Source organism: Herbidospora sp. RD11066 (assembly GCF_054661255.1).
Map to the genome: position 1 here is coordinate 171649 of NZ_BAAGDO010000003.1, position 56839 is coordinate 228487.

A 56839-nucleotide genomic window follows, 5' to 3' on the forward strand; every position below is an offset into this window, starting at 1 on the left:
TCGCCGCCCGCCTCGCCCCAGCCCTGGACCGGCTTGCCGAGAGCTTCATCGAAACTCCATCGCTCCAAAGTCCGGCGTTGCTCAGCTATCGGCGTGAGAACTTCTCTAGTGCAATACAGGGTGGTATCGATAGAACTGATTCAGACGGAGCAACTGTCGTATCGTCCGACAACGATAGACTCGCCGATCACGAAGCTCTCTTGAATCTACTCCGCCAATGGTGGAGCTCCATGGCTCCGGAACTACAGGCTTTAAGCCTAGCTTCTGGAACGTTCATCTTGGTATTCTGCATTCTTTTCACCTGGTCAGTCGAATATGCAGAACTCGAAAGGTTCAGTCAATTTACAGATGCCAGTCCATGGAATGTCTCGCTTCTAGTCGCGAGTTTCGTTTGGTGGATAGCAAAAAGCGGCGGCAACAAGAACTAAGCTTGCCTCAATCGTGACAAATTTTATTCGGGAACACAGAGAACGCCACACATTGCAAATGCGCATAATGCAGACCAAATAGGGAGTAGTCTGGACAAATCTACCAAGTTGCGGCCCCGAAGTGGGGCACGAATTGACTAGATGTTGCATCCCGCAGCAAAGACCGCCCGATGTAACGCAATCGCTATCGATACGGACTTTCTAAGCAACCAGCTAGCCATAGGCTTGAGGCATGTCGGCACACCCCCCTGTCGGTAGATACGTTGGCGCAAGTGTGCGCTGGTATCAATTCGGGAAGAAGACTCTAGAAAAAAGACGATGGTTAAAGCATCTCCGCTGGCAGGCCGTGTCGCGTGCACTTAGCGAAGACGACACCATCGTCTCAGAGAAAGTCGGGCAGGCGGCCACTGCTTTCTGTGATGCACTTGACATCACCGAGCTTCCCATCGACCAAGACCGTTCTGGTCTATTCCGCAAGATAGGCCGCTGGAGTAGAGAAAAGATTACATGGGGCATTCGATTCCCCGATTATCGGAGTCGACTCAGCCTCACCTTCGATGACCGACTGCGAGCCTGGATCAAAGAAGCTGCTGAAACCCCTTCAGGCCGGAAAGCGCTCGATTTCGCTCACTACCATCTCGATGAAGTAGATCGCGCTGCGCGATTCGCCGATGCGGTCCTCAACGAAGCGCATGGTGTGCTTATCGAAGCGCGTGAAGGCGAAGCGCCCGGTGCACCCCGCTGGGAAATGGCTGCCGAGATCCATCGATACGTTCCCGATAGCGAAATTCGTCGGCGACACCAGCGGTGGAGAAGCTCGGCAAGAGCTCTCAGTGCAGGTGGAACGGCGGCTGTAACCACTCAGGTCTTCACAGAGAATTTCGGGAAATCAATAACCCTCGGTGTTGCCCTCACAGCGTTGGCTGCAATAGTCGAGCTGACCATATCCTCACGGACGCTTACTGGCCCACAAATCGCGGTCCGCGAGCAGGTGAGAGCTTGGCTAGAGGAGGCACTAGTGGCACGCCTGTGGGCCAACTTGCGATGGATGGGTGATTGGGGCAAGCAAGTAGAGGAAACAGGGCGTCCGCTCCCTATAAGCGACTTCATCATGGCCATGGCTAGAAATTTGGTAACGATCGAGCCATTGGACGAAGACGCTAAAGTTTTCCGCGATATAGACCGCCTTAGAGAGCACGCGCTATCTGTCTCGGATCCCGAGCTACATGCTTTCCTGATCCATTTGGAGACAGCCCTACGGCACAAGCCAGATACCCTTCCGCATGCTTTCAGAGCACTGATTACCTCAGTGAGAGAGAGAAACATGGTCACGGATGGAGAGGCCTCTCTCATGCCCCGGTCTGTCGTCATGCGGGGCCAAGCGTCTGATTGACGATGCCGATCTTGGGAGGAGACAGAACACGGGGCTACGGGAGCCACTCTTGGGAGCCACCGTGTTGTGGCAGCCTCAGACTCCCCCAGACCTCCCCAGGGTTCTCTTCCAGGTCAGAGCCACCTGATCGACTCCCGTCGACATCCTCAGACAGCCTGGTCTTCCTTCGGGACGAAGAGGCCGTGGGTTCGAATCCCGCCACCCCGACGGTGGTCAGGGGCCACTCGCAGATGATCGCGAGTGGCCCCTGATGCGTTGTACAGCCATAAAGTACAGCTACTAGGTTTCTCAGGCCGCGCTGCCTAACCCGCCTTAGGGCCTCCGTGTGGACCTCCATGGTCACGCTGATCTGGCTGTGGCGAAGGATTCGCATGGTGACGCGGGGATGCACGTCGAGCGCGGCCAGCAATGTGGCGCATGTCCCGCGTGTTCCGTGAACGGTGATCCTGCGAACGTCCGCCTCGGAGATCCGACGGTCGAACCGACGGTTGAAATTCCGAGGTTCAACCGGACCGCCATACCGGGTGGTGAATACGAGATTGCTTTTCTGCCACTCGTCAGGGCGCCTGCGACCTTCCTGTTCCTGCAGCTCTTTCCTCAGCTTAAAGGCTGCAAGGCAGATTTTGGCGACCCTCTGCGGCACTCGGCTTCATCTTTCGGGTTTACGAGGTCGCGAGATTCGAAGCCCTGTGGCCATGTTCTTTGAAATCACTTCGCCTGCAACTTGCCGGTCTGCCGCCACCTGGCCCGAGCCCTAAAGCCGGCCTGCAGGCGGGCGACCCCCTCCCTGTTCAAGCCGCTTTTCCTTGTTGCATGGCGAAAAGCGGCTTGAGCAGTTTGGGGGTGTGGGACCCCCACGTGTGCCAGGCTCTGCGCGAGGTCGAAAACGGACACGCGAAAGGGAAGATCGTCATTACCGCGTGAGCCTATAGTGGGATGTATGCCGTTATGGGGAAGACGTCTGCTGGTCGCCCTGGCGATCTACGCCGCAGCGATCGGATGTTACTTCTGGTCTCCGTACGGTGATTTCTTCGACAACGGAGTGTTGATCGTGCTGGCGCCACTCGTGCTCGGCATGATCCTCGGCGCCGCCGCGCGACTGCCGAACTGGTGGCCCGTCGGGTGGGCGGCGTTCCCAGCCGGCGCCTTCCTGCTGTTCGGCCTGTGGGGCTGGCTGGACATCCTCGGCATCGGGTTACTCCCGGCGCCCATCATGATCGCCGTTCCAGCGGTCGGCTACGCGATCTTGTCGTGGCTCGCCTCACCCGGTTTCGCCTGGCCGAAAGTCGGCGCGGGCGTGCTCGCCCTCGCCACGATCGTGCCGGTCTTCCTGAACGCCTAACCGAAGATCAGCGTGGTCAGCGCCGCCGCCGCAGCAAGCTCGGCGTAGGACCCAGCCGTTCGCGCAGCACCTCCGGGTCGGGCTCAGCTCCTCGGTCACCCCGCACGCGGGTCGAGCTCTCAGAAGCGCCGCCTGTCGATAGCCCGTCGAGCAGGGGTCTAGGAACGTCAAGGGTGCGACGTCTAGTTCGAGACGAAGAGGTCGTGGGTTCGAATCCCGCCACCCCGACGGTGAAGTGGCAGGAAAAGGGTCCGATCCGCTTGGCGGGTCGGACCCTTTTCTGTTCCTGAGGAGCGCCGCGGCCTGGTCGGCGCCGCCGACGGAGAAGGGCCCGCCCCCACCCGGGGATCGGGCCCTCCTCTCGTCCGAGAGCGCTACCTACCGGGTCGGTGATCCTTCACCCGGACGGGGTTCGATCTCAGGTGTTCTTCCAGCCGGAGGTCTTGCCGCCGCGCCAGACGGCCTCGATCGCGACGATGGTCGTGCCCGAGGGGGCGTAGCCGATGCCGCAGCCGTCCGCGCTGCCGTTGCTGTCGGCGATGTCGCGGATCTGGCCGTTGGAGAGCCTCATGCGGCCGTAGACGCCCACGTTGTCGGGCAGCATGTCGCAGGCGTAGAACACCGTGTGGGTGGAGTTGACCGAGGCCGATCCCGCCTTGATGTTCCGGTTGTCGTAGACGGTCGCGACCTGCACGTGGGCGGATGCCGGCGCGGCGAGGGTCAGCATGCCGACGGCGCCGACGATGACGGCCAGGGCCGAGGTTGCCTTCTTCAACGAGGTCTCCCTTGTGGTGGGGTGCCGGTGTTTCGGCTGAACCTGCCGTCGAGACCTACATTCTTTTTATATCCGTACTTTATGTAACCGAATGTCTTATTCGGTGACACGAAAAACGGGCGGTGCGGCCAGATGGCCGCGCCGCCCGTCAGGGTCTTTCGGTTACTTCTTCCAGCCCGGCGTGACGCCGCACTTGGCCTTCTGGTTGATGCAGACCTTCACCATGGCGTTCAGGTTGGCCGGGACCCAGGCGTTCATGAAGTCGCCGTGGATCGACGACGCCATGCCCGACGACAGCGCGAGGCCGTCACCGCCGAGCGAGTCGTAGCCGAGCATGAACGACAGGTTCGGGACCGCGACCGGGTAGTCGCCGGTGCAGGTGCCGTTCTTGGCCGGGCCCATGTGGGACTTGTGGTCGGGCGAGTCGATGTGCTTGCCGTCCCAGCAGTCCTGGTAGGTCAGCTGGTAGATCAGGTTGCCGCCGGGGGCGCAGACGGGCCAGTTGCCGTCGGCGCTGCGGCCGGTCTCGGCGCTGCCGGCGCACCAGAACTGGCCGGAGGCACCCTTGGGGGTCGCGACCTGGCGCTTGGCGTCACCCTGGACGACGCGCAGGCCCGGCGGGAAGGGGCGGACCTCGGACGGGTCCTTCAGGCGGGAGCCGTAGTAGACGCGGAAGTTCTTCATCTTGACCGGGACGCCGTTCTTCAGGAGGGTCGGCGCCCAGTAGGCGCTGTTGTCTCCGGGGGCGTCACAGGTAGTGTCGCTCTTGAGCAGGTCCGCGGTCGTGGTGTTGGCGTTGACCTTGGGGCCGAAGAACGTGTGCATGTGGGAGGCGCCGGTCAGGCCGGGCAGGACGATCGGGTCGTCCTTGGCCTCGTTGGCGACGGTGCAGTTGGTGTGGAACTCGGGCACGCGGACGATGTTCGCGGGGACCGTCTCGAACGGGACCTTGTTGTAGTCCGCGAGGACCTTCTGCCACGCGGCCTGGTCGACCGGGACCCAGCCGGCGGCCGGCGGGGTCGGGTTGGTGCCGCCGCCACCGCCGTTGGTCGGGGTGGGGGTCGGCTTCGGGGTCGTGGTGGGGGTCGGGTCCGGGTCGGGGTTGGTCGTGCCGCCGCCGGTGCCGAAGACCTGGAACTCCCACAGGGAGACGCCGTACTGGCTGTTGCGCTTGGTGGCGTACAGACGGACGAAGCGGCCGGTGGCCGAGACGTTGATGGTCTGGACGCCGCCCTTGCCGGCCGTGGTGGTGTGCACGGTCGTCCAGGGGCCGCTCGCGGAGGCGGCGGTCTGGATCTGGAAGGCGGTGGCGTAGGCCCGCTCCCAGTTGATCACGATCTGTTTGATGGCGGTGGACTTGCCGAGGTCGACCGCGAGCCACTGCGGGTCGCTGAACTTGCTGGACCAACGGGTGGCGGTCTTGCCGTCGAAGGCGGCGGCGGGAGCCAGATCACCGCGCTCAGAGGAGGAGGCGGTGGCGGTGCGGCCCTGCGAAAGGGGCACCTCTGCCGCGGAGGCGACGCTCACCAGGGAGGTGCTCATGAGGCCGGCGAGGACACCGGCCAGCGCCAGGCGGCGGACCTGACGTCCGGCTCGGATGCCGCGCGAGGCGGTAGTGCTCATGGTGAATGGGGTCCTTGTCCTGTTGAGGAGGGCGGCGCTCTGACGCGCCGACACATAGGAGACCCGCAGGTCACCGGGGGATAACGGAAACTTCCAAGAAACTTGGAGGCATTTGCCGGGTAGAGGTCAGATCTCGCCCATGGGGTCGTTGATCCTCGTCCGTACCGGCTTGAAACCGCCCCCACCCGCACGGTTAGCGTCGCTACAAAGGGGGACTCATGACCACGCTGATCGTCAACGGCATGGAACATCCGCTGGACCTGGCTGACCCCCGGGTCACTCTCCTCGACGCCCTCCGCGACAAACTCGGGCTCACCGGCACCAAGAAGGGCTGCGACCAGGGGGCCTGCGGCGCCTGCACGGTGATCGCCGACGGGCGGCGCATCCTGTCGTGCCTCACGCTGGCGGCGCAGTGCGACGGGCGGGAGATCACCACGATCGAGGGGCTGGAGTCCCATCCGATGCAGGACGCGTTCATGCGGCACGACGCCTTCCAGTGCGGCTACTGCACCTCGGGGCAGATCATGTCGGCCGTGGCCCTGCTGGGGGAGAACCGGGCCGGGTCGGACGACGACATCCGCGAGTTCATGAGCGGCAACCTGTGCCGGTGCGGGGCCTACTCCAACATCCTCGCGGCGGTCCGGGAGGTGGCCCGTCATGCATGAGTTCCGGTACGAACGGCCCGACACGGTCGCCGAGGCCATCAGGGCGGTGGCCGCCGATCCGGACGCCGACTTCCTCGCCGGGGGCACGACCGAGGTCGACCTGATGAAGGACGGGGTGTTCCATCCCGACGTGCTGGTCGACATCACCCGGCTGCCGCTGCGGGGGGTGCGCAGGAACGGCACGATGCTCCAGGTGGGGGCGCTGACCACCATGGAGGAGCTGGCCGCCGACCCGACCCTGGCCGAACGGGCGCCGTTCGTCAGGGAGGCGCTGCTCCTGGGCGCGTCCACCCAGATCCGCAACATGGCGACCATCGGCGGGAACCTGCTCCAGCGCACCCGCTGCCGCTACTTCCGCGACCCGGCGGTGCCCGCCTGTAACAAGCGGCGGCCGGGGACCGGCTGCGAGGCGGTGAACAGCAACGCGCGGATGCACGCGATCCTCGGGGCGAGCCCGGCCTGCATCGCGCTGCACGCCTCCGACCTGGCCGTGGCGCTGGTGGCGCTCGACGCTGTGGTGCATCTCCAGAGTGAGGACGGCGAGCGGACCGTACCGCTGACGCAGTTCTACCTGATGCCCGGGGACACGCCGAACCGGGAGAACGTGCTGCGGCACGGCGAGCTGATCACCGCGATCGACCTGCCGTTGCCGCCGGAAGGGGTCAGGTCGACCTATCTGAAGGTCCGGGATCGGGCCTCGTACGAGTTCGCGCTCACCTCCGCCGCCGTCGCGCTGACCATGGACGGGCCCGTGATCACGGAGGCCCGGGTCGCGATGGGCGGAGTCGGGACCATCCCGTGGCGCGGGTTCGAGGCCGAAGAGGTGCTGCGGAACGCCCCCGCCACCCTCGACACGTTCCGGAGCGCGGCCGAGGGAACGATCCACGACACGTTCGTCGTGCCCGGCACCGCGTTCAAGGTCGAACTGGCCAAACGAACCCTCATCCGCGCCCTCACGGAGGTGACCTCGTGACGACGATCCAGCAGCCGCGCATACTCGGGCCCGGCGTCAACCGGGTTGACGGCCCCCTGAAGGTCACCGGCCAGGCCAGGTATCCCAACGACTTCAGCCTCCCCGGCATGGCCTACGCCGCCGTCGCGCGCTCGACCGTCCCGGCCGGGCGGATCACGTTCATGGACACCGTCGCCGCCGAGAAGTCGCCCGGGGTGCTGGCGGTGCTCACCCACGAGAACGCCGACCACCTGGCGCCGGCGCCGGCCACGTTCGTCAAGAACCCGTCGGCGCCGCTGCAGGACGACGTGATCCGCTACTACGGCCAGTACATCGCCGTCGTGGTCGCCGACACGCAGCAGAACGCCACCGCCGCCGCCCGGCTGATCGAGGTCGAGTACGACCGCGGCGAGGCCCTCCTCGACCCGCACGACCCGAGGGCCGAGCGCATCAAGGACCCGTGGGGTGAGGACACCGCCTGGGGCGACGTCAGGACGGCGCTCAAGCGCGCGCCGGTGATGATCGACCAGACGTACACGACCTCGGACAACACCAACAACCCGCTGGGCCTGTTCACCACCCTCGCGGCCTGGGACGGCGACACGCTCACCCTGCACGACTCCAACCAGTGGCCGAACGGGATCCAGATGGTGGTGGCCGCGATGTTCGGGGTCCCGCAGGACGCCGTGCGGGTGCTGACGCCGTTCGTCGGCGGCGGGTTCGGCGCCGGGCTGCGCTGCTGGTCGCACATCCCGCTCGCGGTGATGGCGGCCCGGCACGTCGGCCGCCCGGTGAAGCTGGAGCTGACCCGGCCGGAGATGTTCACCGGCCTCGGCCACCGCACCAGCAGCGTCAACTGGGTCAGGCTCGGCGCCACACGTGACGGCAGGCTGACCGCGATCGAGCACGAGAGCCTCACCACGCTCCCGATGGACGGCGACGAGTACGAACCCTGCTCGTCGGTCTCCACCTGGTCGTACGCCAGCCCCAACGTGACCACCCGCGACCAGCAGGTGCGCCTCAACATCCCGTGGACGAACTTCATGCGCGCCCCCGGCGACGCCCAGGGCAACTTCGCGCTGGAGTCGGCCATCGACGAGCTGGCCTGGGAGGTCGGGCTCGACCCGCTGGAGATACGGCTGCTGAACTACGCCGAGGTCGACCCGAAGACCGGGCGGCCGTGGTCGAGCAACGCGCTGCGCCAGTGCCTGGAGGTCGGCGCGCGAAGGTTCGGCTGGTCGCAGCGGAACCCGGAGATCGGCTCGATGCGCGACGGGCACGAGCTGATCGGCTACGGCTGCGCCGGGGTCAGCTTCTTCTGGTACCAGCAGCCGTGCTCGGCCCGGGTGATCGTCAAGGGCGACGGCTCGGCCTATGTGCGCAGCGCGGTGACCGACATCGGGACCGGGACGTACACGATCATGGCCCAGCTCGCCGCCGAGCGGCTCGGCCTGGACCTCGACCAGGTCGAGATGCAGCTCGGCGACTCCCAGATGCCGACCGGCACCGCCGCGGGCGGGTCGGGCCTGACCGCCGCGCTCGGCAGCGCCGTGTTCGACGCGTGCGGGCGGCTCATCCAGAAGTTCGTCGACCTGGCCAAGACCGACCCGTTCTCGCCGCTGGCCGACGTGCCGTTCGAGCACGTCGAGGTCTCCGAGGGACGCCTCTACCGCCGCGGCGAGCCCACGCGCGGGGAGTCGCTGGCGCGCATCCTGGCCGTCCACGGGCTCGACGAACTGGCGGCCGAGGGCAACTCCACCCCGAACTCACCCGAGGAGCTCGGGATGACCCCGGCCGGAGCCCGGGGCGCCCGGTTCGTGGAGGTACGGGTCGACGAGGACCTCGGCCGGATCAGGCTGGCCCGGATCGTGACGGTCAACGACGGCGGCCGGATCCTGAACGAGAAGCTGGCCCACAGCCAGATCCTCGGCGGGACGGTCGGCGGCATCGGCATGGCCCTGTTCGAGGACACCGTGACCGACATGGACACCGGGCGGATCGCCAACGCGACGTTCGGCGACTACCTGATCCCGGTGAACGCCGACGTCCCGGACGTCCACATCGAGTTCGTCGGGGAACCCGACGCCTTCAACCCGATCGGCGTGAAGGGGATCGGCGAGATCGGCCTGGTCGGCGTGGCACCCGCCATCGCCAACGCGATCTTCCACGCGACCGGGAAGCGGATCAGGTCACTGCCGATCACCATGGACGAGCTGATGGATTAACCGCGAGGAGAGCGGCCGGAAAGCCGACTGCAAGCCGGATTGAGCACCATTGGTCCCATGAAGGCCGCTCTCCCCCTCGCCGTCGTCTTTCTAGCACTCACCACCGGCTGCGCCGCCCTCTCCGGCGGGCAGTCGACCACGGGCACCACCAACGAGGCGACCAGCGTCGCCTCCCAGGAACCCGAAGCCCAGGAACCCGAAGCCCAGGAACCCGCCGCCGAACCCTCCCCCACCTCCGCGGAAGAGGGCACGGATACCGAAGGTCAGCCCGGCGTCGTCGCCGACGGCGCCGAGATCTCCGCCGAACTCACCCGCGCCGGGCAGCGCGACGTCTACCCCCTCGACCTGGGCGACGCCCGCGAGTTCTACGTGACCGACATGTCCGGCGACGGCATCGAGTTCCAGGTCGTCTCCGAGGTCGACGGCGAACCGGTCAGCCCCTCGGGCTTCGCCCTCCAGTGGGGCTCCACCGTCGTCAAGCTCACCAAAGCCGGAGAACACCATCTCGAGGTGTACGGCCAGACCAACGTCGTCGGCCCCTACAGCTTCCGCGTGGCGACGGTGAAGGTCCGCGACATCCCCACCACGATCGGCCTCTCCATCAACGGCCAGCTCGACGTCCCCGGCCGCATCGACCGCTACGAGTTCGACTCCGACGGCGCCAAGGCCATCAAGCTCATCGGCGGCAACGGCGCCTGCGAGGCCATCGAACTGGAACTCGTCGACGCCGCGGAGAAGAGCATCGCGACCCCGCGCCAGCCGATCCCGCTGTGCGGCTACGAGGCGGACATCCCCCTCGCGAACGGCGACGGCGCCTACGCGCTGGTGGTCAGGTCGGGCACGGCCAAGACCGGTGGGTACACGTTCCAGCTCGTGCGGGCCTGACCCTCACGACTTACTGAAGGAACCCTCGAAGATGGCGGAGCCGCCACCCTCCTGACCTTCGAAGTTCAGCGTGGCCGGTTTGACGAACGTGAGGGTGATGTCACCGCCCACGCACTGGTCACGCTGGACGATGTGCATCTCCAGGATCTCGCCGTTCTGGCGGGTCCTGGTGAGCTCGACGTCCTGCTCGCAGTCCTCGCGCCGCCAGGTGCCCTTCTGGGCGCCGCTTTCGAGGGTGATCGTGACGGCGGTGGGGGCGGACCGGCCGTCGACCTTGAAGATCTCGTCCCGGACGACCTTGCCGTTCCAGGTCCCCGCGAACAGTTCGGGAATGCCTTCGCCTTGCGCGGCGGTGGTCTCGGCCGGGCCCTCCGTGCCGCCGGAATCGGCCGTCGGGTCTGGCGCGGCATCCGATCCGGCGGTCGGGCCGGTCTGGGCGTCGGTGCCGGGGGTGCCGATGTTGGCGTACAGGATTCCGGCGGTCACGAGGGCGGCGAGGCCGACCCCGACGGCGACCAGCCGTGAACCGACCCGCCGCCGGGGCTCCGGCGGCACGTTCATCGGGGTGGTCAGGGCCGGAGTGCCTGTTCCGACCAGCATGATCATGAGTTGCTGGGCCGTCGGGCGCTGCGCCGGGTCTTTGGCCAGGCAGCGGGCGAGCGTCTCGCGCAGCGGCATCGGCACCCCGTCGAGCCGGGGCGGCGCGCCGAGGATGCGGCCGAAGACGGCCGCCACGGTGTCGTTGCCGAAGGGCGGCTCGCCGGTCGCGGCGTAGACCATGGTCGCCGCCCACGAGAACACGTCGGCCGCCGGCGACCCGTGCACGCCACCGAGCTGCTCGGGCGCCATGTAGGGCGGAGTGCCGGAAATGGAGGTCGGCATCGTGCTCGCGTCGGCGAGCGCGGCGATGCCGAAGTCGACGACGCGCGGCCCGTCGGGCCCGAGCAGGATGTTGGCCGGCTTGAAGTCGCGGTGCACCACCCCGGCGCTGTGGATCGCCGCCAGCGCGGCGGCGGTGTTCACCGCCAGCCGGTCGAGATCACCGCCACGCAGGGGCCCCAGGTCGCGCAGCCGGTCGTAGAGCGACGGGCCGTCGATGAACTCGCTGACCACGAAAGGGGCGGGCCGGTCGAGCTCGGCGTGGAGCACCCGGGCGGTGCAGAAGGGCGCCACCCGCTGCGCGGACTCCAGCTCACGCGCGAGCCGCCGCCGGGTGGCCGGATCGGCCCCGCCGCGCAGCACTTTCACGGCGACGCGGTCACCTTCCGGCGAACGGGCTTCGTAGACGATGCCCTGGCCGCCCTCTCCCAGCCTCCGAACGAGTTCGAAGGCTCCGAGTGCGGGTGGATCTCCCGGCTCCAGTGGGCCAGCGGGCATGCCCATACCTTAAGCCCCTGCGGGAAACGTCGGAGGAGGCGGGTAGAAAGGGGGCGTGTCGCTTTCCGGTGAACTTCACAGTCTCGGCCGTCCCCTCGTGGAGCGGCAGCTCGCCCATCCGACCGTCCGGGGCATCGCCGACGGCAGCCTGCCCGAGGAGACCTTCCGCGCCTGGCTCGAACAGGACTACCTGTTCCTCCTCGACTACGTGCGGGTCTTCTCCCGGCTGGCCTGGCAGGCGCCCGACGCGCATCTGGGCGACCTCGTCGACCTCGCCTATTCGACCTTCCACGACGAGCTCTCCCTGCACCGGTCGATGTCGGCCCGCTACGGCGCCGATCTCAACACGGCCACCAAGGGCAAGGCGTGCGCGGCCTACACCGAGTTCCTGCTCGACAGCGCCGCCCATTACGGCGAGGGACTGGCGGCGCTCTATCCGTGCATGTGGGGCTATTCGACCCTCGGCCAGGCCCTGGCCGAGAAGGCGGCACCGCGATATCGGGCGTGGGTCGAGACCTATGCCGATCCGGGTTTCCAGGCCCTCACCGAACGCATCGCGTCGATGATCGACGAAGCAGACGTCCATCCGGGCCGCGCCCGCGAGTTGTTCCTCCGCGGAATGGAACACGAAATCGCCTTCTGGGACGTCACCAATTAACCGGGCGGTGAGTCCCGCCGACGCCCGTCATGGCCCCGCCGACCAGGGCCATGACAGTGCCGATCCGAGGATGTCCGCCGTCGCATCAGATCTTCGTCAGAAGATTCTGGCTGATTGAGCGGCACGTCCACGCCGATCATTGACATGATCGTACACTTTTCACTTATGGCGACGATCACAATTGTGGATCATTTGACGCTCGACGGCGTCATGCAGGCACCCGGCGGCAAGGACGAGGATATTCGGGGCGGGTTCTCGTTCGGCGGATGGGCGATGAGCCGCAATGACGAGGTCGGCGCGCGGATTCTCGGACAGGGCATGACCTCGGGCAACGGCATGCTTTTCGGCCGGTGGACCTATGAGCTTTTCGCCGGCTACTGGCCTCTCCAGACCGACGACAACCCGTTCACTCCCGTATTGAACGCGGCCACGAAATACGTTCTCTCACGCACGCTCGAAGAACCGCTGCCCTGGGAGAATTCCGTTCTCCTGCGCGATGTCGAGGAACTCCGGGGCATCGACGCGAACCTGACCGTGCTCGGTTCCGGCGAGATGACGCGGTCGCTGCTCGAACACGATCTGGTCGACGAATATCTGCTGATGATCCATCCGGTCGTGCTGGGCACCGGCACGAAGCTGTTCGGTCAGACCGCAACCGAGCTGGAGCTGGTCGAGGTCACGCCGACCACGACCGGGGTGCTCATGGCGCGCTATCGAACCGTACGGCCCGGCCGCTGACCCTGATCCTCAGGTCGTCGGGCAGGGGCGCGGCGGTCAGCAGGCTCGGGCGGCCCATGTCGGCGCCCTGGTGGATGGTGACGACGTCGTCCTCCTTGATGAGGGCGAGGTCGCGCAGGTAGCCGGTGAAGGCGGCGGCCGCCGCGCCCGTGGCGGGGTCTTCGACCACTCCCCCGGGCGGGAACGGGTTGCGGGCGTGGAAGACGAGGGGCGACTCGGCCCAGAAGACGTTCACGGTGATCCAGTCGCGGGCCGCCATCAGGGCGCCGAGGGCCTCGAAGTCGTAGTCGAGGCGGGCCAGCGACTCTCGTGAGGCCAGGCCCAGGATCAGGTGGTTCATGCCGGCGTTGGCGACGTGCACCGGGAAGGCGGGGTCGAGGTCGCCGGGGGCGTAGCCCAAGGCGGCGAGAGCGGCGGCGACGTCCAAAGGGTCGGCCGGGCGGGTGCTGGCGGGCGGCGAGGTGAGGGTGGCGGTGACCGGGCCGCCGTTCGGTTCGGCGACCACGTCGACGTCGACCGGACCGGCCTTGGTCGTGAGGTGGAGCGTGCCCGAACCGGTGAGTTCGCCGAGCGCGACCGAGGTCGCGATGGTGGCGTGGCCGCAGAAGGCGACCTCGGCCAGCGGGCTGAAGTAGCGGATCGTGTAGCGGGAGCCGCCCTCGGGGAACAGGAACGCGGTCTCCGAATAGCCCAGGTCGGCGGCGACGGCGAGCATCTCGGCGTCGGTGTGGCCGGTGGCGTCGAGCACGACCCCGGCCGGGTTGCCGCCCGCCGGGTCGGTGGTGAAGGCCGCGTACCTGAGGATCATGACTTCCCCTAGACGATGATCAGTGCGGAGACGAACAGCCAGGCCAGATGCCAGGTCTGGTCTAGAACATACGCCCCCGTCCCGATGGAGGGGTTGTCGTCATGGCCCGGACGCGGGATCCCCAGCGAGCTGAACTTGGCCCGGCCGGTCTTCGCGGCCAGCCACTGGATCGGCCAGCGGCGGTCGGCGATCCAGTGGGTGACGCCGGTGACGGCCAGGCCGATCGCGACGTCGGAGGGGGCGAACACCGCGCCGAGCTGCCAGACCAGCACCATCAGACCGGCGAACGCCAGCACGACGTGGGTCAGAACGTGCCACGTGTTGGCCATCCGCCCGGCCCAGCCGGGCTGGATCTTGGTGCAGGCCTGGTGGTCGGTCTGGATCCAGTGATCCACGATCATGTGGGTCGTGTAGAGCGTGACATAGACGGCGGCGAACTCCGCCAGGCGGTCGCTCATGTCCACTTCCGTCCTTCCCGCACCATTCCTTCAACATGATCGACAGTAAGGCGGACCGCCGGGAAGTTCTGTGAACCAGTACTCACTACGACTGACGTGCGCGGCTCCGCAATCCGTCCATGTCATGTATAAGTACGCGCCGGCGGCCCGTCTCGATCAGACCTCGATCACGGAATCCGCGCAGCGCCTTGTTCACGGCCTCCCGGGAGGAGCCCACCCAGCTCGCCAGTTCGTCCTGCGAGAGGGGGAGCACCAGGCTCACCCCGCCCGACACCGGCTCGCCGTAGCGGTCGGCCAGCTCCACCAGCCGGTTGGCGACCCGGACGGCGGTGTCGAGCCCGCCGTATTCGACCCGCTTGCGGTCGGCGTCGCGCAGCCGCTCGGTGACGGTCCGCATGAGCAGCACGGCGACCCGGCCGTTCTCCCGCAGGAACCCGGCGAAGTCGTGGATGGCCAGCCCCTCGACCGGCTCGACCGCCGTCACGGTCGCCGACCGGGGCAGCCCGTCGATGGAGGCCATCTCTCCGACCACGGCCCCGGGCCCGCGTACGGCCAGCACGACCTCGGTGCCCGCCTCGGTCGAGGCCGAGATCTTCACCTTCCCCGACAGGACCAGGAGCACCCAGGTCGACGGGTCGCCCTCGGTGAAGACGATCTCCCCACGCGCCCACATGCGCTGGCGGCCACGGGTCCGCAGGTCGATCTGCTCTTCCGGCGTCAGGTTCCCGAACAGTTCGGTCATCGAAACTCCCAGCGTGGATACCCCCGCCTGAAAGCGGATCTTGGCGTCACAGGATCGAACATGCGTACGATTTCACTTGATCGCGGGTTGGATTGCCGGGTGTGGCACAGACCGTGAAGCGGTCCTACAAGTACCGCTTCCATCCGACCGCCGGGCAGGCAGAAGAGCTGTCCCGGACGTTCGGTTGCGTGCGTTCGGTCTACAACAAGGCCCTGGAGGAACGAACTCGGCTCTACAAAGCGGAAGGCCGGAAGCTCTCCTACGCGCAGTCTTCGGCCTCGCTGACGAAATGGAAACGCTACGAGGAGCTGCATTTCCTCAACGAGGTGTCGTGTGTGCCCTTGCAGCAGACCTTGCGGCACCTGCATGCGGGTCTTGCGAGCTTCTTCGCCAAACGCGCCGGATATCCGGTTTTCAAGTCGCGCAAGAAGTTGGAACTGCGCTCGATGCTGGCGTACAAGACCGCCTGGTACGGGCGGGAGCTCCTGGTGATCGATCGCTGGTTTCCCTCCAGCAAACGGTGCTCGACCTGTGGGTCCGTCGCCGAATCGATGACGCTGAGCGTCCGTGACCGGGTGTGCGCCTGTGGTGCCGCTCACGACCGGGACATCAACGCGGCCAAGAACATCCTCGCGGCCGGGCTGGTCGAGAGGTGAAACGCCTGCGGAGCCGGTGTGAGACCCCAAGGAGACTCCTCTCTGACGGGCGACCGGCCGTGAACCAGGAAACCCTGCGGGCGACCGTGGGGAGTCTCTCTCTGACGGAGAGATCGATGTCAAGGCGCCCCTCTCAGCTCGGGCAGCACGTCCGCCGCCACCGCGTCGAGGACGGATTCGTCCCCGGCCCAGATCCCAGTCTCGCGTGGCCAGGGCGCCGCCATGTCGGTGTAACCAAGTTCGGCAGACCTTCCTACAAAATCGCGATAACACTCGACACTCGACAACGAATAGACAGGGGCCGAGTCCGACTGGAGGAAGCGGCGTACCCCGTCGGGTGAACGACCCAGGTCGGCGAGCGCGTCGTCGAAGCGGCGCGAGGCCTCGGCGACCGCGTCCCACCACTCGCCCATGGTCTGTTTGCCGCGCCCGCCCAGGGTGACCCAGCCGTCGCCGAAGCGGGCGGCAAGGGCCATCGCCTTCGGGCCGTCGGCGGCCACCAGGAACGGCAGGCGCGGGCGCTGCACGCACCCCGGCGCGTTGCGCGCCTCGACGGCCTCGTAGTAGTCACCCGACCACGACACCCGGCCCTCGCGCAGCAGCAGGTCGAGGAGTTCGACGAACTCGGCGTAGCGGGCGTGCTGGCTGGCCGGGTTCCAGCCCATGACGTGGGAGTCGTAGTCGCCCCGGCTGCCTGCGCCGATGCCGAGGGTGAAGCGGCCCTGCGAGAGGTCGTCGAGGGCGGTCAGGTCGCGGGCGAACGGGACCGGGAGGCGGAAGTTCGGGGAGGCGACCAGCATGCCGATCTCGATGTGCGAGGTCACCATCGCGGCGGCGGTGAGGGTCGGCACCGAGCCGAACCAGGGGCCGTCGACGAGGGTGCGCCAGCCCAGGTGGTCGAAGGTCCAGGCGTGGTGGAAGCCGTAGGCCTCGGCGGCGCGCCAGCGGCGTTCGAGTTCGGGGCGGCGGTGTTCAGGCAGGATCGTGATTCCGGCTCGCATGTAAACATCCTGACATGCGGGCCAATTCCCTACATTTCCGATCGGCCTTTTAGTCTGATCGGGTTTTCCGTGCCCTCCCTCCCTGACCGATCGAGAGGACACCCTTTGGCCCAGAACCTGACCAGGGCCCGATTAGGAACGACGCTGGCCTTCGTGCTGTGCGGGATCATGTCCGGCACGCTGACGGTCCGCGTCCCGGCCATGACCGACACCATCGGCCTGACCAAGTCGCAGCTCGGCATCGTCCTGCTCTCGTGGGCGGTCGGCGGGCTGCTGGCCATGCAGGGTTCCCGGCCCCTGCTCCGGCGGCTGGGCAGTGCCCGGTCGCTCGTCCTGTCGATGCCGCTCAGCGCCCTCACCCTCGTCGGGGTGGCGCTGGCGCCTACGTACACCACCTTGATCCTGGCGGCGGCCGCGTTCGGCATGGCCGTCGGGCTCTTCGACATCTCCATGAACGCCCAGGGCGCGCTGGCCGAGAACGCCTCGGGCCGGTCGCTGATGAGCGGGTTCCACGCCGGATGGTCGATCGGGGCCATCGCGGCGGGCGCCATCGGGATCGGCGCGATCCGGCTGGAGCTGTCGTTCCGCGACCATCTGATCGTGGTCGCGCTGGCCAGCCTGCCGGTGGCGGCGGCGCTGGCACGGTCGTACCTGCCCGATCCCGCCGCAGACGACGGCGACGCGGCGGTACGGCGGCGGCTGCCCCCGGTGGTCTACCTGCTCGGCGTGGTGGTCTTCGCGGCCTTCATGATCGAGGGCATGGTGGGCGACTGGAACGGTCTCTACCTGCGCGACGTGCTCGGCGCCCCCGAGTCGCTGGCCGCCCTCGGCTATCCGCTGTTCGCCGGCGGCATGCTGGCCGCCCGGCTGGCCGGTGACCGGCTGCGCAGACGCTACGGCGCCGCCGCGTGCCTGCGCTTCGGCGGGCTCGTGGTGGCGCTGTCGTTCGCCGTGATGATCGCGACCCCGCTGGTGGCGGTGGGGCTGGCCGCGCTGCTGGTCGCCGGGGTGGCGATGGCCACCGTGATCCCGTTCGCGCTGTCGCTGGCGGGCGGCGCCGACCCGGCGCAGTCGGGGCCGGCCATCGCGCAGACGGCCGCCATCGGCTACGCCGGGCTGCTCCTCGGACCAGTCCTGATCGGGTTCCTCGCCGACGCGACGTCGCTTCGGCTGGCACTCTCAGCAGGACTGGTCCTCGGAGCGGTGATCTGGCTCTCGACCCGTTATCTACCGGCCGACTCCTGACCTACTAGGAGTGCGACAGGCAGGTGGACGAGACGGTGATCACGGTGGGCAGGAGCCCGGTGTTCACGAACTGCATCTGCCACTGCACACCGCTCGCGACGCTGCGGGTGGGCGAGATCGGAATGCCCTGGCTGAGGAGCGGAACGCTCCACGAGCCGCCGATCAGGGTGCTGCCGAGCGGGCAGCTGCCACCGCTGGCCTGGCCGTTCAGCAGCGGCAGCAGCGTCAGCGGCTCACCCGCGACGTGCAGCACACCCTGGATGGTGGTGCCTGCGGGGCCCTGAGGTCCGGCCGGACCGACGGGACCGGCAGGACCGGCCGGGCCGGAGAGGCCGGCGGCACCCGGAGCACCGGCGGGGCCGGTCGCACCAGCGGGACCGACAGGACCGGCGGGGCCGGCAGGGCCCTCAGGACCCATGGGACCCACGGGACCGCGCGGGCCGGGGATGCCGTGGTGCTTCTTGTGGTACCAGCCGGCGTCCTTCTTGCTGTTCCAGTCCTCGACGCCGGGCTCCTCGTCCTCGAGGCCCTCTTCGCCCTCGTCTTCGAGGCCCTCGTCCTCAAGGCCCTCTTCGCCCTCGCCCTTGCAGTGGTCGGACGAGACCGTGGCGATGCGCTGGCCCGACCCGAAGTCGGCGTCCATGACCTCGGCGCCTTCGGCGGGCTGCATGCCCTCGGCCCACTCCATGCCCTGTGCGGCGTCCGCGTTGTCCAGGCGAGGAGCGGTCTCGGCGCCCTCAAGCGCCTCGAAACCGGTCATCGCCGGCTCCAGCGGCTCCAGCGGAAGCTGGTGGTGGCCGTGGTGACCGTGGTGGTCGTGGTGGTGCTTGCGCACCTTGTGGTGGATCACGTGGTGGTTGTGGTGCTTGACGCACTTCTCGTGAATGAAGTGCTTGTGGTGCTTGTGGTGGTGGTGCCGGTGGTGGAAGTGGCGCTTGTGGTGGTGGTGGCGGTGAAGCCAGTGGCGAGTGTTGTCAATGTGGTGGCGGTGGTGAATGTGGTGCCACTGCACCCTCACCAGCGGCCGCTTCTGGCGGTGGTGGTGCCGCCACTTGACCCACTTGGCCTTGCGGATCTTCTTCTTGATGGGCTTGTCCCAGTGACCGACAATGCCGGTTTCGGAGATCGGGGCGGCCGCCTGCGCAGGAAGCGCGGCCCCCCAGAAGCCCAGCCCCATGATTAGGGCGATCACGTACGTCCCGAACCTCATGTCCTGATCATGCAATAAGGGGTTGGATCTCCTTTCGCAGCACACACAAAACGATGGGAAAGCTCGTCCCGCAAATGCCCGCTAATTCGGGAAGTTCCACGGGGTTTACTTGGTTGTGAGTGTCGTGATCGATGTCGACGTTGCGGTGATCGGGGCGGGCCAGGCCGGGCTGTCGGCCTCATACTTCCTGCGCCGGTTCGGGTTGTCGCAGGTCATCCTCGATGCGGAGGAATCCCCTGGGGGCGCCTGGCGGCACCGGTCGCCGACGCTGACCATGGACAGGGTGCACGGCATCTTCGACCTGCCGGGGATGCCCCGGCCCGAAGTCGACCCGGCGAGGGCGGCGGCGGACGCCGTACCCGAATATTTCGCCCTTTATGAAAAGACAATGGGCCTGGACGTTATTCGCCCGCACAAAGTGGGGAATGTCAGGCCGGGTTTCGTGGTGGACGATGAATGGCGCGCCCGCGCAATCATCAACGCCTCCGGCACGTGGACCCGCCCCCACTGGCCCTTCTATCCCGGCCGCTTCGACGGCCGCCAGGTGCACTACGCCTCCTACCGAGGCCCCGCCGAGTTCGCGGGCCTGAACGTCGTGGTCGTCGGCGGCGGCCACTCGGCCATGCAGGTGCTCTCGGAGGTCGGCCCGGTGGCGCGGTCGACCGTCTGGACGACCCGCCGCGAACCCGACTTCCGCCCCGAGGGCTTCGACGGCCGCGCGGTCGTGGCCTTGGTCGACGAGAGGGTCAGAGCGGGCCTGCCACCCCAGAGCGTGGTCAGCGTGACGGGCCTGACCTACACCCCCGTCGTGCGAGAGGCCCTGGAAACCGGCGCCCTCACGAGGCACCCCATGTTCACCCACCTGGCCCCCGGCGGCGTGGCCTGGGGCGACGAGGTCTCCCCCGCCGACGTCATCATCTGGGCCACCGGCTTCCGCGCCGACCTCCGCCACCTGGCCCCACTGAAACTCCGCGAACCCGGCGGCGGCATCCGCATGGACGGCACCCGCGTGGTCGCCAACCCCCTGGTCCACCTGGTCGGCTACGGCCCCTCGGCCAGCACCGTCGGCGCGAACCGAGCAGGCAGAGAAGCAGCCCGCGATCTGGCCCGACGACTGAAGGAGAAGAGCGCGGCCTGAGCCTCCGGCGGCGTTCTTGCCCGCGAGAGCTGCGGAAATGTCTTTCTGCTGAGAGCGGGCTGAGGCGCTGCTGAGGGCCCGCTGAGGCTGACAGGTCGCTGTGCGGCGGATGACAGCGGCGGGCCTCACTCTTGGAGGCATGAGTTACGCATTCGAGGCACATGGCCTCGTGAAACGCTACGGGAAGACGACCGCGCTGGCCGGGCTCGACCTGTCGGCCCGGCAGGGCACCGTGCTCGGGGTGCTCGGGCCGAACGGCGCCGGGAAGACCACCGCCGTCCGGATCCTGGCGACGCTGCTGCGGCCCGACGAGGGCCGGGCCTTCGTGAGCGGGCTCGACGTCGTCAAGGACGCCGCCAAGGTCCGCCGCCAGATCGGGCTGACCGGGCAGTACGCCTCCGTCGACGAAGACCTGACCGGCATGCAGAACCTGGTCCTCATCGGCAAGCTGCTCGACCTGCGCAAGAGCGAGGCCCAGGCCAGGGCCACCGAGCTGCTGAGTGAGTTCGGGCTTGCCGAAGCGGGAGCACGGCAAGCCAAGACCTACTCGGGCGGCATGCGCCGGCGCCTCGACCTGGCCGCGAGCCTGGTCGGACGGCCCGACGTCATCTTCCTCGACGAACCCACGACGGGCCTCGACCCGTCGAAGCGCGACGACGTGTGGAACATCGTGCGCGGCCTGGTGTCCGACGGGGTCACGGTGCTGCTGACGACGCAGTATCTGGAGGAGGCCGACGCGCTGGCCGACGAGATCACCGTCATCGACCACGGCCGGTCGATCGCCCACGGCACCCCGGCGGAGCTCAAGCAGATCGTCGGAGGCCAGACCATCGTCGCCCGCCCGGCCGACCCGGCCCGCCTCGCCGAGGCCGAGGCGATCCTGATGGCCGTGTCGGGCCGCCCGGCCGAGTCTCCGAGCCGTGGCGTGGTCACCGTGCCCGTCGACGGCGACACCCAGTTCACCGAGGTGGTGGCGCGGCTGGCCCAGGCCGGCATCGCCGTCACCGAGCTCTCCCTGCGTCTGCCCAGCCTGGACGAGGTGTTCTTCACCCTCACCGGCGAGCGCGCCACCGACGATTCCGCCGCGGCCTGAGAAGAGATCCCCCATGACCACGACCGTCATTCCCCCGTACAGAAGACGACCCCGGCTCCCACCCGGCCGCAGCCACGCCCTTTCGGGCTGGTCAGACATAGTCTCGCGCTGGCGCGACGGAGCCTGATAAAGACGATCAGGACCCCCGAGCAGCTGCTCGACGTGACCCTCCAGCCGATCATCTTCGTGGTGCTGTTCGTGTTCCTGCTCGGCGGCGCGATCGCCGGGGACACGCACGAGTACCTGCAGTTCCTGCTCCCGGCGATCATGGTGCAGACCGTCGTGTTCGCCTCGGTCGCGACCGGCGTGAGCCTCAACACCGACCTCAAGAAGGGCGTGTTCGACCGGTTCCGCAGCCTGCCGATCGGGCGTTCGGCGCCGCTGATCGGGTCGGTGCTCGGCGACCTGATCCGCTACGTCGTCGCCACCCTGTCGCTCACGATCTGCGGACTGGTGCTCGGGTTCCAGCTCGTCACCGGCATCGTGCCCGCCCTGGCCGCCGTGGTCATGACCATCGGGTTCGCGTTCTGCCTGAGCTGGGCGTTCGTCCTGCTCGGGATGGTGCTGCGGGAGCCGGGCGCGGTGCAGGGCGTGGCGTTCCTGACGATGTTCCCGCTGACCTTCGGCACCGGCATGATGGCGCCGTCCGACACCCTGCCGGGCTGGCTCCAGGCGTGGGTGAAGGTCAACCCGGTCGCGCACGCCATGGAGGCCGCGCGCGGTCTCATGCTCGGCGGTCCGGTGGCCACGCACGTGGTGTGGGTCGCCGCCTGGGGCCTCGGCCTGCTCGCGGTCTTCGCCCCGCTGGCGGTGCGCGCCTACCGGCGCAGGACCTGATCGATGGCGGCCGCCCGGTCCAGGGCGGCCCCGGAACCGTAGGCGTGGAAATAGGCCTCGTCGCCGAGGGTTTCCCGCAACTGGGCGGAGATCCGGAAGACATCGGGGTTGTACGCGTCGGGGGCGCCCCGCAGCTGCTCGCTCGCACCGAGCAGCCGGGCCGCCCCTTCGGCGTTCCCGAGCACGCCCTCCACTTCGGCGGCCAGCACGCCGACCCGGGCCAGCACGGGCCGGTCGCGCACCGAGTCGGCTAGTTCGGCGGCCTCGGCGACGACGGCGGCGGCCGTGGCGGCGTCGCCCTCGGCGATCGTCAGGTGGCCGAAACAGGTCAGCACCAGCGCTCTGAACTGCGGCGACACGATGCCCGAGTGGTCGATGGCGAGGGACGCCTGTTCGTACTGGATCCTGGCCTCTTCGAGGTCGCCCACCTCGCGGGCCAGGTCGCCGAGCCCGATCCGGGAGAACGCGGCGTCCCTGATCGACCAGTCGCTCCGGCTGGCGTCGGCCATCAGCTGCAGCTCGTGGCGGGCGCCGTCGACGTCGCCCTGGCGGCTGCGCGCGGTGGCCAGGTACATGCGCTGGTGCCCCGCTTCGTCGTCAGGGTTGAGCAGTTTGGTCAGCTCGATGGCCTCTTCCAGCGACTTCACCACGAGGTCGAAGTCGCCGAAGAGCATGGCGGCGTCGGCGGTGAACGTGAGCGCCTGGGCCAGCCCCCAGCGGTCGCCGACCTCGCGGAACCCGGCGGCGGCCGCCCGGAGGTCGGTCAGCTGGCCGCTGGGGTCGCCCTCGTTCTCCCGCATGAAGCCCCGGAACAGCAGCAGCATCGCCCTGCTCCAGGTGTCGGCCACCCCGAAGGCCCGGTCGATCGCGGCCAGGCCGCCCTCGACGTCGTCTTTGAACAGGTGGTAGATCGGGGTGACCAGGCAGAGCAGCGGGTCGTCGTCGATATCGGCGGCCTGCGAGATCTCGCCGAAGCGGGCGATCAAGCCGTCGACGTCTTCCACCGGCTGGCTCATCAGCGAGTTCAGCAGGTACATCATCGTGGTGACGAGCCACGCGTCGCGGTCGGCCTCGCCGTCGAGGTCGAGCGCCGACTTCAGCCACGGCACCGACTCCGACCGGCGGCCGGTGATCATCCAGAACGTGCCGAGCGCGGCGGTGAGCCGGGTCGCGGTGCGGGCGTCGTCGCGTTCGATGGCGTAGTGGAAGGCGGCCAGCAGGTTGTCGTGGTCGGTGCCGAGGATGCGGATCCAGGTGAGCTGGCCGTGGCCGTGCATCTGCCGGCTGCCCTGTTCGGCCAGGTCGAGGAAGTAGCGCGTGTGGGCGCTACGCACGTCGTCGACCTCGCCGCGCTCGGCCAGGCGTTCCAGGCCGTATTCGCGGATGGTCTCCAGCATCCGGTAGCGGGGGCCGTCGATGAGCTGGAGCAGCGACCGGTCGACCAGGGCGGCGAGCAGGTCGAGTGAGCCGCCGACGGCCTCGGCCGCCTCGGCGGTGAACCCTCCGGGGAAGACCGCGAGCCGTTCGGCCAGGTCGCGTTCGTCGTCGCCGAGCAGGTCCCAGCTCCAGGCGACCACCGCGCGCAGCGTCTGGTGGCGGGCCATGGCGGTGCGGCTCCCGCCCGTCAGCAGCCGGAACCGGTCGTCGAGCCGGGCCGCCACCTGGTCGACGGTGAGCGAGCGCAGCCGGGCCGCGGCCAGTTCGATGGCCAGCGGCAGGCCGTCGAGGCGGCGGCAGATCTCGGTGACGACCGGGGTGTTCTCGGGTGTGAGAGCGAAGCCGGGCCGGACCGCCTCGGCCCGGTCGAGGAACAGCCGGACCGCCGGTTCGTCGGCCAGCGGCGGCACCGGCCAGAGCGACTCGCCGAAGATCCCGAGCGCCTCGCGGCTGGTGGCCAGCACGGTCAGCCGGGGGCAGAGGCCCAGCAGTTCGTCGGCCAGCCGGGCGGCGGCGTCGATGAGGTGTTCGCAGTTGTCGAGCAGCAGCAGGCTCTCGCCGCCCGACAGCACCTCGACGATGCGGGAGACGGTGCCGTCCTGCACCTTGGTCTGGCCCGCGCCGACGGCGGTCAGCACCGCCTGCGGCACGTCGTCGGGGTTGGTGACCGGGGCCAGCTCGACCAGCCAGACCGGCCGGTCGAGCCGGGCGGCGACGGTGCTGGCCAGCCGGGTCTTGCCCGCGCCGCCGGGGCCGACCAGGGTGACCAGGCGGCTGTCGGCCAGCCGCCGGGCGATCTCGGCCATGTCGTGGTCGCGGCCGACGAAGCTGGTCAGCGGCGCCCGCATCGCGGGACGCCCCCTGCGGGTCGCCGGTTCCTCCCGCAGCACGGCCAGGTGGGCCTCGCGCAGCTCGGGTCCGGGGTCGACGCCGAGGTCGTCGGCCAGGGCGTGCCGGACCTCCTCGAAGGCGGTCAGCGCCTCGGCCCGGCGTCCGGAGGCGGCCAGCGCCCGCATCAGCAGGGCGTGCACGCGCTCGCGCAGCGGATGGCGGGCGGCCAGATCGCGTAGCTCCGACACCAGCGGTTCGGCGCCGCCCAGGGCGATCTCGGCGTCGAGGCGGTCTTCGGTGGCGGCCAGGCGGGCCTCGTCCAGCAGGGACACGGCGGCGTCGGCGAACGGCGCGTCGGCGACGTCGGCCAGCGGGCGGCCCCGCCACAGCGCCGCCGCCTCACCCAGGCAGGCGGCGGCCTGCCGGTGATCGCCGGAGGCCAGGGCGCTGTGCCCGCGAGCGGCCAGGACGGCGAACCGGTGGGCGTCGACGTTCTCCTTCGGCAGCGCCAGCCGGTAGCCGCCGGGCTCGGAGCGGAGCACACCCGGGTCGGGCAGCACCCGGCGGAGCCGGGACACGAGCGACTGGAGGGCGTTGGCCCGGTCGGCCGGGGGCGCGGCGCCCCAGAGGGCCTCGGCGAGTTCGTCGTGGGTGACCAGGCGGCCGGGGTCGAGCGCGAGGCGTACGAGGAGAGCACGCAGCCGGGCCCCGCCGATCGAGACGGCGCCGCCCCCGCCGGACCGCACTTCGAGCGGTCCGAGAATCCCCACGTGCATATCACCCACTGTGCCACCTAATGCATAAGATCCGGCCATGACCGAGGTGTTGGTACGAGACGGCTCGTGGACCTTCAACGGCGACATGATCCGGATCGTGCCCGCCAGAGAGCGGGCCGTGAACAAGCTCCGCCAGGCGCTCGGCGAGCTGGTCGTGCCGCTGGCCGCCGTGGCCGGAATCGCCTACCAGCCCGGCCGCAAGGTCGGCCTGCTGAAGATGCGCATCCGCGAGGGCGCCGACCCGTTCACCCAGGCCACCGGCGGGCGCCTCCCCGAGGCCGCCGACCCCTACCGGCTCACGATCGACGCCGACCGGTCGGGCTCGGCCGAATACTTCGCCGACGAGGTGCGCGCCGCGCTGCTGGCCGAGGGGGTGCCCGAGGGCCCGATCAACCGCTATCTGATGCCGGGCCCGCCGGTGCCGCTGACCGCCAACGCCTCCGACGGCATGGTCACCTTCGACGGCGACGTGATCATGATCGAGCCCAACTGGGCGGCCGACGGCGCCAAGCAGAAGGCGGGGCCGCAGCGGATCCCGCTGGCCGACCTGGCCGCCGTGGAGTGGATCCCCAACGGCGGCATGGAGAACGGCCGCCTGAGGTTCACCCGCAAGAGCGACCCGCAGGCCCGCCCGCCGATCAAGCACGACCCGGCCGCCGTCACCCTGTGGGGCCTCAGCAAGGAGACCCGGACGGTCGCCCTGCTGGTCACCGCCGTAGTGGCCCGCCTTCCCCACCCGCTCGCCGAGCCGCCCATGATCGAGGCGCCCGAGGAGGACCACGACGTGGTGCTGCGCCGGTTACGGGAACTCGGCGCGCTGCACCGCGACGGGGTGCTGACCGACGAGGAGTTCGCGGTCGCCAAGCAGGCCTTGTTGAAGCGACTGTGACGACCTTGAGTATGTTGCCCCCATGGAAACCCGCAAGATCGGAAGCCGCCAGGTCAGCGCTCTCGGCCTGGGCGGCATGCCCATGTCCACGGCCGGTCACATGTCTGACGAGGCCCAGTCGATCCGCACGATCCACGCCGCGCTCGACGCCGGTGTCACGCTCATCGACACCGCTGACGCGTACACACCGTCCCACACCGAGGTCGGCCACAACGAGCGCCTGATCGCCAAGGCCCTGTCGAGCTGGAGCGGCGACTCCGACGCGATCCTGGTCTCGACCAAGGGCGGCCACACCCGGGTCGCCGGTGGCGGCTGGGCGCTCGACAGCAGCGCCGACCACCTCCGGCGTGCCTGCGACCGCTCGCTGAAGGCCCTCGGCGTCGAGTCGATCGGCCTCTACTTCCACCACCGGCCCGACCCGAAGGTCCCCTACGAGGAGGCCATCGGCACGATCAAGGAGCTGGTCGACGCCGGGAAGGTCCAGATGGCCGGGATCTCCAACGCCAACCCCGAGCGGATGCGGGTGGCCCTGGAGATCCTCGGCGACGATCTGGTGGCCGTCCAGAACGAGTACTCGCCCCGGTTCCGGACCAGCGAGCCGGAGATCGACCTCGCCGACGAGATGGACATCGCGTTCATGTCGTGGTCGCCGCTGGGCGGCATGGGCTCGGCGGCCGGTCTGGGCGGCAGGCACGCCGTGTTCGGCGAGATCGCCGCCGCCCACGGGGTGTCGCCGCAGCAGGTCTGCCTGGCCTGGCAGCTGGCCCGCAGCCCGCGCATGGTGCCGATCCCGGGCGCCAGCCGCCCGGAGAGCATCCTCGACTCGCTCAAGGCCGTCGACCTGGTGCTGACCGCCGACGAGCTCGACCGCCTCAGCTCAGGTAGATGACCTGACCCGACGCGTGCGCGGCGATGGAGGCGTGCAGCCGCCTGGCCTGCCACTCGGGCAGGATCTTGTCGCCCTCCTCGGCGGTGAAGAACCCCCAGTCGTCGAGTTCGTCCTCCTGGAGGGTGACCCGCGCGCCGTCGGGCAGGGTGCCGCAGTCGAAGGTGAAGTGGACGAGCGGGTGCGGCCGCTCGTCCATCGGCGGCACCCAGTGGACGACCAGCAGCCGCCCGATTTCCGGCGTCAACCCGACCTCCTCCCTGAGTTCCCTGGCGCAGCCTTCCTCAGGGGTCTCGCCCTCGTCGATGTGGCCGCCGGGCCAGCCCCAGAAGTCGCGGTAGTTGGGTTTCACGAGGAGCACCCGGCCCTCGGCGTCGGTGACGAACCCGGCGGCGGCCGGGATCACGCGGTGGATCTGGGCGTAGAACACGTCTGCTGGCATCACAGCCCTGAGGCTATCCAGGGTTCCCCCTAGCTCTCCGGGAGGACGCCGATCTCCCATCCACGCAGGAGGTTCGGGCCCCGATCGATTTCTACCTTCGGAACCATGGTTGGGAATCGGAACATCGCCGCCCGGGTGGGTGGCTGGAGCGCGCGCAACCGCTGGTGGGCGCTGCTGATATGGGTGGGTTTCGTCGCGGCGGCCACGTTCGCCGGCAACGCGGTGGGCACCGCGGAGATGAAGCCCTACGAGAGCGCCAACGGCGACTCGCGGGCCGCCGGGCAGATCCTCGACGGCGCGGGGTTCGTCGACCCGGCCGGTGAGATCGTGCTGGTGCAGAGCACGATCGTGACCGTACAGGACCCGGCTTTCCAGGCCGCTTTGAAGGACGTCGAGCGCTCCATCACGGCGACCGGCCAGGTGGAGAACGTCAAGAGCCCGTCGGCCACGACCCCCGACGGCCGGACCGTTCTGATCTCCTTCGACATGAAGGGCGACGCGAAGACCGCGGTCGACCGGGTCGAGCCGGTGCTCGACGCCGTCGCCTCGGTGCAGACGCGCCACCCCGATCTGCGGGTCGAGCAGGCGGGCTCCGCCAGTGCCGACAAGCTGATCGGTGAGGCGATCGACCAGGACTTCGTGAAGGCCGAGCAGCTCTCGCTGCCGATCACGCTGGGCATCCTGCTCGCGGCGTTCGGCGCGATCCTGGCGGCGATCATCCCGGTGGCGCTGGCGCTGACCGCGATCGCCGGGGCGACCGGCCTGCTCGCGCTGACCAGCCAGGCCCTCGCGGTCGACGCCGCCACCACCAACGTGATGTTGCTGATCGGCCTGGCGGTGGGTGTCGACTACTCGCTCTTCTACATCATGCGGGAGCGCGAGGAACGCGGTAAGGGCCGCAGCAAGCAGCGGGCGATCGAGATCGCCGCGGGCACCTCGGGCCGGGCCGTGCTGATCTCCGGCATCACGGTGATCGTGGCCATGGCGGGCATGTTCCTGACCGGCAACGGCATCTTCATGGGCTTCGCCGAGGGCACCATCCTGGTCGTGCTGACCGCCGTCGTCGGCTCGCTGACCGCGCTGCCCGCCCTGCTGTCGCTGATCGGCGACAAGGTCGACGCCCGCGCGTTCCACGGCACGGTCCGCCTGCTCAGCGGCGGCCGCCTGACCTGGCGCCGGATCCTGGGTGTCCGCGGCGGCGAGAGCCGCGTCTGGGGCACGATCCTGCGCCCGGTGCTCAAATATCCGATCGTCTCCGTGGTCGTGGCCGGCGGTCTCATGATCGCCCTGGCGATCCCCGGGCTCAGCCTCAAGCCGGGGCCGCAGACCATCGACGAACTCCAGGGCGACTACCAGATCGCCGAGACCTTCAAGGCGATCGACAAGGCGTTCCCCGGCGGCAACGAACCGGCCGTCGTGGTCGTGAAGAACCCCGGCCCGGCCGCGATCGAGCGCTTCAAGACCGAGGCGATGGCCACCGGGCAGTTCAACGAGCCGTTCGCCGCCGACGTCAACCCGCGCGGCGACGTCGCCCGCATCAGCATCGGCCTCAAGGGCACCGGCACCGACGCCGTCTCCGAGCAGGCCATCGTCACCCTCCGCGAGAAGGTCATCCCGGCCACCCTGCCCGGCGCCCACGTGACCGGCTCGACCGCCGGGTCGATGGACTTCAACGACCAGATGTCGGCCACCCGCCCGCTGGTCTTCGGGTTCGTGCTGCTGCTCGCGTTCCTGCTGCTGCTGGTCTCGTTCCGCTCACTGGTGGTGGCGGTCAAGGCGATCCTGCTCAACCTGCTGTCGGTCGCGGCGGCCTACGGCGTGCTCGTGCTGGTCTTCCAGTGGGGGTACGGCGAGAGCATCATCGGCTTCCAGTCGACCGGGACGATCACCGACTGGCTGCCGATGTTCCTGTTCGTCATCCTGTTCGGCCTGTCGATGGACTACCACGTGTTCATCCTGAGCCGGATCAGGGAGGCGTTCGACCGGGGCATGCGGACCGAGGACGCCATCGCCCACGGCATCCGCTCGACCGCCGGGGTGGTGACCAGCGCGGCCCTGATCATGGTGGCCGTGTTCGCGGTCTTCGCCACCCTGTCGCTGCTCACGTTCATGCAGATGGGCGTGGGTCTGGCGGCGGCGATCCTGATCGACGCGACGATCGTGCGGGCGGTGCTGCTCCCGGCCACGATGAAGCTGCTCGGCGACTGGAACTGGTACCTGCCGCGCTGGCTGAACTGGCTGCCGACCCTGTCCCACGGCGACGACGACGAACTCCCCGCACCGGCGAAGGAGCCCGCGCTCGTCTAGAAGAAACGCGAGAAGGCCCGGGACCTCCCGGGCCTTCTCGTCGTTCTAGAGAACCCGCAGCAGTCCGTACGACCGGTACTTCGCCGGTTCGGCGATCTTCGCGGACACCTTCAGCCCGCTGGTGAGGACCACGATCGTGTTGTACTTGGCGCCCTTCACCCGGACCGCGAGCCGGCCGTCCTTCAGGTACATGGCGCCGATCAGCGTGCCCTTCACCGGGGGGACGACCCGCTTGCCGGTGACGGTGTCGACGATGCGGGGGGTGAACCAGTTGGGCCAGGAGCCGTCGCCGCCCTCGCCGGTCCGCGGGAGCGCCTGGTAGACCACCTTGCGCCCGTCGGGCGACAGCGACTGCACGTGGTTGGCGCCGCTGACGCCCTTGGCCTTGCGGCTCTTCCCGGTGATCGTGTCGAGCACGTGGATCCCGTCGGTGGTGCCGGTGTATCCGGCCAGCGACCGTCCCGACCAGGCCAGATGGCAGACGCCGTAGGTCTTGCCAAGCCTCTTGCGGCCGGTGCCGTCGGCGCCGACGACCGCGATCGGGGCCATGCTCTCGGCGGCCGTCATCGCGTAGGCGACCTTCTTGCCGTCGGGCGACCAGGCGGGGGTGGCGCAGGGGGTGCCGGAGATCGCGCCGGTCGCGACGACCTTGTCGACCGCTCCGGTGCGCACGTGCACCCGGCCCGTGTCGTCGATCCAGGCCACCTTGCGGCCGTCGGGCGAGACCGAGAACTGGCCCGAGGCGCCCACCTTGGTCGTGCCGTAGGGCGAGTAGACCGCCGGGTAGTTGTAGAACACCAGCCCCGGAGCGGCCGAGGCGGGCGCGGCGGGGATCAGCGCGACGAGGGCCGCGGCGACGGCGAGCAGTCTTCTCATGGGAGGAGATCTTCGCACCGACATAGCCTGCCCATTGGCCTAAAACGGTCCAAAGGTAAAATTCTCCCCATGCCGGGGACGCGGAAGGCCTACCTCTACTGGGGCGCCGGAATCGTCGCCTACGTCATCGCGGTCTTCCACCGCCAGGCCCTCGGGGTCACCGGCCTGGAGGCCGCCGCCCGCTTCGGCCTCGGCGCCGCCGGTCTGTCGGCGCTCGCGATGCTCCAAGTGCTCGTGTACGCCGCTCTCCAGGTCCCCGCCGGCATCCTCGTCGACCGCCTGGGCTCCAAGAAGATGCTCATCGCCGGGGCGGTCGTGATGATCTCCGGCAACGTGGTCTTCGCCTTCTCCGGCAACGCCGCCGGGGCGATCGCCGCCCGGATCCTCATCGGCGCGGGCGACGCGGCCACCTTCCTCAGCGTGATCAGGATCGTGAGCCTGTGGTTCCCGCCCCACCGCAACTCGATGATGGTGCAGACCACGGGGCTGCTGGGGGCGCTGGGGGGCGTGCTGGCCGCCGTACCGCTGATCTCGGCTCTGCACACCTTCGGCTGGAGAGACACCTTCCTGGGCGCGGCGGCCCTCAGCCTGCTGGCCCTCGCCGTGGTGGTCGTGGTGATCAGGGAGGCCCGGCCCGCCAAGGCGGCCGACGCGCGCGGCCTGCGCGCCGCCTGGACCGAACCCGGCACCCGCCTCGGCATGTGGACGCACGCCGCCACCCAGTCGTCGATGGCGGCGTTCCTGATGCTCTGGGGCTACCCGTTCCTGCTCCAGGACCAGAAGCTGTCCCCGACCACGGCCGGGGCGCTGCTGACCGCGATCACCGTCGTGTCACTGGCCTGCCAGCCGGTCTTCGGCTGGGCCACCGGCCGCTGGCCCGACCGCCGCTGGCTGATGGTGCTGGGCATCGTCGGCTCGACCGCCGCGACGTGGACGGCCGTCCTCCTCTGGCCGGGCCCGGCGCCCCTCTGGCTGCTGATCGTGCTCATGGCGGTGCTGTCGACCAACGGGCCCGGCTCGGTGATCGGCTTCGACTTCGCCCGCACCTACAACCCGGCCGAACGCATCGGTGTGGCCACCGGCATCGTCAACGGCGGCGGATTCCTGGCCACGGTGGCGCTGCTCGGGCTGATCGGCGTCGGGCTCGACGTGCACGGCGACTTCAGATGGGCCCTGGCCGTGCAGTATCCGATCTGGGCGCTCGGCGCGTTCCAGGTCCTCCGCCTGCGTCAGCGGACCTTCGTGAAGGGCTCGGCCAAGTGGGAGGTCGCCAGGTAGCGGGCCCGTTCGAGGACGACCTTGCGGCTGGCCAGCGCCCGCTCGCCGTCGTCGTCGTAGCGGTAGCCGATCGTCGGGTCTGCCAGCTGCTGCCGGTGGTGCAGCACGTCGCCGGAGACGATCAGGTCGCCGACCAGGACCACCTGGTGGCCGGGGGTGTGGCCCGGAGTGTGCGCCACGCGAACGTTCTCGAAGAGGTCCTTGGAACCGTGCACGATCTGGAGCTGGTCGCCCAGCGGCTTGACGATCCGGTCGCGCATCAGCCCGCCGCCCGGCCAGTCGAGCTCGGCCTCCTGGATCACGTGACGGGCGTTGGCGAACACCGGGGCGCCGTCGGCGACGCAGCCGCTCACGTGGTCGCTGTGCAGGTGGGTGAGGACGACCGTGTCCACGTCGGCGGGGGCCACGCCCACCGCGTCGAGTTCCTGGAGCAGCCGTCCCGGGATCGGCGCCCAGCCCGCCGCCGGACCGGTAAGGTCTCCGACGCCGGTGTCGACCAGGATCGTGTGGCTGCCGGTGCGCAGCAGGAAGCAGTGGAAGTGCAGGATCCATTCCTCGCCGTCGGCGAACGACCCACCAGGGAACAGCTCGGGTAGCGGCAGGGCGATGCTCGGCCCCATGGGCCCGACGGCATCACACAGCGGCGTGACCTCGACCCCGGCGAAGGTCATCGGTTCGTACGGCATTACCGCACTTTATTCTGCTACATGCGGTCATCGTGCATCATCGGTTGGAATAATCGAAGTTCACGTCGGCGGCGTACACCGCGCGCTGGCACTTCGCGCAGCGGTAGAGGATCGGGCCCTCGTCCAGGGTGGTGCGACAACTCGGGCAACTGCGTCTCTTCTTCGTCATGAGGACAGTTCACCTCAGACCGGTTGCAGGCGACTTGACGGGATACTGGTCGGATGCTTGGAGACGTCATCGACCTGCTGGTCTGCCCTGTCTGCCGCGACGACCTCGATCTCGCGCCCGGAGCGGTCCGCTGCCCGAAGGGTCATTCGTTCGACGTCGCCCGGCAGGGCTACCTCAACCTGCTGAGCACCCCCGTGAAGGGTGACACCCCCGAGATGGTGGGGGCGCGTGAGACATTTCTCACCAAGGGATGGTTCGCTCCAATCGCTGACAAAGTGGCCTCTTTCGCCCATGGGGTGGTCGGTGACGCCGGCGCCGGAACCGGCTACTACCTCGCCCACGCCGTGCAGGACCGGGGGCTGGCCCTGGACGTCTCCAAACACGCCCTCAAGAAGGCCGCCAGGGCCCATCCGAGGATCGGCGCGGTGGCCGCCGACGTCTGGAAACCCCTTCCGGTACGCGACGCCGCCTTTGACACACTTCTCAACGTCTTCGCCCCGAGGAACGCGAGTGAGTTTCGTCGCGTCCTGAAACCCACGGGAAACCTGATAACGGTCACACCTAACCCGGACCATCTGGAACCCGTAGTCGAACGTTTCGGTCTGCTCACCGTCGACGACGAAAAGAATCGGCGTCTCGCCGACACACTCGGCGACCACTTCGCACGCGATGTGACCGAGCCCGTCGCCGGGTGGCTCGACCTCACGGCGCCCGAGGTCATGTCGGTGATCGCGATGGGCCCGAGTGCCTGGCACGCGCGCGCGCCAGAGGTGTCAGAGGGGGCGGTAGTGCGGATGTCGGTGCAGGTCACGGTGTGGCGTCCGAAAAGATGAAAATGGTTGCCGCACTACTAGTGACCAAAGGGGTTTTTCACCGTAAATTCCCACCTGAGATCCCCTGTTTGTCGGCCATTCCGGGGGCTGACGGGACATACTTGACCGCGACCGACGGCGGACCCGGGAGGAAAGCCGATGAAGGCCGAGGAACGCTGGCAGACCAGGTTCCGTTCCCCGCGCATGACGCTGCCCACATGGGCTCGTCAGGCTCCGCACCACGCGGTCTACCGCAGTAACGCCTCCGGCACCTGGGAGATCTACGCCTGGGACCGCGCCACCGGCCAGAGCCGCCAGGTGACCGACCGCCCCAACGGCACCGCCTACGGCGACCTCGACCCCACCGGCCAGTGGATCTGGTGGTTCGCCGACACCGACGGCGACGAATACGGCGTCTGGATCCGCCAGCACTTCCACGGCGGCCCGGCCCGGCCGCTGGAGATCTCCCCCGGTCACCCCGCCGGCCTCGCGCTGGCCGCCAACGGCACCGCCGCCCTCGGGCGTTCGTGCCGGCTCGGCTTCCAGATCCTCCTGATGGGCGAGGGCAGCGAGCCGACCGTGCTCTACCAGCACAAAGAGGCCGCCTCGGTGGCCGGCATCTCCCTCGACGGCGCCCTGGTCGCCATCGACCACAGCGAGCACGGCGACGCCCGCCACCCGGCCCTGCGCGTCGTGAAGTCCGACGGCTCGGTCGTCGGCGACCTCTACGACGGCCCGGGCAAGGGCGTGCGCGGCATCCGCTTCTCGCCCGTCCTGGGCGACCGCCGCCTGCTGGTCCTGCACGAACGCCGCGGCCGCCACGAGCCGCTGGTCTGGGACCCGCTCACCGGCGAGCAGCGCGAGATCTACCTCCGCGACCCCGGCGAGGTCACCGCCGACTGGTACGACGACGGCCGCGCCCTCCTGATCGTCAACCACCACAGGGGCCGCACCCAGCTCTTCAAATACGATCTGGTCGGCGGCGCGATGATCCCGATCGAGACGCCCCACGGCGTGATCGAGTCGGCCGCCACCCGCCCCGACGGCACGGTCGAATACTCGTGGTCGAGCGCCGCCCACGCGCCCGTGATCAGGTCGAGCCACGGCCACGTCGTGATGAGCCCCGGCCCGACCGCGCCACCATCGGTCCCGGTCGAGGACGTCGACGTCGAGGGCCCCGGCGGCTGGATCCACGCGATGATCTCCCGCCCGACCGGCCAGGCGGCCCCCTATCCGACCGTCTTCCTGCTGCACGGCGGCCCGTCGGCGCAGGACAACGACTCGTTCCTGCCCCACGTGGCGGCCTGGGTCGACAGCGGTTTCGCCGTCGTCCGGATCAACTACCGGGGCTCGATCGGCTACGGCTCGGCCTGGCGCGACGCCCTGCACGGCGACGTCGGCCACATCGAGCTGGCCGACGTGTCGGCGGTCCGCGAATGGGTGGTCAACCGGGGCATCGCCGACCCCGACCGGCTGATCCTGGCGGGCGGCTCGTGGGGCGGCTACCTGACCCTGCTCGGCCTCGGCACCCAGCCCAAGGTCTGGAGCGCCGGCATCGCCGCCGTCCCGATCGCCGACCACCGCGCCGCCTACGAAGACGAGTCGGAGGCCCTGCGCTCCCTCCACCGCGCCCTGCTCGGCGGCTCACCCGAGGAGGTCCCCGATCGCTACGCGGCGTCCTCCCCGATCACCTACGCCGACATGGTCGAGGCGCCGCTGCTGATCCTGGCCGGGGAGAACGACCCCCGCTGCCCGATCAGGCAGATCGAGCAGTTCCTCGAAGCCGCCCCGGGCCCCTGCGAGGTCTACCGCTACGACGCGGGCCACGCCTCCCTGGTCGTGGAGGAACGCATCCGCCAGATGCGCACCCAGATCGAATTCGCCACCCGAGTAATGGACGGCCGCAAGCAGCCAGCGACCCCCGGACTCTGACCTTCACCCGCCATAGCGGGGAGTTTCTGGGCCTCGCCCGCCACGACCGGGGGTTTCTGTGCCCTCACCCGCCACGGCCCCGCGTTTCTGGGGCCTTCACCCGCCTCGGCGGTCCCTGGCCTCTGACCTTTAACGCCTCGGCGGCCCCGGCCTCCGACTCACCCGCCGCGTCGGCCGCCCGGCTTGGAGAGCCCGTCCACCGCGTCAGCCGCCGTGGTGAGGAGGGCGAGGAGCCGGGCGAAGTCCTCTTCCGTCATGGCCGCGCGCAGCCGGGCCTCGACGTCGAGGGCGAGGCCCCGGGCCGCCGCCTCCTTCTCCACGCCCGCTTCCGTGAGGGAGACGAGCATGACCCGGCCGTGGTCGGGTGAGGGGCGCCGTTCGACCAGGCCCTTGGCCTCGAGGTTCTGGACGATGCCCGTGATCGTCTGGGAGGTCACCAGCGCCTCCCGGGCGAGCTGGGTGCTCGACTTGGCCGGTCCACCGGCGAGGAGGCCGAGGACCTCGCACTGCGACTCGGTGATGCCGAGCGCCCGCATCCGGACGGCTTTGTGGGCGATCAGGGCCTGTTCGACCCGCTTCAGGTGGTGACCAAGCTTCGGCCGTTCCATGGCATAACGATACAGGGCACGAAATAATTGAAGGATCCTTCATCGTTACAGCATCCATGCAAACCTCTTCGAGGCGGAACGACCGCGCCTCGCTCGCTCTCCTCGCTCTGGCGATCAGCGCGTTCGGCATCGGCATCAGCGAATTCGTCATCATGGGCCTGCTGCCCGAGGTGGCCACCGACCTGCACACCTCGGTGCCCGCGGCGGGCAACCTCGTCGCCGCCTACGCGGTCGGCGTGGTCGTGGGCGCTCCGCTGCTGGCGGTGGCGGGGGTGCGGATGTCCCGCAAGCGCCTGCTGGTGGCGCTGATGGGCCTCTTCGTCGTCGGCAACCTGCTCTCGGCGCTCGCACCGGACCACGGCTGGCTGATGGCCGGGCGTTTCGCGGCCGGGCTGCCGCACGGCGCGTTCTTCGGCGTCGGCTCGGTCGTGGCCGCGCGGATGGCCCGCGAGGGCAGGCAGGGGCGGGCGGTCGCGTCCATCCTGCTGGGGCTCACGCTGGCCAACATCGTCGGCGTGCCCGGCGCGACCCTGCTTGGGCAGAACACGGGGTGGCGGGCCACCTTCCTCGTCGTCACCGCCATCGGGGTGATCTCGCTGGTCGCGCTGGGCCTGCTGATTCCGTACACGCCGCCGGAACCGCAGGCGAGCCTGCGGCGAGAGCTGCGGGCCTTCAGGGACCGCAGAGTCCTGCTCTTCCTGGGCACCGCGATCTTCGGCTTCGGCGGCGTCTTCGCGGCCTACGCCTACCTGGCGTCCATCACCACCGAGGTCATGGGCCTGCCGCCGGACGCGGTCATGTGGGTGCTGGCGCTGGCGGGTGTCGGCATGACCGTCGGCGTGGCCGCGGCCGGGCCGCTCACCGACCTGGCCGCCCGGCCGACCGCCTACGCGAGCCTGGCCGGTCTGGCCGTGGTGCTGGTGATCTTCTTCTTCTGGCCGGCGCCGATCATGGTCGCCGTGATCCTCGCCGTCGGGTTCCTGATGACCGCGCCACTCCAGACCATGGTCATCCGGTACGCCGCCGACGCCCCCACCCTCGCGGCGGCGTCCAACCACTCGGCCTTCAACCTCGCCAACGCGGGCGGGGTCTACCTCGGCGGCCTGGCCATCGGGGCGGGCTGGGGCTGGATGTCGCCGGCCCTGGTCGGCGCGGCCCTCGCGGTGGCGGGGCTGGCCGTGATGCTGCTAGAGCGGCTCGATCGGCGCCCGGAGCACGAGAATGGCCAGGTCGTCGGCGCTGGGCTCGGGGGCGAAGTCCTGGACGGCCCGCCTGATGCGCTCGGCGACCGCACGCGCTGACAGGTCGACGCACTCGGCGAGCAGCTTGGCCAGCCCGCCCTCGTCGTCGAGCAGCCGCGACCCCTGCCGCCGCTCGGTCACGCCGTCGGTGACCCCCAGCAGCACGTCTCCCGGCTCCAGGTGGATCGTGTCGGCCTCGAACTCGGCCTCGGGAAAGACCCCGAGCAGCGACTGGGGCGACCCGACGGCGTCGACGACCCCGCTCGGCCGCAGCCGCAGCGCCTCGGGATGCCCGGCCGACACCAGCCGCATGTCGAGCCCGTCGGCCGCGATCGTGATCTCGCCGTGCAGCAGCGTGAGGAACCGGGCCCGCTCGCCCTCTTCGAGGATCGCCTGGTTCAGCCGCTCGACGACCGCCGCGACGCCGTAGCCCTCACGCGCGAGCAGCCGGATGGTGTGCCGGGCCAGGCCGGTGACGGCCGCCGCGACCGGGCCGGTGCCGCAGACGTCGCCGATCGCGAACCGCCAGACGCCGTCGCCGATCGGGAAGAGATCGTAGAAGTCACCGCCGACCTCATTGGTCTCACCCGCCGGCTCATAGATCACATAAGAGTCCAAACCGGGGGTACGAGGTTCCTCCGGTGGCAGCAGGCTCCGCTGCAACGCCCGGTTGGCCGCCGCCTGTTGGGCGTAGAGGCGGGCGTTGTCGAGCGCCAGCGCGGCCCGCCGGGCCAGGTCTTCGGCCAGTTGGAGGGTCTCATCGGGGAACCGGTCACGGCGGCCCAGGCACATCACGCCCAGGCGCCGCCCCCGCGCGGTCAGCGGGAAGCCCAGGGCCTGCGTGCCGTCGACACTGAGCACCGCGGGCCCGTCGGCCGACGGCAGCACCACATCGGACAGCCGCTCGCGCAGGGCGTCGCTCTGCGCCTCGTCGGCGTGCCACAGGTAGTCGAGCCGCAGCGGGCCGGTGCCCTGGTCGGCCGTGTAGACGGCGCACCAGGAGGCCAGCCGGGGCACCACGATCTGCGCGATGATCGCCGGCACCATGCCGGGATCGAGGGTCCCGGCCAGCAGGTCACTCGCGTCGGCCAGGAACCCCAGCCACCCGGGGCTGGGCGTGGGCTCCGTCCACGCCTCCTCCTCGGGCACACCGCCACCGCCCGGCAGATCGAGCCGGGCCCACCGCACCCGGGAGTTCCCGGAGAACGAGACCCCCCAGTCGGCCGCGTCGAGGGGCGGACCATAGTCATGTCCGCGCTCGATCACCTCAAGCTGGATAGAGTCGCCTTGGTGGAGCCATCGCACCTCGAACGCCTCGCCGGAGACCCCTTCGACGAGCGCACGGGTGAGCCGCTCGGCTTCGGCCCCCACGGGCATGGCGGCCCACGCGGTCATCACCTCTTGGGTGAACCGCTTCGCCGCAGGAACGGCCGTCTCGCCCGTCGTGAAAGAGGCGGCGAGGACGGCACGTGGAGAATTCGCCACTGCACACGTGCTTACCACAAATCGCTCTGACGCGCGGTCAATCAACGCCCCGTGGACCTACCACGGAACGTGACAGACTGGGCGAACACGTTAGGAGGCCACATGACGCGTGCGGACGTCGAACCGGCCCGGACCGAACGCCGTTACACCGAGTCTGACCTGAAGCCACTCCTCGACACGCTGACCGTGTGGCGCGACGGCGACTTCCGCCGGAGAGTCCCGCACGCCCCACCGGGCATCCTGAGCGAGATCCGGCTGCTCCTCAACGAGGTCGCCGACCGCCGCGAACACCTGGCCAACGAGCTGGCCCGGGTCCGCCGCGAGGTGATCAAAGAAGGCCGTTTCGGCGAACGGCTCACCCCCGGCCCCGGTGTGGGCTCCTGGGCCGAGAGCGTCGAGTCGGTCAACGGACTGATCGACGCCCTGGTCACGCCCGTCACGGGCGCCGCCGACGTGATCGACGCCGTCGCCAAGGGCGACCTGTCGCAGCGCATCGACCTCGACAGAGCGGCCAGAGGCGAGGTACGCCGCCTCGGCAAGGCGATCAACGGCATGGTCGACCAGCTCGCCCTGTTCACCGGTGAGGTGACCCGGGTGGCCCGCGAGGTCGGCACCGAGGGCAAGCTCGGCGGCCGGGCCAACCTGCGGGGCATGTCCGGGAGCTGGCGCGACCTGACCGAGGCCGTCAACACGATGTCCAGCCGCGTCTCCGCACAGGTGCGCGACATCGGCGAGGTGACCACGGCCGTCGCCAACGGCGACCTGTCACGCAAAGTGACCGTCGACGCCGTCGGCGAGATGTTCGAGCTCAAGATCACTGTCAACACGATGGTGGACCAACTTTCCGCGTTCGCCGAAGAGGTGACGCGCGTCGCCCGTGAGGTGGGCACCGAGGGAAAGCTGGGGGGCCAGGCTCAGGTGCGGGGTGTGTCGGGGGTCTGGAAGGACCTCACCGACAACGTCAACTTCATGGCCAACAACCTCACCAGCCAGGTCCGCCAGATCGCCGCCGTCTCCACCGCCGTCGCCCAGGGCAACCTGACCAAGAAGATCACGGTCGACGCCCAGGGCGAGATCCTGGAGCTGAAGGAGACCCTCAACACGATGGTCGACCAGCTCTCGGGCTTCGCCGACGAGGTGACCCGCGTCGCGCGCGAGGTCGGCACCGAAGGCCGGCTGGGTGGCCGCGCCGAGGTGAAGGGCGTGTCGGGCGTCTGGAAGGACCTCACCGACAACGTCAACTCGATGGCCAAGAACCTGACCTACCAGGTCCGCAACATCGCCCAGGTGACCACGGCGGTCGCGGGCGGTGACCTGACCCGCAAGATCGACGTCGACGCCCAGGGCGAGATCCTCGAACTCAAGTCGACGATGAACACGATGGTCGACCAGCTCAGCTCGTTCGCCGCCGAGGTCACGCGCGTGGCCCGCGAGGTCGGCACCGAGGGCCGGCTGGGCGGTCAGGCGCAGGTCCGGGGTGTGTCGGGCGTCTGGAAGGACCTCACCGACAACGTCAACTTCATGGCCAACAACCTCACCAGCCAGGTCCGCCAGATCGCCGCCGTCTCCACCGCCGTCGCCCAGGGCAACCTGACCAAGAAGATCACCGTGGACGCCCAGGGCGAGATCCTGGAGCTCAAGGACACGATGAACACGATGGTCGACCAGCTCAGCTCGTTCGCCGACGAGGTGACGCGCGTCGGCCGTGAGGTGGGCACCGAGGGCAAGCTGGGCGGGCAGGCCCGCGTGCCCGGCGTGTCGGGGGTCTGGAAGGACCTCACCGACAACATCAACTCGATGGCGACCAACCTGACCTACCAGGTCCGCAACATCGGCGAGGTCACCACGGCGGTCGCGGGCGGCGACCTGACCCGCAAGATCGACGTCGACGCCCAGGGCGAGATGCTCGTCATGAAGACCACGATCAACACGATGGTCGACCAGCTCAGCTCGTTCGCCTCCGAGGTGACCCGCGTCGCCCGTGAGGTCGGCTCCGAGGGGCAGCTCGGCGGTCAGGCGCGCGTCGAGGGCGTCGAGGGCTCCTGGAAGCGCCTCACCGAGAACGTCAACGAGCTGGCCGGGAACCTGACCACGCAGGTGCGCGCCATCGCCGAGGTGACCAGCGCGGTCGCCCGCGGCGACCTGACCCGGTCGATCACCGTCGAGGCGCCGGGCGAGCTGGCCCAGCTGAAGGACAACATCAACACGATGGTGTCCAACCTGCGGAACACCACCACCGCCAACCAGCAGCAAGACTGGCTGAAGTCGAACCTGGCCAGGATCTCCCGCCTGATGCAGGGCCACCGCGACATGATCGAGGTCGCCCGCCTGATCATGAGCGAGCTCACGCCGCTCGTGTCGGCCAGCTACGGCGCCTGCTACCTGGTCGTCGACGGCGAGCTCACCCTGATCGCCGGTTACGGCATCCAGCCCGGCCGCAGCCCCCGGCGCCGGTTCGCGCTGGGTGAGGGCCTGGTCGGGCAGGCCGCGATGGAGGCCAAGCAAATCATCATCCACCAGGTGCCGGTCGACTCGTTCACGATCGACACCGCGCTGACCTCGTCGCGCCCGGCCCAGATCGTGGTCATGCCGATCCTGTTCGAGAGCCATGTGCTGGGCGTGCTCGAGATGGCGTCGCTCGACAGGTTCTCCGAGGTGCACCTCGACCTGCTCACGCAGCTCGTGGAGTCGATCGGGATCACCATCAACACGATCATCGCGAACTCCCGTACAGAGGATCTTCTGAAGGAGAGCCAGCGGCTCGCGACCGAGCTCCAGGAGCGGTCCGACGAACTGCAGCGGCAGCAGGAGGAGCTGCGGCGCTCCAACGCCGAGCTGGAGGACAAGGCGGCGCTGCTGGCCAAGCAGAACCGCGCGATCGAGATCCAGAACTTCCAGATCGAGCAGGCCCGCCGCACGCTGGAGGAGCGCGCCGAGCAGCTCGCGGTCTCCAGCCGCTACAAGAGCGAGTTCCTCGCGAACATGTCCCACGAGCTGCGCACCCCGCTGAACAGCCTGCTCGTGCTGGCCAAGCTGCTGACCGAGAACGCCGAGGGCAACCTGACCGACCAGCAGGTCGAGTTCGCCAAGACCATCCACGGCGCCGGTTCGGCCCTGCTCCAGCTGATCAACGACATCCTCGACCTGTCCAAGGTCGAGGCCGGCCGCATGGACATCCACCCGGCCGAACTGTCACTCCCCAAGCTCTACGACTACGTCGACGCCGCGTTCGCGCCGCTGGCCCAGGACAAGGGCCTGTCGTTCGCGATCGACGTCGACGGCGCGGTCCCGACCGAGATGCGCACCGACGAGCAGCGCCTCCAGCAGGTGCTGCGCAACCTGCTGTCGAACGCGGTCAAGTTCACCCCGCGCGGCGAGGTGCGGCTGCGCGTCGAACCGGCCGGTGACGTCTCTTTCGTGGACGAGACCCTCCAGACCAGCGACAACATCCTGGCCTTCTCGGTCGTCGACACCGGCATCGGCATCGCCCCCGACAAGCTCGACGTGATCTTCGAGGCGTTCCGCCAGGCCGATGGCACCACCAGCCGCAAATACGGCGGCACGGGCCTCGGCCTGTCGATCTGCCGCGACATCGCCCGCCTGCTCGGCGGCGAGATCCACGTCGACAGCGAGCCGGGCCAGGGCAGCACCTTCACGCTCTACCTCCCGGCCACCTACGCCGGCCCGCTGAGCGCCCGCGACGGCGGCGCCGCGACCTCGCTCGCCGGGGTCGAACGCCCCGAGCAGGTGCTCCAGGTGACCACCGACGAGGTGCTCCCGGAGATCCCGCTCCCCGCGGGCCTGCCTCCCGCGCGCCCGATGGAGGAGATCAACGGCCGCGACTGGGTCGGCGACGACCCCCTGACCGGCGCCAAGATCCTCATCGTCGACGACGACATCCGCAACGTCTTCGCCCTGACCAGCGTCCTGGAACGCCACGGCACCACCGTCGTCTACGGCGAGAACGGCCGCGAGGGCATCGAACAGCTCGAACGCAACGAAGACGTGGCGCTCGTGCTGATGGACATCATGATGCCCGAAATGGACGGCTGGGCCACGACGTCGGCGATCCGCCGGATGCCCCAGTTCGCCGACCTGCCGATCATCGCGCTGACCGCTAAGGTCATGCGGGGCGACCGCGAGAAGAGCATCGCGTCGGGCGCCTCCGACTACGTGCCCAAACCGGTCGACGTCGACCGACTTCTCGAACGTCTCCGTGGCTGGCTCATGCGCGGGCGTGTATCGGGTAGTTCTGGTCGGGCAGACTCGGATGCGACGGACTCCACTGAAGGTGCGTGATCGATGCCAGACCGGGCGAAGATCCTCATGGTCGACGACCGCGAGGAGAACCTCATCGCACTCGAGGCGATCCTCAGCTCCCTCGACCTCACCCCCGTGCGCGCCCGTTCCGGCGAAGAAGCCCTGAAAGCCCTGCTCAGCACCGAATTCGCGCTGATCCTCCTCGACGTCCGCATGCCCGGAATGGATGGCTTCGAGACCGCCGCCCACATCAAGCGGCGTGAGCGCACCCGGAACATCCCGATCATCTTCCTGACGGTCGTCGACAGCGCCCCCGACTACGCCTTCCGCGGCTACCAGGCGGGCGCCGTCGACTATCTGACCAAGCCCTTCGACCCGTGGGTGCTCCGCGCCAAGGTCGCGGTCTTCGTCGAGCTCTACAACATGAACCGCCGCCTGGCCGAACAGGCCGCCCTCCTGCGCGAACGCCTCGCCACCGAACTCCCCGGCAACGGCGACCAGCCGGCCGTCCTGCCGGAACTCTCCCGCCGCCTGACGGCGGTCGAGGAAGAGCTCAACCGGGTACGCGACCTCGCCCGCAAGAACGGCGACTCCCCCATGAGCGGCCCGCTGTCGGACCTGGGCCAGCGCATCGCCAACCTCAGGGCCGGATTCGACGCCCTGAGCTAGCGGCGGGCCCGCTCCAGGGCGTCCCAGAAGCCCCTTCGCAGGGCGTGGCGGACTTCGTCGTGGAGGAGGAAGTCGATCGGGAGCGACGAACCCTGGAGGAGTCTGGCCTCCAGGTCGGAGGGCATGCGCGGCTTCCTGGCGAGGACCGCTTCCAGCCAGAGGGCCGGGGCGTCGCGCGCTATCGAGTCGCCGAAGTCGTGGCCCTCCTTGTGGGCCGCCTTCACGGCGTCGGCCAGCGTGGTGGTGCCGCCGCCGTGGGAAGTGGGGACCGGAGCCGACTGGGGGCCCGTGTAGGGGCCAAGCTGCGCCGCAGGGAAGCTGCCGGTGTTCGACTCGCGGTAGCCGCCCCGGTCACCGCCGCTGCCGTGGGAGCCCTGGTATTGGGGCTGCGGAGGCGGCGGCGGAGGGGGTGCGGGCTGCTGCGGGGCTTCCAGAGGCGGGTTGTACGTGTAGGTCGGCGTGGGCGTCCGGGGTGCGGCGTGGGAGCCCTTCGACTGCGGCTGGGCCGCGGGGGGCGGCGGGGCCGGAGCGGGGGCCGGGGGCGGCAGGGCGGCCTGGGCGCCGTTGATCGCCGGGAGGGCGCCGGTGTTCCGGGAGCCGTTCTGCGAGGTCACGATGCCGTCGGCGCCGGTCGTCAGGGTGACGAAAGGGCGGAGGTGGCCGCTGCTCATCTCGATCAGGTCGTCGCACTCTTGGCGGAGCGTGCGGGAGGCCGACCAGCTGCCGTCGGCGGCGATCGAGATCACGGTGACCCGGATGCCGAGGTCCTGGGCGTCGCTCACCACCTGGGCGAGGTCTTCGTCGCCGCTCACGACGACGGCGTCGGCCACGGCGTTGTTGCGGGCCAGGGTCATCAGGTCGCGGTGGACCTGGGCGTCGACGCCCTCACGGCGGCCCGGCCGGATGCGGGCCAGGCGGAGCTTCAGGCCGGGGATGTCGGCCAGCACGTCGTGTTCGGGGGTGCGGCGGCCCTCGACCGTGGCCTCGTACCAGTAGCAGCGCAGCAGGGGCAGCCCCGTGCGCTCACGGGCCAGGTTGGTGAGCAGTTGGAGCAGGCCGGGATAGTCCCACGTGACGGCCTCACGGTGGCGGGTACCGTGAACGGCCATCGCGCCATCGGCCAGCAGATAGCCGGCGTCGACGAAAAGCGCGCAGCGATCCACGCGACACCGCCTTCCTTAACATGGCCATCTCAGGGTAATCGGGTGGCTGAGGCCGCGAGGATGAATCCCGCCGATTGACTCCTCCGCGACCGTACCAGTTTGTCCCGTTCTTTCCTCCAGCTACGCCTGCAGGTAGGCGTCTCTCAGACCCCTTCTGGCGCGGTAGGCGAGGGCCGCCACACCGTTGGCCGTCAGCCCCATGAGCGGGGCGATCTCGGCCGCCTGGTGGTCTTCCACGGCGGTGTGCCACAGGACCACCCGCCAGCGCTCGGGCAGCGACCGGAAGGCCCTGGCGACGTCGGCCCGCTCGCAGCGCGCCAGCGCCGGGTCGACGAAGGGCTCGCCGGGGGCGTACCGCTCGATCTCGTGGGTGGGGACGTCGCGGCGGTCGGCGCGATCGTAGGCGGCGCGACGGACGGCGGCGAGCAGATAGGGGCGGAACTCCCCCCTCGGACCGCCACCCCGGCGGATCAGGTCGAGGATGCGGGTGAACGTCTCGGCGACGATGTCGTCGGCGTCGTCGACCGACCCGTAGCGGAACAGGTGCCGTGCGAGGGCGCGGGCGGCGGGGCGGTGGCGTTCGTAGAGGGCGCCGTAGGCGGCGGAGTCGCCGGCCCGGAGGGCGTCGAGCAATTGCGGGTCGCTTTGCCCGATTTGCACACTCAATGTTACCTCTCGATTACCTTGGGTTGACCGCCTGATGATTCCGCGCTTCGACTCTTCTCTAACGTGACGATCTTCAGTCAGGAAAACTGACACCTGTGGAGGGTCAATACGCTGGGGGTCATGACTGACCGAGAACTGCTGCTGGACGAGATCAAGAAAAAGGCCGTCGTGCACGGCCGGGTGACCCTTTCCTCGGGCAAGGAGGCCGACTACTACGTCGACCTGCGCCGCGTCACCCTCGACGGGACGGCGGCGCCGCTGGTGGGCCGGGTGATGCTCGACCTCACCGAGGATCTCGGGTTCGAGGCCGTCGGCGGGCTGACCCTGGGCGCCGACCCGGTGGCCACCGCCATGGTGCACGCCGCCGCGGCGAAGGGGCAGCGGCTCGACGCCTTCGTGGTGCGCAAGGAGGGCAAGGCCCACGGCCTCCAGCGCCGCATCGAGGGTCCGGAAGTGGCCGGACGCCGGGTCCTGGCCGTGGAGGACACCACCACGACGGGCGGGTCGGTGCTGACCGCCGTCCAGGCACTGAACGAGGCCGGAGCGGTCGTGGTGGGCATCGCGACGATCGTGCACCGGGGTGGCGACGACAACCTGGCGACCGCCGGGGTGCCCTACCGGTCGGCGTTCAACTTGGCTGACCTTGGCCTCGGCTGACGGTGAAGGAGGCGGGCTCCCCGGGTGCGACCGGGGGGCGCGGCTTGCCGTTCTCCCAGATCTTCACGAGTGAGGCGTCGTCGAGCACGACGTCGAGTTTGCCGTCGAAGTAGGCGACCTGCTCCCCCTTGGAGAGCTGCCCGTTCAGCAGCACGTCGCCGCCGGGGATCCGGACGAACACCGGGCAGCTCTCGGCCTGGCAGGCGATCTGCAACGTGGCCGGGGCGGTCCGCGCGGCCTGCGCGGAGGCGGCGGGCGGAACGGGCGTGTCGGGGGCCTGGATGGGGTCGGTGGCGGAGAGCAGCCCGACGACGCCCACCACGATCAGCGACAGCAGCGCGCACACCGCGAGCACGATGAGCACGATCCGGGCGATCCCCAACGGATCGGACCTGTGTCGTCCCACTCTTCTGACGGTAACCGCTTGGGAAGACCGAGCTGTCCCAAAAAGTAAGATATTACGATCGGCTATAGGCCGCCGGTCAGGCGGTCTCGCGGTGGTGCTTGCCCTTGGGCTCGGTGCCCGGAGCGGTCTGAAGCCCGCGTTTGGCGGCCTTCCGGTTCTTCATGACCTCACGGATGATCGGGATCACCGAGAGCAGGATGATCACCACGGCGCCGGGCAAAATGTATTTGTCGACGTTGGGGATCTTGCTGCCGATGAAGTAGCCGAACAGCAGCAGGCCGTCGGTCCACAGGACGCCGCCGATGATGTTCCAGATGAGGAACCGGCGGGGGTTCATGCCCAGCATGCCGGCGACCGGGTTCAGGAACGTCCGCACGATCGGGATGAACCGGGCCAGCACGACGGCCTTCTCGGGGCCGAACTTCTCGAAGTAGTGCTGGGCCTTCTCGACGTACTCCTGCTTGAAGAGGCGTGACTCGGGCCGGGCGAACAGGCGGGGACCCGCCTTCGCGCCGATGAAGTGGCCGAGTTGCGCGCCCGCGATGGCGCACAACGGGGCGCCGATCAGCAGGACCGTGAGCGGGAACGGCGTGTCGAGCCCGACCGCCGAGGCCACCTGCGCCGACGCGCCCATTCCGGCCACCACCAGCAGCGAGTCGCCGGGCAGGAAGAAGCCGATGAGAAGCCCGGTCTCGGCGAAGATGATGGTGAGGATGCCGATGAGCCCGAAGGTGACGATCCACCATTGGGCGTCGAGAAGATTCGTGAGGTCCATCGCGAGAAGAGCGTACCCCGGCATGATGGGATCGGCGGCAACCCGGGGCGCTTCACACATCCGGGCACGCTTCGGAATACTGGTCTACACCAATCCCCATTCATTGGAGCTTTTCGATGCCTATCGCAACCCCAGAGGTCTACGCCGAGATGCTCGACCGGGCCAAGGCCGGCGGGTTCGCCTACCCGGCGATCAACGTGACGTCGTCGCAGACGCTGAACGCTGCGCTGCGCGGCTTCGCCGAGGCGGAGAGCGACGGCATCCTCCAGGTCTCCACCGGTGGCGCGGAGTTCGCCTCGGGCACCACGGTCAAGGACATGGTCATCGGTGCGACCGCCCTTGCCGAGTACGCCCGCGTGGTGGCCGCCAAGTACAACGTGACCGTGGCCCTCCACACCGACCACTGCCCCGCTGACAAGCTCGACGGCTTCATGCGCCCGCTGATCGAGATCTCGCGCGAGCGCGTCGCCCGCGGCCAGGACCCGCTGTTCCAGTCGCACATGTTCGACGGCTCGGCGGTGCCGATGAAGGAGAACCTCGACCTCGCCTCCGAGCTCATCGACAAGTGCGCCGAGGCGCGCATCATCATGGAGATGGAGATCGGCGTCGTCGGCGGCGAAGAAGACGGCGTCTCCCACGAGATCAACGACAAGCTCTACACCACCCCCGAAGACGCCATCGCGACCGCCGAGGCCGTCGGCCTGGGTGAGCGTGGCCGCTACCTGCTCGCCGCCACCTTCGGCAACGTCCACGGCGTCTACAAGCCCGGTGCGGTCAAGCTGCGCCCGTCGGTGCTGAAGGACCTCCAGGACGCCGTCGGCGCCAAGTACGGCAAGGAGAAGCCGTTCGACCTGGTCTTCCACGGCGGCTCTGGCTCGCTGCTCGAGGAGATCCACGAGGCGATCTCCTACGGCGTCATCAAGATGAACATCGACACCGACACCCAGTACGCCTTCACGCGTCCGATCGTCGAGCACATGTTCAAGAACTACGACGGCGTGCTGAAGGTCGACGGCGAGGTCGGCAACAAGAAGGCCTACGACCCGCGCGCCTACGGCAAGCTGGCCGAGGCCGGCATGGCCAAGCGCATCGTCGAGGCCTGCCAGCACCTCAAGTCGGCCGGCACCAAGATCAGCTAAGTGGTCCGCCCTCAAGGCCCGGATCGACGGAGATTCGGGCCTTTGGCATACGCGGGACTAAATGATTACGGTTTGCCACTACTGGTAAGACAGTGTTCAAAGACCGATCACGAGAACGGGAGCCGCTGTGGAAACGCACGAGAACCTGCTGGCCGGCCCGCCCCCCACGCAGCTTCCCGACAACGCCGAGGCGCGCAAGATGATGGAGAGCGGGATCAAGGCGGCCGATGTGGCGGCCCGCTTCCCGACCTACTCCGCCGCCTGGGGCGCCCTGGCCGACGACTACTTCGCCGCAGGCCATGCGATCACCTCCTACGCCTTCGCCCGCACCGGCTACCACCGGGGCCTCGACCAGCTCCGCCGGGCCGGGTGGAAGGGGCACGGCCCGATCCCGTGGAGCCACGAGCCCAACCAGGGTTTCCTGCGCTGCCTGAACGCGCTGGCCCGTGCGGCCAACGCGATCGGTGAGAAGGACGAGGCCGAACGCTGCCTCCAGTTCCTGCGTGATTCGTCCCAGGAAGCGGCCGACGCGCTGTCGAACTGACCGGAGATCCCCTTTTTCCTACACCTCAGGTAGTCTCGGTTTGCAAGAGCCCCTGTCGCTTGCGCGCAGGGGCTTTGGTTTTTGTTCCGGGAGATTGACCATGCCGGCTGTCGTTCTCGTGGGCGCCCAGTGGGGCGATGAGGGCAAAGGGAAGGCCACCGACATCCTCGGTGGCGTCGTCGACTATGTCGTCCGTTATCAGGGCGGCAACAACGCGGGTCACACCGTGGTCATCGGCGACCAGAAATACGCCTTGCATCTGCTGCCCACGGGAGTGCTGTCCCCCAATGTGACACCCGTGATCGGCAACGGGGTCGTCATCGACCCGGGCGTGCTGCTCGGGGAGATCGACGGGCTCGCGGCTCGGGGCATCGACTGCTCCAAGCTGCTGATCTCGGCGAACGCGCATTTGATCATGCCCCACCACAAGGCCCTCGACAAGGTCACCGAGCGCTACCTCGGCAAGGCCAAGATCGGCACCACCGGGCGGGGCATCGGGCCGGCGTACGGCGACAAGATCTACCGCATGGGCATCCGGGTGCAGGACCTGCTCGACCCGGGCATCCTGCAGAAGAAGATCGAGGCCGCGCTCAACGAGAAGAACCAGATCCTCACCAAGATCTACAACCGCCGCGGGCTCGACCCGGCGAAGGTCCTGGAGGAGTACCTCGGCTACGCCGAGCGGCTGCGCCCCCACATCGCCGACACCTCGCTCATCCTCAGCAAGGCGCTCGACGACGACAAGTTCGTGCTGCTCGAAGGCGGCCAGGGCACGCTGCTCGACATCGACCACGGCACCTACCCGTTCGTGACGTCGTCGTCGCCGACCAGCGGCGGCGCCTGCGCCGGTTCGGGCATCCCGCCGACGCGGCTCAACCGGGTGATCGGCATCGTCAAGGCGTACACCACCCGAGTCGGTTCCGGCCCCTTCCCGACCGAGCTGCTCGACGAGACCGGTGAGTGGCTGCGCAAGACCGGCCACGAATACGGCACCACCACCGGCCGCAACCGGCGTTGTGGCTGGTACGACGCGGTGATCGCCCGCTACGCCAGCCGCATCAACGGCGTGACCGACTTCTTCCTCACCAAGCTCGACGTGCTGTCGGGCCTGGAGAAGATCCCGGTCTGCGTGGCCTACGACGTCAACGGCGTGCGCCACGACGAGATCCCGATGACCCAGACCGACTTCCACCACGCGAAGCCGATCTACGAGGAGTTCCCCGGCTGGCAGGAGGACATCACCTCCGCCAAGACCCTCGACGACCTGCCGCCCAACGCGCGGGCCTACATCCAGGCGCTCGAAGACATGTCCGGGGCGCCGATGTCCGCCATCGGCGTCGGTCCGGGCCGCACCCAGACGGTGCAGCTCAGGTCGCTCGTCTGACCCCGATGTGACGTGAGGCACGCCGATGGGAGCCCCAATACAGGGGACCGACCGGCGTGCCTTGTAGGGTTCGCGGTTGTGCATCGACCTGTTGAGTTGCACGGGCACCGGGGTGCCCGCGGCCTGCGGCCCGAGAACACCCTGCCCGGTCTCGCCTACGCGCTGGAGATCGGCGTCGACGCCCTCGAGTTCGACGTCGTGCTGACCGCGGACCACCAGCTGGTCCTGAGTCACGATCTCACCGTCTCCCCGATCACGAGCCGCGACACCGGCAGTGAACAGCTGGTGGGCCGGCCGATCAACCAGCTCACCCTGTCGCAGCTGCGCACCCTCGACGTGGGGGTGCGCCGCCCTGTCCGCGAGAACGATCCGTTCATGCGCACCCAGGTCGGGCGGCCCGACACCCGCATGCCCACGCTGGGTTCGGTGCTCGGGCTGGTCAGCGCCTACGGCGCCGACCATGTGCGGCTCAACGTCGAGCTCAAGTCAGACCCCACCCGGCCCGACCTGTCGGCCGACCCGAAGGTCTTCACAGGCCTGGTCCTGGACGAACTGGCCAGGCACCGCCGCATCGACAACTCGGCCATTCTGAGCTTCGACTGGCGCATCCTGGCGGCGGCGCGTGACGCCGTACCGCACCGCTACGCGCTGGTCGAGGCGGCGACCATCGACCCGCTGTGGATGGCCGGATTCGACCTGCGCGACTTCGAGGTCGACATCGCGGGCGCCGCCGAGGCGGTCGGCGCGACCGCCCTGTCACCCGACCGGGTGCTGGTCGACAAGCAGCTGATGACGGGCGCGGCCCGGCGCGGGCTGCCCGTGGTGGTCTGGACGGTCAACGACCCGGCCGAGGCGGCTTCGTTGCTGGACCTGGGTGTGGCCGCGATCGTCACCGACTATCCCGACCGGATGCGGGAGCTGTGGAGCGTTCGCGGAATTCCGTTGCCGCGTTCCGTGAAAGCGGTCGCCGCAGCCGTCTAGAGCCAGCCGTTGCGCCTGAACGCCCTGTGCAGCAGGGCGCAGGCGACGACCATGACGCCGACGACCACCGGATAGCCCCACACCGCGTCGAGCGCGGGCATGTGCTCGAAGTTCATGCCGTAGATGCCCGCGATCATGGTCGGGACGGCCAGGATCGCCACCCACGAGGAGATCTTGCGCATGTCCTCGTTGGCCAGGGCGTTGGTGCGGGCGAGGGCGGCCTGCAGGATCGAGTCGGAGAGCTCGTTGCTCGACTGCACCTGCTCGCAGACGCGCGACAGGTGGTCGGACACGTCGCGGAAGTATTCGCGCATCTCCGAGGGGATGATGCGGCGCTGCGAGAGCTGGGAGAAGGGCGTCGACAGCGGCGCGACCGCGCGCTTGAGCTCCAGCATCTCCCGCTTGAGGTGGTAGATCCGGTTGATGTCGCGTGAGCTGACCTCGGCGAACACCGCCGCCTCGACCTCTTCGAGCTCGGCCTGCATCTGGTCGGCGACGTAGAGGTACTTGTCGACGACGTGGTCGGCGATGGCGTGGAGGACGCCGGTCGGGCCACGGTTGAGCAGCTTGGTCTTGTCTTCGAGCTTCTCGCGCACGTCGCTGAGCGGGCTGTGGGCGCCGTGGCGCACCGTCACGACGAAGTCGGGCCCCACGAACACCATGATCTCGCCGGTGGCGATGATCTCGGCCGACTCGGTCAGCACCTCGTGGTCGAGGAAGGCGACCGTCTTCAGCACCACGAACAGCGAGTCGCCGTAACGCTCCACTTTGGGCCGCTGGTGGGCCTTGACCGCGTCTTCGACGGCGAGGGGGTGGAGCCCGAACGTCTCGGCCAGCCACTCGACCTCGGGGGCCTCCGGCTCGTAGAGCCCGACCCAGACGTAGGCCTCGGGCTTCGGCGCGTCTTCGTTGTGCTGCCGGACGATCTGGACGGCCTGCGCGATCCCGTCGCAGGCCACCTTCCGGCCGCCGATGTAGGCGCCGAAGGTGACGAGCGAGTCGCTCGACGGGACACAGGGGAACTTCTTCACCTCACCCGGCGTGGAGACCACGACGGGACGAGAGGTGCGGATCCGGGGGAACAGAGTGGCGGAGCGCATGAGGGTCCCTTCAAAAGCCGGGCTCACATGCTCCACGCGAACAGCGGAGTCACCCCTTACACGGGCGCGGGCATGCGGGCGGCGGTCATATGGAAATGGAGAGGGATGTCGCGCACGTCAGACGTGCGCGTGCACGTACTGACGGGATCGCCAGAAGACACCCGTACCACCTCCAATCGCCTCTTGACACCGCAAAGCCAACTCAAAATATCACAGGCTCCCAGGATAACTGCGGTACTCGGGCCTGCGAGAATGGCGGGGTGCGAGTTCTGGTGATCGGTTCAGGAGGCCGTGAGCACGCGATCTGCCGTGCTCTCCGACCCGCCGAGGTGCACTGCGCACCCGGCAACGCGGGCATCGGAGAGGTGGCCCGCGTCCACGACGTGTCACCCCTCGACGGCTCGGCGGTGGCGGCGCTGGCCCGCGACCTCGCCGTCGATCTGGTCGTGATCGGCCCCGAGGCGCCCCTGGTCGCCGGGGTCGCCGACGCCGTCCGCGCCGCCGGGATCCCGTGCTTCGGCCCGTCGCGCGAACCCGCCGCGATCGAGGGTTCCAAGAGCTTCGCCAAGGCGGTGATGGAGTCGGCCGGCGTGCCGACCGCCCGCGCCTTCACCTGCACCACCCCCGAAGAGGCGCTCGACGCCCTCGACACCTTCGGCCCGCCCTACGTCGTCAAGGACGACGGCCTGGCCGCCGGCAAGGGCGTCGTCGTGACGTCCGACCGCTCGGCCGCGCTGGCCCACGCCGTGGCGTGCGAGCGCGTGGTGATCGAGGAATACCTCGACGGCCCCGAGGTCTCCCTGTTCGCCGTCTGCGACGGCAAGACCGCCGTCGCCCTCCAGCCCGCACAGGATTTCAAGCGCGCCTACGACGGCGACGAGGGCCCCAACACCGGCGGCATGGGCGCCTACACCCCGCTGACCTGGGCCCCCGAGGGCCTGGTCGACGACCTCATGGCGACCGTGGTGACCCCGACCGTCAACGAGCTGGCCCGCCGGGGCATGCCCTACACCGGGGTCCTCTACGCCGGTCTGGCCCTGACCTCCAAGGGCCCCAAGGTCATCGAGTTCAACGCGCGCTTCGGCGACCCCGAGACCCAGGTCGTCCTCGACCGCCTGGAGACTCCCCTGGCCGACCTCCTCCTGGCCGCCGCCAACGGCGACCTCGCCTCGCAGCCCGCGGTGGTGTCCCGTCCGGGCGCGGCGGTCACGATCGTCATCGCCGCGGAGAACTACCCCGAGAGCCCCGTGAAGGGCGACGTCATCGAGGGCCTGTCGGCCGAGGTCGAGGGCGCCTACGTCCTCCACGCCGGCACCGCCTTCGACGGCGACCGGATCGTCTCCAACGGCGGCCGCGTACTCAACGTGGTCGGCACCGGCGACACGGTGACCGAGGCGCGAGCGCGGGCCTACGAACTGGTGGCGCGTATCGAGATGCGCGGCTCCTTCCACCGCGGGGACATCGCCGCCGGGCGCTGATCCCGTACTGCCGACAACGAGCGGGTCGCATTGCGGCCCGCTTTCGGCGTTTTCGGTCCCCTTGCGGTCAGTTGTCAGGCGTTCCGGGCGCACCGAAAGGTGAGACAAGCCACACTGGGCGCTGTTTTCGCTGATCCGGGCACATGGCCCTGACAAAATAGGGCAAGTGAAACGGCGGTATTCCGGTAAGGCGCGCTGTCGGTACGTGGCGGATGGCGCCGGTCGACCGGTGGTGGCGGAGTGTCGAATTTCGGACACTGATTGCGTACATGAGACCGAAATTCATCGGCGAACACGCCTCTCATCAGGCAAGACGCCCGTTTGGGGCCTGATTTCGAAGCGTTTCGGTCGTTCGGTCAGTCGTTCGTGTTCGATGCGCTGATCTCTGGATGATTGGCGCGGAACTTCGCGTTTCGGGCCAGAACACCAGGGCCCTAAGTGGAGCCCTTTAACGGCCTTACGGGCCGTACTTTGCAGGGGTGGTTTCGCCGCGAATGACCCCGGCTAGCGGCTACTGTGGGCCGATACCCGGCTACCGCACCTGCCGCACCATCCTCTCCACCCCCAACCGAGGAGACTCATTCATGGTTCGTTACCGCGTGCGCGGTGGCAATGCGCTGCGTGGAACCGCGTTTGTTCAGGGCGCGAAGAACGCCGTGCTGCCCATGATCGGGGCGGCCCTGCTTGCGGCAGAAGGCCGGACGGTCCTCCGTAACGTCCCCCTCATCGAGGACGTGCGCAGGGCGATCGAGCTCGCCGAGGCCGTCGGCGCCCGGGTGCAGTTCCACGAGGAGGAGCGCACGCTCGTCATCGACGCCTCGGGGGTGAACAGCCCCGTGCTGCCCGAGGAGATCGCGTCGCGGTTCCGCGGGGTGATCCTGTTCGTACCGGCCCTCCTCCACCGGGTGGGCGAGGTCATCGTCGAGGGCATCGGCGGGTGCAATCTGGGCGCCCGGAACCTCGACTTCCACTACAACGGCTACAAGCGGCTCGGCGCGCTGGTCGACGAGCAGGAGAGCGCGATCCACATCAAGGCCGCCGGGCTGACCGGCGCCACGCTCTACCTCGACCGGCCCTCCCACACGGGCACCGAGAACCTCATCATGGCCGCCGCGCTCGCGCAGGGCACGACCGTCATCGAGAACGCCGCGCTGGAGCCGGAGGTCCTCGACGTCATCGCGATGCTCCGCAAGATGGGCGCCGACATCCGGGGCGAGGGCACCGGGTTCATCACCGTCGAGGGCGTCCGCGAGCTCAAGGCCGTCGAGCACACCGTCATGGCCGACCGGCTCGACGCCGGGGCGTTCATGATGGCCGCCGCGATCACCGGTGGCGAGGTCACCCTGCTGGGCACCTCGCTCGAACACCTCGGTGTCGTGCGGTGGAAGCTGGAGCAGATGGGCGTGGAGTTCTCCCAGGACGGCGCGGTCGTCCAGGCGCGCGGCACCGGGGGGCTGCGGCCGATCAACGTGATCACCGACACCTACCCGGGTTTCGCGACCGACCTCCAGCCTCAGCTCATGGCGATGGCGACGCTCGCCGACGGCCCGAGCTACATCCACGAGCGCATCTTCGACGGGCGGTTCGCGCTGGCCGGGGAGCTCAACAAGATGGGCGCCAAGGTCGAGGTGAACGGCAACCGGGCGATCGTCCACGGGCCGACTCCGCTGCGGGGCGCCCGCGTCGAGGCGCACGACCTCCGGTCGGGCATCGCGCTCGTGCTGGCGGGCCTGGCGGCCGAGGGCGAGACGGTGATCGAGTCGGGCTACCGTGTCGATCGGGGCCACGAGGGCATCGCCCAGCGCCTCAGAGCCCTCGGAGCCGATGTGGAACGCGAGATTTCCCCTTTTGCCTAGTTCGACGTCCATAATGGCATTGACCAGCCACAACATAATGGGAAAGGACCGTGCCGACCTTCTCGGAACGGTATTCCGGAAAATCCGGGCGTGACATTACGGCCTCCGGGAGCGATCGTTCCAAAGAGAAGTCAATCGAGAAGGCGCGCGGGATGGGACGAACATTGGTCGAGCGTTCTGAGGACTCGCCACGCGGACGCGTGGGGGGCGGGATGGGCGCTGGGACGCCGGATCTCACCATCGGTGTGGTGGGCCCCCATGACCTCGTCGAGCGAGTCATGCTCATGGGACACGCCGCCGCCCCGGTGCCGTGCCGCCTCGTGGCGGCCGCATACCGGGACGAGCAGGAGGCATCCGACAAGGTGACCCGGCTGGGCGGCGTCGACGCCTGCCTATTCGCCAGCCCGATTCCATACGAGCTGGCGAGGCGAGCCGGGGTCCTGACGATGCCGGCGACCCACGTCCAGCTCGGCGGCGCGGCCCTGACGGCCGCGATCGCACGGGCGGCCCTCGACGACCGCATCGATCCCCGCCGGGTCAGCGTTGACGTGCTGAGCCGCGGCGAGGTCGATGAGGCGTTCGCGGACCTGGGCATTTCCACGGCAGAGGTACACAGCCGCGACGAGCCGGGAGCGACCGGCACGATCGCGGCCTATCACGAGCGGCTGGTCCGCCAGGGCGCCACGACGGGCGCCCTGACCTGCATTCCGGGTGTGGCCGACCGATTAACGGCCGCGGGCATCCCCACGGTCCGCATCCGGCCCACCTCGGCGGCGGTCCGCACCGCTCTCCACACGGCGGCCCTGCTCGGGGCGCACCACCGGCTGGAAGAGTCCCAGCTGACGGTGATCCTCGTC

At 68.9% G+C, this 56839-nt stretch carries 50 protein-coding genes and 1 pseudogene (1 of these 51 cut by a window edge); 30 read left to right on the forward strand and 21 right to left on the reverse strand.

The window, feature by feature from the left end; translation table 11 throughout:
• The coding region (locus ACYQ78_RS12300; RefSeq protein WP_459800920.1) for a hypothetical protein at window positions 1–428 on the forward strand (428 nt) is incomplete at its 5' end.
• 601 nt (window positions 429–1029) lie between these two features.
• On the opposite strand, the gene ACYQ78_RS12305 is transcribed toward ACYQ78_RS12300, so the two are convergent.
• Window positions 1030–1194 (reverse strand): hypothetical protein, encoded by a 165-nt coding sequence (locus tag ACYQ78_RS12305; protein WP_459800921.1) that lies wholly within the window; start codon window positions 1192–1194, stop codon window positions 1030–1032.
• Between the two features lie 661 nt (window positions 1195–1855).
• Complete coding sequence (locus ACYQ78_RS12310; protein ID WP_459800922.1) at window positions 1856–2464, reverse strand: tyrosine-type recombinase/integrase; 609 nt, start codon at window positions 2462–2464, stop codon at window positions 1856–1858.
• Window positions 2465–2761: 297 nt separating this feature from the next.
• Between ACYQ78_RS12310 and ACYQ78_RS12315 the strand changes: the two genes are divergently transcribed.
• Complete coding sequence (locus ACYQ78_RS12315; RefSeq protein WP_459800923.1) at window positions 2762–3163, forward strand: hypothetical protein; 402 nt, start codon at window positions 2762–2764, stop codon at window positions 3161–3163.
• A gap of 418 nt (window positions 3164–3581) precedes the next feature.
• Here the strand turns inward: ACYQ78_RS12315 and ACYQ78_RS12320 are convergent, their stop codons facing one another.
• Both ACYQ78_RS12320 and ACYQ78_RS12325 read right to left on the reverse strand, forming a co-directional pair.
• Complete coding sequence (locus ACYQ78_RS12320; RefSeq protein ID WP_459800924.1) at window positions 3582–3938, reverse strand: hypothetical protein; 357 nt, start codon at window positions 3936–3938, stop codon at window positions 3582–3584.
• A gap of 162 nt (window positions 3939–4100) precedes the next feature.
• Window positions 4101–5561, reverse strand: a complete 1461-nt coding sequence (locus tag ACYQ78_RS12325; RefSeq protein WP_459800925.1) for a DUF1996 domain-containing protein — start codon at window positions 5559–5561, stop codon at window positions 4101–4103.
• A gap of 218 nt (window positions 5562–5779) precedes the next feature.
• Here ACYQ78_RS12325 and ACYQ78_RS12330 point away from each other — a divergent pair, with 218 nt between their 5' ends.
• The 4 genes from ACYQ78_RS12330 to ACYQ78_RS12345 are packed head-to-tail and all read left to right on the forward strand — an operon-like array spanning window position 5780 to window position 10288.
• Window positions 5780–6226 carry a (2Fe-2S)-binding protein gene (locus tag ACYQ78_RS12330; RefSeq protein ID WP_459800926.1) on the forward strand — a complete coding sequence of 149 codons (447 nt, stop codon included), beginning with the start codon at window positions 5780–5782 and terminating at the stop codon, window positions 6224–6226.
• Complete coding sequence (locus tag ACYQ78_RS12335) at window positions 6219–7199, forward strand: FAD binding domain-containing protein (protein WP_459800927.1); 981 nt, start codon at window positions 6219–6221, stop codon at window positions 7197–7199. The genes ACYQ78_RS12330 and ACYQ78_RS12335 overlap by 8 nt, the downstream gene beginning before the upstream one ends.
• Window positions 7196–9403: a xanthine dehydrogenase family protein molybdopterin-binding subunit gene (locus ACYQ78_RS12340; RefSeq protein WP_459800928.1), complete on the forward strand. Its 2208-nt coding sequence runs from the start codon at window positions 7196–7198 to the stop codon at window positions 9401–9403. Before ACYQ78_RS12335 ends, ACYQ78_RS12340 begins: the two co-directional genes overlap by 4 nt.
• A 57-nt stretch (window positions 9404–9460) precedes the next feature.
• The gene (locus tag ACYQ78_RS12345) at window positions 9461–10288 is read left to right on the forward strand and encodes a hypothetical protein (protein ID WP_459800929.1); all 828 of its coding nucleotides are present in this window, start codon (window positions 9461–9463) and stop codon (window positions 10286–10288) included.
• Between the two features lie 3 nt (window positions 10289–10291).
• Here the strand turns inward: ACYQ78_RS12345 and ACYQ78_RS12350 are convergent, their stop codons facing one another.
• Entirely contained in the window at window positions 10292–11665 is a 1374-nt protein-coding gene (locus tag ACYQ78_RS12350; protein WP_459800930.1) for a serine/threonine-protein kinase, read from the reverse strand.
• 55 nt (window positions 11666–11720) lie between these two features.
• Between ACYQ78_RS12350 and ACYQ78_RS12355 the strand changes: the two genes are divergently transcribed.
• Together ACYQ78_RS12355 and ACYQ78_RS12360 are read left to right on the forward strand one after the other, a co-directional pair.
• Window positions 11721–12323: a TenA family protein gene (locus tag ACYQ78_RS12355; RefSeq protein ID WP_459800931.1), complete on the forward strand. Its 603-nt coding sequence runs from the start codon at window positions 11721–11723 to the stop codon at window positions 12321–12323.
• Window positions 12324–12488: 165 nt separating this feature from the next.
• Window positions 12489–13061 carry a dihydrofolate reductase family protein gene (locus tag ACYQ78_RS12360; RefSeq protein ID WP_459800932.1) on the forward strand — a complete coding sequence of 191 codons (573 nt, stop codon included), beginning with the start codon at window positions 12489–12491 and terminating at the stop codon, window positions 13059–13061.
• On the opposite strand, the gene ACYQ78_RS12365 is transcribed toward ACYQ78_RS12360, so the two are convergent.
• The 3 genes from ACYQ78_RS12365 to ACYQ78_RS12375 form a co-directional block, all read right to left on the reverse strand.
• On the reverse strand, window positions 13024–13869 hold the full coding sequence (locus tag ACYQ78_RS12365) for a PhzF family phenazine biosynthesis protein (protein WP_459800933.1): 846 nt from the start codon (window positions 13867–13869) through the stop codon (window positions 13024–13026). The two genes, ACYQ78_RS12360 and ACYQ78_RS12365, sit on opposite strands and share 38 nt — an antisense overlap.
• Before the next feature lie 8 nt (window positions 13870–13877).
• Window positions 13878–14327 (reverse strand): DUF3307 domain-containing protein, encoded by a 450-nt coding sequence (locus tag ACYQ78_RS12370; protein WP_459800934.1) that lies wholly within the window; start codon window positions 14325–14327, stop codon window positions 13878–13880.
• 85 nt (window positions 14328–14412) lie between these two features.
• Window positions 14413–15069, reverse strand: a complete 657-nt coding sequence (locus ACYQ78_RS12375) for a Crp/Fnr family transcriptional regulator (RefSeq protein WP_459800935.1) — start codon at window positions 15067–15069, stop codon at window positions 14413–14415.
• Window positions 15070–15170: 101 nt separating this feature from the next.
• Here ACYQ78_RS12375 and ACYQ78_RS12380 point away from each other — a divergent pair.
• Window positions 15171–15829: pseudogene (locus tag ACYQ78_RS12380) on the forward strand (RNA-guided endonuclease InsQ/TnpB family protein); the annotation flags it as partial.
• A gap of 15 nt (window positions 15830–15844) precedes the next feature.
• Here the strand turns inward: ACYQ78_RS12380 and ACYQ78_RS12385 are convergent.
• Window positions 15845–16726 (reverse strand): LLM class flavin-dependent oxidoreductase, encoded by an 882-nt coding sequence (locus tag ACYQ78_RS12385; protein WP_459800936.1) that lies wholly within the window; start codon window positions 16724–16726, stop codon window positions 15845–15847.
• 105 nt (window positions 16727–16831) lie between these two features.
• On the opposite strand from ACYQ78_RS12385, the gene ACYQ78_RS12390 reads away from it, so the two are divergent.
• Complete coding sequence (locus ACYQ78_RS12390; protein WP_459800937.1) at window positions 16832–17971, forward strand: MFS transporter; 1140 nt, start codon at window positions 16832–16834, stop codon at window positions 17969–17971.
• A 4-nt stretch (window positions 17972–17975) separates the two neighbouring features.
• On the opposite strand, the gene ACYQ78_RS12395 is transcribed toward ACYQ78_RS12390, so the two are convergent.
• Window positions 17976–19181, reverse strand: coding sequence for a hypothetical protein (locus ACYQ78_RS12395; RefSeq protein ID WP_459800938.1), 1206 nt, complete (start codon window positions 19179–19181; stop codon window positions 17976–17978).
• A gap of 124 nt (window positions 19182–19305) precedes the next feature.
• On the opposite strand from ACYQ78_RS12395, the gene ACYQ78_RS12400 reads away from it, so the two are divergent.
• From ACYQ78_RS12400 to ACYQ78_RS12410, 3 genes are all read left to right on the forward strand, one after another.
• Window positions 19306–20319, forward strand: coding sequence for an NAD(P)-binding domain-containing protein (locus ACYQ78_RS12400; protein WP_459800939.1), 1014 nt, complete (start codon window positions 19306–19308; stop codon window positions 20317–20319).
• A 139-nt stretch (window positions 20320–20458) separates the two neighbouring features.
• Window positions 20459–21412, forward strand: a complete 954-nt coding sequence (locus tag ACYQ78_RS12405; RefSeq protein WP_459800940.1) for an ATP-binding cassette domain-containing protein — start codon at window positions 20459–20461, stop codon at window positions 21410–21412.
• An 87-nt stretch (window positions 21413–21499) separates the two neighbouring features.
• On the forward strand, window positions 21500–22249 hold the full coding sequence (locus tag ACYQ78_RS12410) for an ABC transporter permease (protein WP_459801766.1): 750 nt from the start codon (window positions 21500–21502) through the stop codon (window positions 22247–22249).
• Here ACYQ78_RS12410 and ACYQ78_RS12415 read toward each other — a convergent pair.
• Window positions 22231–25293 carry a BTAD domain-containing putative transcriptional regulator gene (locus ACYQ78_RS12415; RefSeq protein ID WP_459800941.1) on the reverse strand — a complete coding sequence of 1021 codons (3063 nt, stop codon included), beginning with the start codon at window positions 25291–25293 and terminating at the stop codon, window positions 22231–22233. The two genes, ACYQ78_RS12410 and ACYQ78_RS12415, sit on opposite strands and share 19 nt — an antisense overlap.
• A 37-nt stretch (window positions 25294–25330) precedes the next feature.
• Between ACYQ78_RS12415 and ACYQ78_RS12420 the strand changes: the two genes are divergently transcribed.
• On the forward strand, window positions 25331–26182 hold the full coding sequence (locus tag ACYQ78_RS12420; protein WP_459800942.1) for a DUF4429 domain-containing protein: 852 nt from the start codon (window positions 25331–25333) through the stop codon (window positions 26180–26182).
• A gap of 22 nt (window positions 26183–26204) precedes the next feature.
• Window positions 26205–27071 carry an aldo/keto reductase gene (locus ACYQ78_RS12425; RefSeq protein WP_459800943.1) on the forward strand — a complete coding sequence of 289 codons (867 nt, stop codon included), beginning with the start codon at window positions 26205–26207 and terminating at the stop codon, window positions 27069–27071.
• Here the strand turns inward: ACYQ78_RS12425 and ACYQ78_RS12430 are convergent.
• Window positions 27055–27510, reverse strand: coding sequence for an NUDIX domain-containing protein (locus ACYQ78_RS12430; protein WP_459801767.1), 456 nt, complete (start codon window positions 27508–27510; stop codon window positions 27055–27057). The two genes, ACYQ78_RS12425 and ACYQ78_RS12430, sit on opposite strands and share 17 nt — an antisense overlap.
• A 105-nt stretch (window positions 27511–27615) precedes the next feature.
• Here ACYQ78_RS12430 and ACYQ78_RS12435 point away from each other — a divergent pair, with 105 nt between their 5' ends.
• Window positions 27616–29817 (forward strand): MMPL family transporter, encoded by a 2202-nt coding sequence (locus ACYQ78_RS12435; protein WP_459800944.1) that lies wholly within the window; start codon window positions 27616–27618, stop codon window positions 29815–29817.
• Window positions 29818–29862: 45 nt separating this feature from the next.
• Here the strand turns inward: ACYQ78_RS12435 and ACYQ78_RS12440 are convergent, their stop codons facing one another.
• Complete coding sequence (locus tag ACYQ78_RS12440; protein ID WP_459800945.1) at window positions 29863–30693, reverse strand: TolB family protein; 831 nt, start codon at window positions 30691–30693, stop codon at window positions 29863–29865.
• 69 nt (window positions 30694–30762) lie between these two features.
• On the opposite strand from ACYQ78_RS12440, the gene ACYQ78_RS12445 reads away from it, so the two are divergent.
• Window positions 30763–31971 (forward strand): MFS transporter, encoded by a 1209-nt coding sequence (locus ACYQ78_RS12445; RefSeq protein WP_459800946.1) that lies wholly within the window; start codon window positions 30763–30765, stop codon window positions 31969–31971.
• Here ACYQ78_RS12445 and ACYQ78_RS12450 read toward each other — a convergent pair.
• Complete coding sequence (locus ACYQ78_RS12450) at window positions 31923–32657, reverse strand: MBL fold metallo-hydrolase (protein ID WP_459800947.1); 735 nt, start codon at window positions 32655–32657, stop codon at window positions 31923–31925. The two genes, ACYQ78_RS12445 and ACYQ78_RS12450, sit on opposite strands and share 49 nt — an antisense overlap.
• Window positions 32658–32879: 222 nt before the next feature.
• Between ACYQ78_RS12450 and ACYQ78_RS12455 the strand changes: the two genes are divergently transcribed.
• Together ACYQ78_RS12455 and ACYQ78_RS12460 are read left to right on the forward strand one after the other, a co-directional pair.
• Window positions 32880–33659: a putative RNA methyltransferase gene (locus ACYQ78_RS12455; RefSeq protein ID WP_459800948.1), complete on the forward strand. Its 780-nt coding sequence runs from the start codon at window positions 32880–32882 to the stop codon at window positions 33657–33659.
• Window positions 33660–33797: 138 nt separating this feature from the next.
• A complete protein-coding gene (locus ACYQ78_RS12460) occupies window positions 33798–35570 on the forward strand; it encodes a S9 family peptidase (RefSeq protein ID WP_459800949.1) in 1773 nt (590 codons plus the stop codon).
• A 158-nt stretch (window positions 35571–35728) separates the two neighbouring features.
• Here ACYQ78_RS12460 and ACYQ78_RS12465 read toward each other — a convergent pair whose 3' ends face one another.
• Window positions 35729–36178, reverse strand: coding sequence for a MarR family winged helix-turn-helix transcriptional regulator (locus ACYQ78_RS12465; RefSeq protein ID WP_459800950.1), 450 nt, complete (start codon window positions 36176–36178; stop codon window positions 35729–35731).
• A 56-nt stretch (window positions 36179–36234) separates the two neighbouring features.
• Between ACYQ78_RS12465 and ACYQ78_RS12470 the strand changes: the two genes are divergently transcribed.
• A complete protein-coding gene (locus ACYQ78_RS12470; protein ID WP_459800951.1) occupies window positions 36235–37479 on the forward strand; it encodes an MFS transporter in 1245 nt (414 codons plus the stop codon).
• On the opposite strand, the gene ACYQ78_RS12475 is transcribed toward ACYQ78_RS12470, so the two are convergent.
• Entirely contained in the window at window positions 37366–38904 is a 1539-nt protein-coding gene (locus tag ACYQ78_RS12475; RefSeq protein WP_459800952.1) for a PP2C family protein-serine/threonine phosphatase, read from the reverse strand. The genes ACYQ78_RS12470 and ACYQ78_RS12475 overlap by 114 nt on opposite strands.
• Window positions 38905–39006: 102 nt before the next feature.
• Between ACYQ78_RS12475 and ACYQ78_RS12480 the strand changes: the two genes are divergently transcribed.
• A complete protein-coding gene (locus ACYQ78_RS12480) occupies window positions 39007–43203 on the forward strand; it encodes a HAMP domain-containing protein (protein WP_459800953.1) in 4197 nt (1398 codons plus the stop codon).
• 3 nt (window positions 43204–43206) lie between these two features.
• Window positions 43207–43833 carry a response regulator gene (locus ACYQ78_RS12485; RefSeq protein WP_459800954.1) on the forward strand — a complete coding sequence of 209 codons (627 nt, stop codon included), beginning with the start codon at window positions 43207–43209 and terminating at the stop codon, window positions 43831–43833.
• On the opposite strand, the gene ACYQ78_RS12490 is transcribed toward ACYQ78_RS12485, so the two are convergent.
• The gene (locus ACYQ78_RS12490) at window positions 43830–44996 is read right to left on the reverse strand and encodes an NYN domain-containing protein (protein WP_459800955.1); all 1167 of its coding nucleotides are present in this window, start codon (window positions 44994–44996) and stop codon (window positions 43830–43832) included. The genes ACYQ78_RS12485 and ACYQ78_RS12490 overlap by 4 nt on opposite strands.
• Before the next feature lie 120 nt (window positions 44997–45116).
• Entirely contained in the window at window positions 45117–45656 is a 540-nt protein-coding gene (locus tag ACYQ78_RS12495; RefSeq protein ID WP_459800956.1) for an RNA polymerase sigma factor, read from the reverse strand.
• A 126-nt stretch (window positions 45657–45782) separates the two neighbouring features.
• On the opposite strand from ACYQ78_RS12495, the gene pyrE reads away from it, so the two are divergent.
• Window positions 45783–46319, forward strand: coding sequence for an orotate phosphoribosyltransferase (gene pyrE, locus ACYQ78_RS12500; protein ID WP_459800957.1), 537 nt, complete (start codon window positions 45783–45785; stop codon window positions 46317–46319).
• Here the strand turns inward: pyrE and ACYQ78_RS12505 are convergent.
• Window positions 46291–46725 (reverse strand): hypothetical protein, encoded by a 435-nt coding sequence (locus ACYQ78_RS12505; RefSeq protein WP_459800958.1) that lies wholly within the window; start codon window positions 46723–46725, stop codon window positions 46291–46293. The genes pyrE and ACYQ78_RS12505 overlap by 29 nt on opposite strands.
• Window positions 46726–46801: 76 nt before the next feature.
• On the reverse strand, window positions 46802–47500 hold the full coding sequence (locus ACYQ78_RS12510; protein WP_459800959.1) for a DedA family protein: 699 nt from the start codon (window positions 47498–47500) through the stop codon (window positions 46802–46804).
• Between the two features lie 116 nt (window positions 47501–47616).
• On the opposite strand from ACYQ78_RS12510, the gene fbaA reads away from it, so the two are divergent.
• The 4 genes from fbaA to ACYQ78_RS12530 all read left to right on the forward strand — a co-directional run bounded on the left by fbaA (window position 47617) and on the right by ACYQ78_RS12530 (window position 51548).
• Window positions 47617–48639: a class II fructose-bisphosphate aldolase gene (gene fbaA, locus ACYQ78_RS12515; RefSeq protein ID WP_459800960.1), complete on the forward strand. Its 1023-nt coding sequence runs from the start codon at window positions 47617–47619 to the stop codon at window positions 48637–48639.
• Between the two features lie 127 nt (window positions 48640–48766).
• Window positions 48767–49183 carry a DUF3151 domain-containing protein gene (locus ACYQ78_RS12520; RefSeq protein WP_459800961.1) on the forward strand — a complete coding sequence of 139 codons (417 nt, stop codon included), beginning with the start codon at window positions 48767–48769 and terminating at the stop codon, window positions 49181–49183.
• 100 nt (window positions 49184–49283) lie between these two features.
• A complete protein-coding gene (locus tag ACYQ78_RS12525; RefSeq protein WP_459800962.1) occupies window positions 49284–50567 on the forward strand; it encodes an adenylosuccinate synthase in 1284 nt (427 codons plus the stop codon).
• A 78-nt stretch (window positions 50568–50645) separates the two neighbouring features.
• Window positions 50646–51548 carry a glycerophosphodiester phosphodiesterase family protein gene (locus ACYQ78_RS12530; protein ID WP_459800963.1) on the forward strand — a complete coding sequence of 301 codons (903 nt, stop codon included), beginning with the start codon at window positions 50646–50648 and terminating at the stop codon, window positions 51546–51548.
• Here ACYQ78_RS12530 and corA read toward each other — a convergent pair.
• Complete coding sequence (gene corA / locus ACYQ78_RS12535; protein WP_459800964.1) at window positions 51545–52648, reverse strand: magnesium/cobalt transporter CorA; 1104 nt, start codon at window positions 52646–52648, stop codon at window positions 51545–51547. The genes ACYQ78_RS12530 and corA overlap by 4 nt on opposite strands.
• Before the next feature lie 260 nt (window positions 52649–52908).
• On the opposite strand from corA, the gene purD reads away from it, so the two are divergent.
• From purD to ACYQ78_RS12550, 3 genes are all read left to right on the forward strand, one after another.
• Window positions 52909–54126 (forward strand): phosphoribosylamine--glycine ligase, encoded by a 1218-nt coding sequence (gene purD, locus ACYQ78_RS12540; protein ID WP_459800965.1) that lies wholly within the window; start codon window positions 52909–52911, stop codon window positions 54124–54126.
• 584 nt (window positions 54127–54710) lie between these two features.
• A complete protein-coding gene (murA, locus tag ACYQ78_RS12545) occupies window positions 54711–55982 on the forward strand; it encodes a UDP-N-acetylglucosamine 1-carboxyvinyltransferase (RefSeq protein ID WP_459800966.1) in 1272 nt (423 codons plus the stop codon).
• 212 nt (window positions 55983–56194) lie between these two features.
• Window positions 56195–56839, forward strand: the 5' end (the start) of a protein-coding gene (locus tag ACYQ78_RS12550; RefSeq protein WP_030456307.1) for a transcriptional regulator. The gene runs 648 nt beyond the window's last position; the window shows 645 of its 1293 coding nt (coding positions 1–645); it begins with the start codon at window positions 56195–56197; its stop codon lies beyond the right edge, outside the window.

Bases quoted from the DNA above. Each gene is read 5' to 3' on its own strand.
- ACYQ78_RS12405 (WP_459800940.1), top strand. From the start codon at position 20,459: ATGAGTTACGCATTCGAGGCACATGGCCTCGTGAAACGCTACGGGAAG.
- ACYQ78_RS12485 (WP_459800954.1), top strand. From the start codon at position 43,207: ATGCCAGACCGGGCGAAGATCCTCATGGTCGACGACCGCGAGGAGAAC.
- ACYQ78_RS12435 (WP_459800944.1), top strand. From the start codon at position 27,616: ATGGTTGGGAATCGGAACATCGCCGCCCGGGTGGGTGGCTGGAGCGCG.
- ACYQ78_RS12370 (WP_459800934.1), bottom strand. From the start codon at position 14,327: ATGAGCGACCGCCTGGCGGAGTTCGCCGCCGTCTATGTCACGCTCTAC.
- ACYQ78_RS12460 (WP_459800949.1), top strand. From the start codon at position 33,798: ATGAAGGCCGAGGAACGCTGGCAGACCAGGTTCCGTTCCCCGCGCATG.
- ACYQ78_RS12465 (WP_459800950.1), bottom strand. From the start codon at position 36,178: ATGGAACGGCCGAAGCTTGGTCACCACCTGAAGCGGGTCGAACAGGCC.
- ACYQ78_RS12360 (WP_459800932.1), top strand. From the start codon at position 12,489: ATGGCGACGATCACAATTGTGGATCATTTGACGCTCGACGGCGTCATG.
- ACYQ78_RS12305 (WP_459800921.1), bottom strand. From the start codon at position 1,194: ATGGATCTCGGCAGCCATTTCCCAGCGGGGTGCACCGGGCGCTTCGCC.
- corA (WP_459800964.1), bottom strand. From the start codon at position 52,648: ATGCGCTCCGCCACTCTGTTCCCCCGGATCCGCACCTCTCGTCCCGTC.
- ACYQ78_RS12385 (WP_459800936.1), bottom strand. From the start codon at position 16,726: ATGCGAGCCGGAATCACGATCCTGCCTGAACACCGCCGCCCCGAACTC.
- ACYQ78_RS12480 (WP_459800953.1), top strand. From the start codon at position 39,007: ATGACGCGTGCGGACGTCGAACCGGCCCGGACCGAACGCCGTTACACC.
- ACYQ78_RS12335 (WP_459800927.1), top strand. From the start codon at position 6,219: ATGCATGAGTTCCGGTACGAACGGCCCGACACGGTCGCCGAGGCCATC.
- ACYQ78_RS12445 (WP_459800946.1), top strand. From the start codon at position 30,763: ATGCCGGGGACGCGGAAGGCCTACCTCTACTGGGGCGCCGGAATCGTC.
- ACYQ78_RS12510 (WP_459800959.1), bottom strand. From the start codon at position 47,500: ATGGACCTCACGAATCTTCTCGACGCCCAATGGTGGATCGTCACCTTC.
- ACYQ78_RS12325 (WP_459800925.1), bottom strand. From the start codon at position 5,561: ATGAGCACTACCGCCTCGCGCGGCATCCGAGCCGGACGTCAGGTCCGC.
- ACYQ78_RS12415 (WP_459800941.1), bottom strand. From the start codon at position 25,293: ATGCACGTGGGGATTCTCGGACCGCTCGAAGTGCGGTCCGGCGGGGGC.
- ACYQ78_RS12345 (WP_459800929.1), top strand. From the start codon at position 9,461: ATGAAGGCCGCTCTCCCCCTCGCCGTCGTCTTTCTAGCACTCACCACC.
- ACYQ78_RS12455 (WP_459800948.1), top strand. From the start codon at position 32,880: ATGCTTGGAGACGTCATCGACCTGCTGGTCTGCCCTGTCTGCCGCGAC.
- pyrE (WP_459800957.1), top strand. From the start codon at position 45,783: ATGACTGACCGAGAACTGCTGCTGGACGAGATCAAGAAAAAGGCCGTC.
- ACYQ78_RS12365 (WP_459800933.1), bottom strand. From the start codon at position 13,869: ATGATCCTCAGGTACGCGGCCTTCACCACCGACCCGGCGGGCGGCAAC.
- ACYQ78_RS12525 (WP_459800962.1), top strand. From the start codon at position 49,284: ATGCCGGCTGTCGTTCTCGTGGGCGCCCAGTGGGGCGATGAGGGCAAA.
- ACYQ78_RS12350 (WP_459800930.1), bottom strand. From the start codon at position 11,665: ATGCCCGCTGGCCCACTGGAGCCGGGAGATCCACCCGCACTCGGAGCC.
- ACYQ78_RS12470 (WP_459800951.1), top strand. From the start codon at position 36,235: ATGCAAACCTCTTCGAGGCGGAACGACCGCGCCTCGCTCGCTCTCCTC.
- ACYQ78_RS12450 (WP_459800947.1), bottom strand. From the start codon at position 32,657: ATGCCGTACGAACCGATGACCTTCGCCGGGGTCGAGGTCACGCCGCTG.
- ACYQ78_RS12395 (WP_459800938.1), bottom strand. From the start codon at position 19,181: ATGAGGTTCGGGACGTACGTGATCGCCCTAATCATGGGGCTGGGCTTC.
- ACYQ78_RS12425 (WP_459800943.1), top strand. From the start codon at position 26,205: ATGGAAACCCGCAAGATCGGAAGCCGCCAGGTCAGCGCTCTCGGCCTG.
- ACYQ78_RS12430 (WP_459801767.1), bottom strand. From the start codon at position 27,510: ATGCCAGCAGACGTGTTCTACGCCCAGATCCACCGCGTGATCCCGGCC.
- ACYQ78_RS12440 (WP_459800945.1), bottom strand. From the start codon at position 30,693: ATGAGAAGACTGCTCGCCGTCGCCGCGGCCCTCGTCGCGCTGATCCCC.
- ACYQ78_RS12330 (WP_459800926.1), top strand. From the start codon at position 5,780: ATGACCACGCTGATCGTCAACGGCATGGAACATCCGCTGGACCTGGCT.
- ACYQ78_RS12315 (WP_459800923.1), top strand. From the start codon at position 2,762: ATGCCGTTATGGGGAAGACGTCTGCTGGTCGCCCTGGCGATCTACGCC.
- ACYQ78_RS12420 (WP_459800942.1), top strand. From the start codon at position 25,331: ATGACCGAGGTGTTGGTACGAGACGGCTCGTGGACCTTCAACGGCGAC.
- murA (WP_459800966.1), top strand. From the start codon at position 54,711: ATGGTTCGTTACCGCGTGCGCGGTGGCAATGCGCTGCGTGGAACCGCG.
- fbaA (WP_459800960.1), top strand. From the start codon at position 47,617: ATGCCTATCGCAACCCCAGAGGTCTACGCCGAGATGCTCGACCGGGCC.
- ACYQ78_RS12375 (WP_459800935.1), bottom strand. From the start codon at position 15,069: ATGACCGAACTGTTCGGGAACCTGACGCCGGAAGAGCAGATCGACCTG.